The organism is Pseudomonas brassicacearum, assembly GCF_918698105.1.
Taxonomy (GTDB): domain Bacteria; phylum Pseudomonadota; class Gammaproteobacteria; order Pseudomonadales; family Pseudomonadaceae; genus Aquipseudomonas; species Aquipseudomonas brassicacearum_F.
In genome coordinates this window covers 1-55,835 of the sequence record NZ_CAKKMI010000011.1, presented here as the reverse complement: position 1 = coordinate 55,835, position 55,835 = coordinate 1, and the positions used below count along the sequence as shown (strand labels likewise).

The following is a 55,835-nucleotide window of genomic DNA, read 5'->3' as shown; positions in this document are numbered from 1 at the left end:
ACGTTGCAGGAATGAGTCCACCAGCAAGGCGATGTCTTCAAGGCGATGGCGCAGAGGCGGTAAATGGATGGGGAAAACGCTGATGCGGTAGTACAAGTCCTGTCTGAACTCGCCCTTCTCCACCATCTTTTCCAAGGGCTTATGGGTCGCGGCCACCAGCCTGAAATCGGCGTGCTGGGTTTCTACACTGCCGACACGGCGATAGGTGCCAGACTCGATCAATCGCAACAGTTTCACCTGCATGGCCAGGGGAACGTCACCTATCTCATCGAGAAACAGCGTACCGCCCTGGGCCGTCTCCACCAGGCCCACCTTGCGCGAGGTGGCGCCGGTAAACGCGCCCTTCTCGTGGCCGAACAGTTCGCTCTCGAATAAGGTTTCGGTCAAGCCGGAACAGTCGACCACGACAAAAGGCCCGGCTGCCCGCTCACTGGTTTCATGGACGGCGCGGGCAAACAACTCCTTGCCTGTGCCGGACTCTCCCAGCAACAGCACCGGCAACATCGAGGGCGCGACCCGCTGCAGTTCCAACAGCGCCTGATTAAAGGCCGGCGAACTGCCCACCAGCCCTTCATTACTGGGCCGCGCCGAGGCGCTACGCACCTGGGTAAGACGCTCCACATAAGCGGTGATAACGCCATGCTCATTGAGGATCGGGCGCAGTTCCACGTCGACGTGTTCGGGCCCGCGCGGTGTGTGGTGAATGTGCAAGACCCGATCCGGACTGCGCATCTCCCTGGCCTTTTTCATCGGGCAGTTCTCACCGGCCTGGTCACAAGGCACATCGTAGTGGTGGGAAACCCGATAACACTTATGGCCAATGAACGGTTTGTCGGCGCTGCCGAACTGACGCAAGTAAGCCGTGTTCGCCGCCAGGATGTTGTAGTCGGGATCGAGGACGATCATCGGCTGGGGCTCATGCTCCAGAAACGAGACCAGGGACTGCACCTGGTCAGGACGTGGCAACGGCTCTTGGGTAGGCGGCAGGCTGTGTGTCATCGCGGCTCCAGTGAATTCATCCAGCAAGGCTGACACTGCCACTATGCCAACAAACACTGCCAATGGCAGTTAATTTGTCGGGTGATCGACCTGCGCCCTGCCAGATACGACAAATTAATTACATAAAATCAAAGGGTTATACGTATAAAACGAACCAGCATCGACCTGGCAGCATTATTGCTGTGTCTGTTCTTCAAGCGGTTCGATGAGAGCCCGAAGGAGACCCGTTCATGACCGTAAAACCCTACGTCGAAGGATTTTTTGATCCTGAGACCCACACTGTCAGCTATCTGGTGCTGGACGAAGCGACGCACCAGTGCGCCTTGATCGACAGCGTCCTGGATTTCGATCCCAAATCCGGCCGTACCGCAACCACCTCGGCCGACAAGCTGATGACCCGGGTGATCGAGCTGGAGGCGAAGGTCCAATGGATTCTTGAAACCCACGTCCATGCCGACCACCTCACCGCCGCCCCGTACCTGAAGGAAAAACTCGGCGGCCAGATTGGGATCGGCAGCCAGATTGCGACGGTGCAAGAAGTCTTTGGCACGCTGTTCAACACAGCCGGGGAAATGCCCCGCGATGGCAGTCAGTTCGACCACCTGTTCGTCAATGACGAGTCGTTCACGATTGGAACGCTGCAATGCCGTGCGCTTCACACGCCGGGCCACACCCCCGCCTGCATGACGTATGTCATCAGCGACGGCCAGGAAACGGCGGCATTCGTGGGCGACACCTTGTTCATGCCCGACTACGGCACCGCACGGTGTGATTTCCCCGGTGGCGACGCGCATACCTTGTTCCGGTCCATCAACAAGGTCTTGAGCCTGCCGGCCAATACCCTCCTCTACACCTGTCACGATTACCAACCCGGTGGCCGCGAAGTGCAATTTTCCAGCACCGTCGCCGAGCAACGTGCCGACAACGTCCACGTCCGTAACGGCATCAGTGAAGAAGCATTCGTGGCAATGCGCACCCAGCGCGATGCCTCGCTGGAGATGCCGACGCTCATCCTGCCATCGGTCCAGGTCAACATGCGGGCCGGGCATTTCCCGGAACCGGAATCGAACGGCACGTGCTACCTGAAAATCCCCCTCAATCGGCTCTGACGCCCCCACCCCTATAAGAAAAACCGTCATCACGGAGACAGTCATGGACATCCGCCACCTTGCGTCCGGCCTCTCGATCTCGGGGCAGATTCAACCCGACCAAATGAGTGAGATCAAAACCACCGGCTTTCGCGCCATCATCTGCAACCGCCCTGATGGTGAAGGCAGCGATCAACCTTTGTTTGCCGACATCCAGCGTGCGGCACAAGCGATGGGCATCGAGGCGCACTACCTTGCCGCAGAGTCCGGCAAGGTGACCGATGAGCAGGGCGTTGCCTTCGGCAAATTACTCGCGTCCTTGCCCAAGCCAGTGTTGGCGTATTGCCGCTCCGGCATGCGCTCGACGACGATGTGGGCACTGTCCCAGGCCGGCCAGCAGCCCTTGCCACAGATTGTCGAAGCCGCCAGGAAAGCCGGCTTCGACATGAAAGGCGTCATCCGCAGAATTGCCAACGAGGGACGCACGCCTGTTGGCGTGGCCGAGGCCCGACATGCCGTGGTGATTGTCGGCGGCGGCGCGGCGGGCATCGCCACGGCTTCGAGCCTGTTGGCCCGCGCGCCAGACCTGGACATTGCCATCATCGATCCGGCGGATGTGCATTATTACCAGCCCGGCTGGACCCTCGTCGGCGGTGGCGTGTTCGAGGCGCACCGAACGGCCCACACGATGGGCGCGACCATTCCCCGGGGTGTGCATTGGATCAAAGCGGCTGTCGCGGCCTTCGAACCTGAAAACAACGCCATTATTCTCGATGGGTGCCGCGTGGTCCGCTACGAGCAGTTGATCGTATGCCCGGGCCTGAAACTGGACTGGCACGCCATTGAAGGTTTGCCGCAGACATTGGGGCGCAACGGCGTCACCTCGAACTATCTGTACCACCTGGCCCCCTACACCTGGGAACAGGTGCAGCAACTGCGCAGTGGCCGGGCGATTTTCACGCAGCCGCCGATGCCGATCAAATGCGCCGGGGCCCCTCAAAAAGCGATGTACCTGTGCGCCGATCATTGGAGACGCCAAGGCGTACTCGGCGATATCGAGATCGACTTCTGCAGCGCCGGGGCCGTCCTGTTCGGTGTTCCCGACTACGTGCCGGCCTTGATGGAATACGTCCACGCCTATGGGATCGACCTGAATTTCGGCAGTACGCTGGTCTCTGTCGATGGACCGGCACAAACGGCGACCTTCAGCTGCGTCAAGGCCGATGGCAGTACTCACCGGGTGACGCACGACTTCGACCTGCTGCATGTGGTGCCCCCTCAGGTGGCGCCGGATTTTATCCGCGTAAGCCCCCTGGCCGATGGGGCGGGCTGGATCGATGTCGACCCCGACAGCTTGCGCCATAAAACCTGGGCGAATATCCACGCACTGGGCGATGCAACCAACACCAGCAACGCAAAAACCGCAGCGGCGGCGCGCAAGCAGGCGCCCGTGGTCGCCCATAACGTGCTGGCGGCCATGGGCAAGGCCAAGGGCAGCGCCCATTACGACGGCTACGGTTCCTGCCCACTGACCGTGGAGCGAGGCAAGGTCGTGCTCGCTGAATTCACCTACGGCGGCAAGCTCGCCCCCAGCTTCCCGTCCTGGCTGATCGACGGGACTCGGCCTTCGAGACTCGCCTGGCTACTTAAAGAACGAATTCTTCCGCCGCTGTATTGGAAAGCCATGCTCAAGGGCCGTGAGTGGCTGGCGAAACCTGAACTGGCGGACCTATGAAATCGAACCTCTCCAGGAGACCGAGATGATTGCAGTCCTGGTACTGGGCTTTGCGGTGGGCGTGATCCTGGCCCTGACCGGTGCCGGCGGCGGCATACTCGCCGTCCCGTTCCTGGTTTTTGGCGTGGGCTTGAGCATGGCCGAAGCCGGGCCCATCGGTTTGCTGGCGGTGGGCCTGGCCGCCACCCTGGGCGCCGTGATGGGCCTGCGCAACGGCATCGTGCGCTACAAGGCGGCGCTGTTGACGGCCAGTGCGGGGGTTATCTGCTCGCCGCTGGGCCTTTGGTTGGCGCAGCGCACGCCCAACCGTCCGTTGACGATCCTGTTTGCCTTGTTGCTGATGTACGTGGCGTTCCGGGCCTTGCAAAAATCACTGCCCGCTCGTGTCGGGGCAAAGGCATCCGCCACGCGCAAACCGCCGCCCTGCGTCCTGGACGAGAATCGCGGCAAGCTGAACTGGACCGGCCCTTGCGCATGGGCGCTCACGGCGTCGGGCATGATTGCCGGGGTGCTTTCCGGGCTGCTCGGTGTGGGCGGCGGTTTTGTCATGGTTCCGGCGTTGCAGCGATACACCAATTTGACCACGCAGTCGGTGCTCGCCACGTCGCTGACCGTCATCGCTTTGGTTTCCCTGTCAGGGGTGTTGGCGAGTTCGGCGATGGGCCACCTGCAATGGCCCATAGCGCTACCCTTTTCCATGGGGGCCATCGTCGGCATGCTCGGCGGGCGCCTGGTCGCCGCCAGGTTGCCGGAGCCCTATCTGCAAAGAGGCTTCGCCCTGGTGTCCACGCTGGTCGCGGTCGCCCTGCTGGTAAAGGTCCTGGGTTGAATCACCGGGTGGAATATCAACGATGTGTAGCGGAGAACGCTGATGAATCTTGACTGGCTCAACTTTACGCCGTGGTCCTCCCTGGCCGGCGGCATGTTGATTGGCTTGGCGGCCGGCCTGTTCGTGGTCGCCAATGGCCGGATCGCCGGCATCAGCGGGCTGATCGGCAGCCTGCTGCAGCGAGGCAGCGAAGGGCTGGGCGAGAAGGCCCTGTTTCTCCTGGGTCTGCTCGTCGCGCCGCTGGTATGGGGCGTGTTTGCCACCTTGCCACCAATCGAGTTCCAGAGCGGCTGGCTCGGCCTCACGGTCGCCGGCCTGTTGGTGGGGGTCGGCACTCGTTACGGTTCGGGCTGCACCAGTGGCCATGGCGTGTGTGGCCTGTCGCGCCTTTCACCGCGTTCGATGGTCGCCACCGCGTGTTTCATGCTCAGCGGTTTCGCCACGGTATTTGTCCTGCGTCACGTGATGGGGGTTTGAACATGCGCAAACTGACGGCATTCATCGCCGGCCTGCTCTTTGGCTTAGGGCTGCTCCTGGCAGGCATGGCCAACCCGAAAAAGGTGTTGGGTTTCCTGGACCTGGCCGGCACTTGGGACCCGTCCCTGGCGCTGGTGATGATCGGGGCGATTGGCACCGCCATCGTCCCGCTGGCGTGGGCGCGCCAACAGACTCATTCGTTGCTGGGCAGCCCCATGCAGTTGCCGGTCAAGCGCGAATTGGACCCACGCCTGATTGGCGGCAGCCTGGTGTTCGGCATCGGCTGGGGCATTGCCGGCATCTGCCCTGGCCCCGCCGTGGCCATCCTGCTGACCGGACACTGGCAAGCCTTTGTGTTCATGCTGGCCATGTTGGCGGGCATGTTGTTGTTCACCGCGCTGGAAACCCGGCGCGGCCATTGATCGGGAGATTGCCATGAAAGCCAACATTGGAACCATTGACCGGGGCGCACGTATTGCCGTGGGGCTTGTCCTTATCATTCTGGCCCTGACAGGCTTGATCGGCGCGTGGGGCTGGATTGGCCTGGTGCCACTGGCCACGGGTATCTTTCGCTTCTGCCCGCTCTATTCGTTGCTGGGCATCAAGACCTGCAAACGTTGCTGAAGCGTACAACGGCCTTTCTCCTGGAGCGGCCATTGGCCTTGCAAGCCCCTCTTGGAGCCTTGCAACGGGCTCCCTCAACCGAAGGATTCGCCGCCATGCCCCGCTCACAGCCCGAGACATTCGACGTAGTCATCATCGGTGGCGGCCAAGCGGCCTTGGCGGTGGCGTATTTCCTGCGGCGCACGCCTCTCTCGTTCGTCATCCTCGACGCCCAGGAAGAACCCGGTGGTGCCTGGCGCCACGGCTGGAACTCGCTGCGACTCTTTTCCCCGGCGACCTGGAGTTCGATCCCCGGCTGGATGATGCCCCCCTCACAGGATGGCTATCCGTCGCGAGACCATGTGGTCGACTACCTCACGCAGTATGAACAGCGCTATGGGTTCCCCGTGGTGCGGCCGGTACAGGTCACGCGTGTGGAACGCACAGCAACGGGTTTGCGCGTACATGCCCCGGACAAGCACTGGGACGCCCGGGTCGTGGTCAGCGCAACGGGCACCTGGAGCAACCCCTACATCCCCAGCTACCCTGATGCGGCCTTGTTCGCCGGCCAGCAACTGCATTCGGCGGACTATGTCGAGGCGTCCCCTTTCGCCGGCAAGAACGTCCTGGTGGTGGGCGGCGGCAATTCAGGGGCGCAGATTCTGGCCGAGGTGTCGAAAATCGCCGAGACCACTTGGGTGACGCCTGTCGAGCCGCTGTTGCTTCCCGACGAAGTGGACGGGCGCGTGTTGTTCGAGCGTGCAACCGAGCGCTGGAAGGCCCAGCAGGAGGGTCGTGTCATCGACCAACCCGTGGGAGGCTTGGGTGACATCGTCATGGTGCCGCCAGTGGTCGAGGCCCGCGAACGCAACGTCCTGCAGTCCGTCAGGCCATTCGTGCGGTTTACCCGCAACGGCGTGATCTGGGCCGACGGCCGCGAATCAGCCGTGGACGTGGTGATCTGGTGCACCGGCTTCAGGCCCGCCCTGCAGCACCTGGATGCACTGGGGGTGCTCAACAACGAAGGTCGCGTGGCGGTCGAAGGCACCCACTCGACCCTCGAACCCAGGCTGTGGCTGGTCGGCTACGGCGAGTGGACGGGCTCGGCTTCCGCCACCCTGATCGGCGTTACACGCACCGCACGCAGCACCGTCGGCGAGATCGTCGACTTTCTCGCCGAACAGCCCAGGGGCGACGCGCCTGCTTGAACCACCCGATAAGGTCCTCCACCTGGCGCCGGAGATTCGCCTAGAAGCGGCCTATTTCCAAGGTCGCGCGCAGCCCACCCTCGGCGCGATTTTCCAAGCGTATGCGCCCCCCGAGGCGATCCGCGATGGTACGCACGATCGTCAGCCCCAACCCCGCTCCCTGGTCATTGCCGCGGCTGTAGAACCGCTCGAAGAGCCGCTCACGCTCGGCCTCGTCGATACCCGGCCCCTGGTCTTCGACGGACAGCTCGTAGCGATCGCCCTTCCTCGCCAGGCGTACGGTGATCGTGCCGTTGGCCGGGGAGAAATTGGCCGCGTTGGTCACCAGGTTGTTCAAGGCGATGTCGATGGCCACCGGGTCGATTCGAACCGGGCCGATGTCATCACTGACATCCAGCACCGGCTCAAGCCCCTTGCTCAACAACCAGGGCGTCAGTTGAACCAGGCTCGCACGAACCGTGGCGGGCAGGTCGATAACCGCAGGCGTCGGAACACCTGCCTGCGGTTCGAGCCGCGCCATGGTGAGCAGTTGATTGACCAGGCGCGTGGTGCGATCGACGCCAGCGATCAGGTGTTCCAGGGACTCGCGCCGGCTTTGCTCGCTCCCCGCCTCCATCAGGTTCTGTGCATGCACCCGCAGCACGGCCAAGGGTGTACGCATTTCATGGGCGGCGTCGGCGATGAAGCGCCGCTCACGGCCCATCACCTCCTGGATCTGCGCCAAGACGCGGTTGAGCGCCGCCTGCATGGGCTCAAGCTCCGTAGGGAGCGGCATCATTTGCAGGGGTTCCAGTGAGCCGGGATGCCTGACCCGCAACTTTGCCGCCATGTCGACCAGGGGCTTGAGCCCCCAGCCGATGGCCAACCAGATCACCACGGCAAGCACCACGCTGCCGATCAGGTTAGGCACGACGGTGTGGCGAACAATACGATCGACCAGGTCGGCACGCACGTCGTCGCGCTCGCCCACCCAGATCTTCAAGCCGTATTGCGCATCGTCCAGGACGAACGCCCGCCACTTACGGTTGTTCCGGTCCACGATGTCACTGAAGCCCGGCGCGCCAGGCGGTGAAGTGAACGACGGTGCGCTGGACGTATGAACCAGCACCGAACCTTGGGCGTTCCAGACCTGGAAAGCGATCTTGCTTTCATAGGGATGGCCGTCGACTTTGGGCACTGCCTGCCCCAATGCCGAATTGAACGCCTGGTACAACTCGGCGTGTTCCTTGCTCGCCATCGGCATGCGCATCACGCCCTGCAACAGCCGGGCATTCTGCGCCAACTGGGCATCGTAGACCTCGGCGATTTCGTGGTTGCTGTCATGCAGGTTGAAGACGGTGATGATCAACAGGCCAAGGAACAGCAGGCCGAGAATCAACGTGAGGGTGCGACGCCGGATCGAACTCATCGGCGCTCCTCCACCAGGTAACCGACACCGCGGATGGTGCGGATCAGGTCGGTGGAGAATTTCTTGCGCAGGTGATGGATGTGCACTTCCAGGGTGTTGCTCTCGGCTTCCTCGCTCCAGCCGTAGAGCAACTGCATCAGATGATCGCGGGTCATGACCCGGCCCGGCGGCGAGAGCAGTTCATGGAGCAGTTGATATTCCTTGGGTGTCAGGGCCACCGGCTTGCCCTGGTAACTGACTTGCTGGGTACCGGGGTTCAGGCTGATGCCGGCGTGCTCGATCAACGCTTGGGCGCGACCGGCGCTGCGGCGCAACAAGGCCCGTAGCCGGGCCTTGAGTTCCGCCAGATCGAAGGGCTTGACCAGATAATCGTCGGCCCCGGCGTCCAACCCGGCAATGCGATCCTCGGTGGCATCGCGGGCCGTGAGGATCAGCACTGGCAGGTTGGAGCCACTGTCACGCAAGCGCCGCAACACTTGCAGGCCATCCATGCGTGGCAGGCCCAGGTCGAGCACCGCCAGGTCGAAGGTTTCACTGAGCAACGAATGCAAGGCACTGCTGCCGTCCTGCACCCAGTCGACGGTATAGCCTTCGCGACTCAGGGCCTGATGGATGCCCTCCCCCAAGGCCACGTCATCCTCGATCAGTAATAAACGCACATCCGCTCCTGTCAGTTCAGTTTCTTGTTCACATCCACCAGTAACGCATCGATCTCCTTGCGGCGCCCGGCATCGGCCGTTTCTCGACCTGGCCGCGGTGCTGCCTGCAAGGCTTTTTGCAGCGCTGCCTTGGCTTCGCTATAGCGCTTCTGACGGTAGAGGTGATCGCCCCAAAAGTACAGGCTGTCGATGCCGTTCGGATTGAGTTGCAACGCCTGCTGGAGCAATTGCTCGGCCTTGTCCGAGTCGCCGAAACCCAGGGGCCAGCCCGGCACCCGGTCGTAGAGTGCGCCGAGGCTGGTGTAGGCCGAGCCTTGCAGGGCCTTGGGGTCCAGGGTCAGGGCTTTTTCCAGGTCGCCCTTGGCATCCTTGACCTTGCCCAGCGCGCCGATCCCACCCTTGGCACCAGCCCAGCTGCTATTGACGATGCCAGACCAGATCCACGCTTCGGCCACCGATTGGCGCTCCTGCTTGAACGCTGAGGCCTGGACGGCAAGTTTTTCGAACGCATCGGCGCGTTGGCCTTCGGGCACTTCATATTGAATATGGGCCCAACTCTGCTGGATGTCGCTGAGACGTTGCTGATCGGCCGCCTCCAACGCCCAGACGCTTTGGCTCAGGGTGCCGATCAACAGGCAAGCGAAGATTTTTTTCATGGCTTGAGGTGCTCGTTTTCGGGTTTGTGACTGAGACGGCGCACCAGTGGCAACTGCTTGCGCAGGCCACGGTCCACCAGATTGGGCAACAGGCTGTTGAGGCCGACGAAAAAGCGTTCGGGCCAGCCCAGATACAGCTCGCGTCGATCACCGATAATCGCGTGGATCACCGCCGCTGCTACGGTTTGCGGGTCGTCGACGTTGGCCTTCAGGGCCTGGTTGAGCGCGTCGGCCGCCGGGCTGTTCATCGAGGTGCGGGTGGCCCGGGGCGCTACGTAGAGCACCCCGACACGGGTATCGGCCAACTCCCGGCGCAAGGCTTCGGAAAAACCACGCAAGGCAAACTTGGTGGCGCAGTAGCTGGCGTAGCCCGGGTAGCCGATCGAGCCATAGGTCGAACCGACGTTGACCACCATCGCGCTGTCAGCTTGCTTGAGCAGCGGCAAGAGCAGCTTGGTCAGGCAGATCGGCGCGCTGATGTTCAGCGCCAGCATGGCGTTGATCTCGCTGTCGTCGAGTTGTTCGAGCATGGCGAAATGGTTCACGCCAGCGGCATTGATCAGCAGGTTGATGCCGCCCTGGGCTTCGGCGGCGACCAGCACTTTGCGCCGGTCGGCGAGGAAGGTCAGGTCAGCTTCGACCCAGCTCAATTGCTGCGGATATTGCTCCAACAGCGGCTGCAAGGCTTCGCGATGCCTGGCCACGGCCAGCACCCGCGCACCACTGGCGCACAGGGCGGCGGCGATGGCCTGGCCGATTCCACCGCTGGCGCCGGTCAGCACGACACGCGCATCACACAGGCGCATGTTCATGCTCCCCGTCACGCGGCAGGCCGCGGAACATGTCGGTGTACAACCGGTACACCACCTTGGAGGCATGGATCACCGCAGCCTGGTCCGCCGGATCGTCCAGCCGGTTCATCAGGCCGCGATAGGTCTGCATATGCCCGATGTCGAGCGATCCATGGGAACTGAGGTAGCTGAACGCCGTGGGCGGCAATTCCAGGCGCTCGCGGATACTGTCGGCGGCATGGGTCGCCAGGGCGATACTGGTGCCCTCCAGCACATTGACCATGCCGAACAGGCCTACCGGGTTGCCTCGGGCGATCAAGTCGTAGAGGTAACTGACCATCAGTTCGATGGGCAGCGAGGGCTGGCCGTTGCGCACCGCTTCCTTATCGCCACCGCACACGGCAATGTCATCCAGCACCCATTGCTCGTGGCCATACTCTTCGTCGATGTATTCGCACACCGCCTTGCGCAGCCATTCCAGGTGCGTTGGCAGGCGCGCCCCGCACGCCATCATCAACGGTACGGTATGGCGCACGTGGTAATACGCCTGGATCAGGAAGCCCCGGTAACTGGCCAGGCTGACCTGGCCGTCGAGGGCGTCACGAATGATCGGCAGATTGAACAGGGTCTGGCGTTCTTGCTGGGTGGCTTCTTGCAACGTGTCAAAAAAACTCATGATGGGGACTCCTCGGACAAGACAGATGAAGTGAGCTGCGCGCGGTAATGCTCGACGATGGCCTCCCGGCGTGGCCGGCCATTGGCGGTGAGCATGCCGTTGGCAGCGCTGAAGGGTTGGTCCAGGCGCGTCCAGCGATGGACCCGTGCGTAATCGGGCAGCGTGTCGTTGGCCTTGGCCACGGCCAGTTCCAGGGTTTGATCCGTGCAGTCGGCCCGGGCGGGCCAGAGCAGTGCATGGTTATGCGGCATGGCTTCGCCATAGACAAAGGCCTGGGCAATGTCGCCGCCCTGGGTGAGTTCGGCTTCAACCCATTCGGGGTTCACGTTGCGGCCGAAACTGGTGACGAACTGGTGCTTCTTGCGACCGCGCAGGTAAAGAAAACCGTCTTCGTCGAACTCGCCCAGGTCGCCGCTGGGCCACCATTCGCTGGCGTGCGGTGGCTCACCCAGGTAGCCGAGCAGTGTCGAGCCCTTGATCAGGACTTCGCCATCATCGGCCAAGCGGATTTCCACATGGGGCAGCGGCTGGCCGACACTGCCGGCACGATGGGCCTGTGGCCGATTGAGGCAGACCACCGAGGCGCACTCCGACAGCCCATAGCCTTCAAACACCGGCAGGCCAACACGCTGGGCCCGCTGCAACAAATCGTGGGACACCCGTGCCCCGCCAACGGCGGCGAAGCGCACGATGTGCGGGTTGAACATCTTCTGTTCGGCAGCCGTGACCAACATCAACAGCAGCTGTGGAACCAGGATCAGGCTCTGCGCCCGACGCTCGGCCAGGCATCCCAGCAGGCGCGCCGGGTCGACCCCACTGGCGCCTTGGATGCCAAGGGTCTTCTGGCTGGGCAGGCTCAACATGGCTCCGGCATACAACGCTGCGTAGCAACCAAGGTTTTCCAGCAGAATCGCCAGGGGCAGTAACGCCAGGTGATGCCTGGCCTCGACCGGTTGGCTGGCCTGCTCCAGTTCACGGGCCACCCGCAACAGGCTGTCGGCGCTCAGGCAGACGCCTTTGGGCGTGCCGGTGGTGCCGGAGGTGAACGTCAGCTTGGCGGTGCCTGCCGGCAGACGGCTCGGTCCGTCGAAGTGCCGGCGCCAGAACTCGCCACTGTGCTGGTAGCCGGCGGCTTGCAGTTCCGCCTCGAACGCAGGCTCGGCAATCACTCGCTCGGCCTGGCTCTGTTCCAGGCAGTGGCGACGTTGAGCCTGGCTGAAAAAACCGGGCAGGATCACGCAGGTCAACCCTTCAAACAGTGCGGCAAGGTCCCAGAGCATCGCTTCGATGCCGTTATCTAGCGCCAGGGCGACCACGCTGATGTGCTCATCGCGCAGACGCTGCTGGCGGTACACCACTTCGGAATAAAGTGTCGCGTAGTCGAGCTGCGAGCCGTCGCCCCACAGTGCCACGGCATGGCCCCGGCGCTCGGCATGACCACGCAGGGTGCGCTTGAAGCGTTCCATTTCAGGCGACATGGCAGGTTTCTCCGAGGTCCGTCGGCAGTCCCAGGCGATTGAACAGGCCGGTATTGCGCAGATGAATGAAACCGGCGCGGATGTTCCCGACGTGAACCCACGGCTGGCTTTCGTAGTAGCGACCCCAGAGGTGGCGGTCCTCGCCGAGGCGCAGCGGGTCGGCCGGGCACAGCGTCACAGGCTTGAGGCCCAGGCGATGAAAGCTGTTGACCAGGCCGATATTGCCGGTGAACGCAACCCACTCAAGGCCGCCCATGGCCAACAGATAAGTGATCGCGATGATGCTCAGCCGGGCGCTGCCCGTGTCGCTGGCGGCCAGGTTGCCTACCTCGACGATGCCGGCGCGGTCCACCGGACGATCGGCAGCGGCGCTGATCAAAGGCTCGATGGGGCCGTCCAGATAATGTTCGAGGAACAGCGGCCCCTGTACGGCCCGGCGCACGCCAGCCGCTGCGCAGAGCGTGCCGTGGACATCGTCGAGCCCGAACAGCTCCGGCATGAAGTGACGGATATCGGCGCCGTGGACCTGGCGAAAACGCTGCTGGATGAACGCTTCGAACTCAGCTCGCCGGGGTTGTCCCGGCAAAGCCCGGTGCAGGTGGCGAACCGGCGGGCCGGCATCGCCAAAGGCCAGCGGCAAGTGGATGTTCCAGTCGAAATCGGGCATGGGTCAACGTTCTCCCTCGGGCTATTGGGAGAAAGTATCGAGGTCGTTTCTTAACGAAGTCTGAAGGTGGAAAATTTTGGCTCGTTCCAGCGCCAGTCCGGTCAAACCTGAACTGCCCTTGATCGCTATTCCGTAGTACAGTGCGCAAGTCCGATAAATATCCACTTTGAGATGACCTGAAGTCTCAGGAGCAACTTCAATGGACCCGAACACCTCGCCATCCCTCTGCCGCGGCGCTAACAGCATGATCGAAATCACTGAAGCCTCCATTGCCCAATTGCGCGCTGCGCTGGAGTCGGGCCAGACGACCGCGGTGGCGCTTGTCCAAGCCTACCTCGCCAGGATCGATGCCTACGACGGCCCCGATACGCCCACCGCCCTCAACGCGGTGGTGGTGCGCAACCCCGATGCATTGAAAGAGGCCCAGGCCTCCGACGCCCGTCGGGCCAGCGGCCAGACCCTGGGGCCGCTTGACGGCATTCCCTATACGGCCAAGGACAGTTACCTGGTCAAGGGGCTCACTGCCGCTTCCGGCAGCCCGGCGTTCAAGGACCTGGTGGCCTATCGCGATGCGTTCACCATCGAACGGCTTCGCGCCGCCGGGGCCATCTGCCTGGGCAAGACCAACATGCCGCCCATGGCCAACGGCGGCATGCAGCGCGGGGTGTATGGCCGTGCCGAGAGCCCGTACAACGGCGACTACCTCACCGCGCCCTTTGCTTCGGGCTCCTCGAACGGTGCGGGCACGGCAACCGCCGCCAGTTTCGCCGCGTTCGGCCTTGCCGAAGAAACCTGGTCGAGCGGGCGCGGCCCGGCGTCGAACAACGGCTTGTGCGCGTATACACCGTCGCGCGGCGTGATCTCGGTGCGTGGCAACTGGCCGTTGACGCCGACCATGGACGTCGTCGTGCCCTTCGCCAGGACCATGGCCGACCTGCTCGAAGTACTGGACGTGGTGGTCGCCAATGACCCGGACACCCGTGGCGACCTGTGGCGCCTGCAACCCTGGGTGCCGATTCCGAGCGTCGACTCGGTTCGCCCAGCCTCGTATCCGAGCCTGGCCAGCCCCCCCGGTGCGCTGGCGGGCGTTCGATTCGGCGTGCCTCGGATGTACATCAACGCCGACCCTGACGCGGGGACGGCCCAGGCCCCCGGCATCGGCGGCCCGACGGGGCAGCGAATCATCACCCGCGCCTCGGTGATCGACCTCTGGGAGCAAGCGCGCAAGGCGCTTGAGGCCTGTGGCGCCGAAGTGATCGAGGTGGATTTCCCCCTGGTGTCCAACTGCGAGGGCGATCGTCCTGGCGCACCCACGGTGTTCACCCGCGGCCTGGTCTCCAAAGAATTCCTGCACCATGAGTTGTGGGACCTGTCGGCCTGGGCGTTCGATGATTTCCTGCGGGCCAACGGCGATCCGACGTTGAATCGCCTGGCCGACGTCGACGGCCCGAAGATCTTCCCCCACGACCCGGGCACCCTGCCCAACCGGGAGGACGATCTGGCCGCCGGCATGGATGAATACGTGAAGATGGCCCAGCGCGGCATCACGCCGTGGGACCAGATCCCGACCCTGCCCGACGGCCTGCGTGGGCTTGAAGAGACACGTCGAATCGATCTGGAAGACTGGATGGCGCGGCTGGGCCTGGACGCGGTGATCTTCCCGACCGTCGCCGACGTCGGGCCGGCGGATGCGGATATCAATCCGAAATCTGCTGATATCGCCTGGAGCAACGGCGTCTGGGTGGCCAACGGCAACCTCGCCATCCGCCATCTGGGTGTGCCGACTGTCACCGTGCCAATGGGCGTCATGGCGGACATCGGCATGCCCGTCGGGCTGACGTTTGCGGGGCGTGCCTATGACGATTCAACGCTGTTGCGACTGGCTTCGGCGTTTGAATCGATTGGTTCAAAACGCCTGGTCCCGCCGCGGACACCGCCGCTGTCGGCTTGATCGTTTAGCGGGTTTGGTCTTGGGGCTGCTACGCAGCCCAGCGGGAGCAAGCTCACTCGCCACAAAAGCAGCGCTCGACTTCATTTTTGAGTACGAGCGCAACCCCGTGGCGAGGGAGCTTGCTCCCGCTGGACTGCGCAGCAGTCCCTGGACTGGCTCTACAGCCGGAAATACTGTTGCATGGCACGGGACAGCAGGTTCACGGCCTCATCGTCGTGTGACGCCTGGGCTCGCATGAACACCACCTCGTGTTCCTCGATAACCGGCAGGTCTTCGAGGATCTGCATCGCATCCGTCACCCGCGCGCGGTCTATCAGGCTGACCGCCAACCCCGCCTCCACACACGCCTTGACGGCCTGGTTGGAAGGGCTTTCCAGGACGACTCGGGTCCTGCGGCCGCTTTGCCTGAGGGCCTCCATCATCGCTTGCCGATAAGGGCATTGCGGCGCATGCACCGCCAGCGGCAGTGGCTCCATCGAGGCGACCGTCACGTGGGCCGGACCGACCCAGACCGGCGTGGTGGGAACCAGCATTTGCCCGCCAGCACTGGCCTGCCCCTTCGGCTGCGCAACGACCGCCGCCTGGAGCTTGCCGCGCTGCACCAGGTCACGTAGCGCATAGCTTGGCGCGGTCTTGAGTTCCAGCACCACGTTGGGCCACGCGGCGGCGAAGGTCGGGAGGATGTCGCGGATGACATGATCGGCGTATTCATCCGGCACCCCCAAGGTGATGCGCCCCGCCAGCCGGGTTCCGTGCAGATCGGCCAGCACCCGGTCATGGGTGCTCAGCAGTTCCGTCGTCGCCACGAGCAGACGCTTGCCCAATGCGGTGAGGGAAACCGATTGATTGTCCCGGTTGAGCAAACGCCCGCCAGCGACCGCTTCCAGGCGCTGAATATGCACGCTGACCGCCGCCGGGCTTTTGTGCAGCTGTTCTGCCGCCGCACTGAATTTGCCGATCCGTGCCACGGCATGAAAGGTACGTATCAAATCGATATCAAGTATGGCTGTCATGATTCAATCTTCGTGAAGGACTGATGCACTACATTTTGATTTATTAGATTACGCGGGTTTCGTAGCCTGTGGTCATGAACCCGACTAAATCGCTGAACTGCCCTTCCCTGCCCAAGCCCGCCTGGCACTGGCTGATTCCATTGCCATTGCTCGAGGCCGCGTTGCTGCTGACGTGGAGCTCCGGCTTCGTCGGCGCGCGCTTTTCCATTGATTACGCGCCAGCATTGCTGGTGGTGTTCTGGCGTTGCGTCGTGGTCACGCTCGTCCTGTCGCCCTTCGTCGCCACAGCGCTGCGCCGAACCTCACCCATCGTGCTGTTGAAAAATGCCGGCATCGGCCTTCTGGCGATGGCCGGCTACCTGGCCGGTATTACCCAAGGCATTGCCCTGGGTGTGCCGGCGGGCCTGGCCGCGCTTGTCGCCGACCTGCTGCCGATGGGCCTGGCGCTGTTGGCTGCGGGCGTACTCCGGCAACGCCTGGCCTGGCAGGTCTGGGCCGGGCTGCTCATCGGCCTGCTCGGCGTCATGCTGGTGACCCAAGGTGCGCTGGCGTGGGGCACCGCACCCTGGTGGGCCTATGGCCTGCCGTTGCTTGGCATGTTCTCGCTCGCCGTCGCGACCCTGTGGCAGAAATATCTACCCCCCGCGCAATCGCTGGGCCTGCTGCCTAACCTGTGGCTGCAATGCTGCGTTTCGGGCCTGGCTTTTGCCTTGGTCGAAGGCGCCCATGGCAGCCTGGCGCCAATACCCAGCACCGGTTTTGCACTGAGCGTCTTGTGGACCGCGGGCCTGTCAACGATGGGCGGCTATGGGCTCTACTGGCTGTGCCTGCGCCGCGCGACCGCCACCCGGGTCGCCAGCGTCCTGTACCTCAGCCCGCCCATTACGATGCTCTGGGCCTGGGCCATGTTCAACGAACCGCTTTCATGGCAGATGGTGTCGGGCATGGCGGTATCCGGGATTGGCATCTGGCTGGTCGTCGGCACCGAAGCCCGGCAGGCCAGGCGCCAAGCGTCTGAGCCGCAGCGCTAACCGTTCGGACTTGGCAGCGCGACGACTCCTGTGGCAGCGTAGGCTGGAATTTCAAACAACCCTCACGCCCACAGGCCAAACGGTAGCCATCATGATCTCGCATGTTTTTCTAGGTATCGCCGATTTTGATCGCGCCTTCGGGTTCTATTCAAAACTCATGGCCGGGTTGGGCCTGACATTGAAATTCAGCGACGCCCGCAAAGGCTGGGCGGGCTGGATTGCCGAGCATTCACCGCGCCCGATCTTCGTGATTGGAAAACCCTTTGACGGCAAAGCGCACGAACCCGGCAACGGGCAGATGGTGGCCCTGCTTGCACCCAGCCGGGAAGCCGTCAGGCACAGCTACGCAACAGCACTGGCACTGGGCGGGACGTGTGAGGGAGAACCCGGTTTGAGACCCCACTACCATCCCGACTATTACGGCGCCTACTTTCGAGACCTCGATGGCAACAAGCTGTGCGTCTGCTGCCATGATTCGGTGTCGACTTAGTCGCTCGTGATGCATGGCCTGTCACCAGGCTGGGCGCTCAAGACAGCAAGATCGGTCGAGCGCATTGCGCTTGTCGGCCTCATGCTGGCGTCGATTAAGGCGCACCTGAGGCCTTTGCCCGGGCGTTTCGACAACGCGTGGGACAACAACCATCGCGTTTGCGCAAGGCTCCCGACTGGGAGCGCTGGAGTACGACGTTCAAGCCATTGCCGTGCCTAACGGGGAAGCGATCAAGGAAGGCTGCCTTCCGGCCGGTCGCGGTGCCGTCCTGCGGGTCGAGGGTGCAGCCGAGGATCTCGAACCTGCCGCGTTGTACCTGTACAAGGATTGGCTGCCGCTGAGGTGATCGTTTATCGGCGCTTGCTCAAACCTGGGTTGCAGGGTATGTCAGCTTCAATCCCTGCACCTTCGCGGCAGGATTCAATACGGCCTTGTTGGCCTTGTCTTTATCCATGATATGGAAGACCTCCCTGTCACGGAGCAACAGGTAGTCCGCGATGATCCGTCGATGGCAACGCCACCAGACTGCTTCAGCACACATGATGGCGCATCGTCGGGTCCGGCTGAGCGCCATGAGCCGATCCAGCCCCTTCTCGAACTCGTCAGACAGGGCGTAATCCGCGTAATTGTGAAAACTGCGATTTTCCCAGAATCCATTGAGGTCATCGGGAACGGTCCTGGATTTTTTTCGTAGTCCGCCCAGTTCCCTAATCTGCTCATGCTCGATACCGAAGGGCGCCAACCGCTCAGGGAGCGTATCGAGGTTGTACTGAGGGTTTGTCCGCGATCTGGGAACAGTCCTGACGTCGACGATCATCTCGACATTGAAGCTTTTCAATGTCTGCACAAACTGCTCGATAGTCCTCGTTGAATGACCGATTGTGTAGACACTGACAGTTTCCATTGGCGCGATCCGCACGTTGACCCTGGCATTTGTATTAGGAGCAATGGCTTGATGGGTTAGTTCTCTACATTGAAATGGAGGCGCTTTCCTCGCCATGGGTTGTGCGTTATCTGCTCGGCGTTTGCTTCAGCAGCCGCATCACAAAGGCGCCAGCCTTCGCCAGCAAGGTGTCGTGGCACAGGTCGTTCGAAACGACTCTTGCGGACTCGCTTGCCAAGGCTCCCATCAACTGGGGCAACAGGAATCCGCTTTCGTGCTCTGGGTAAATCGCGAAGGGGGTATCCGGCCGGAGGTTGCCGGTGCAAGGCGTGTCGATCATGGGAATCTCCCGGTGAATGAAGAACATTGCGACGACCCGAAACGATCAATCGCTTCTGGGATCAGTTTCATTGGCGTGCTCTTAAGGGCGGAACCGTCAGCAGCCATCACCGCAGCAACGGATATGCCCACCATACAAATCAAACCGGCGTCTTCAGCATGTCATACGCCTCAAGCGACCGCAGCGAGTAGATGTAGGCCGCCCCCGCATTCAACGAAATCGCAGTTGCCAAGGCCGCTGCAACCTCTTCCCGACTCACGCCGGCCTTGATCGCCGCGTCCGTGTGGGCGGCGATGCAGCCGTCGCAGCGGGTGGTGACGGCGATCGCGATCGAGATCAGTTCGCGGGTCTTGGCATCCAGTACATTGTTTTCGCTGGCGGCCTCCCCTAGCGCCATATAGGCCTTGACCATTTTCGGGTTGCTGCGGCCCAGCGCGCCAAAGGCTTTCTGGATGGTAGGCAACAATTCGGACCAGTTATTGAACATGGCATTAACTCCTGAGTGGGTTGGGTGTACTGTTTTGACGCCCTCAGTTTTTCACCCTGGCGCCACTCGGGTTTGCTCAATGCGCTCAGTTTTTTTGGCGAAACGCTCAAATGAATGCGATCGATAAACTCATCAGCCTGGCCAACGTGCGCGGCAGCCTGGACCTGCGCTGTCAGTTCCAGGGCGACTGGGCCCTGGATCACGGACAACAAGCCCTGGGCACAGCGCCCTATCACATCGTGCTGACCGGCGAATGCCGCGTCGAGTTTGCCGATGGGCAGCGCTTGCCCATGCGTGCCGGTGACATCCTGCTGTTGCCGCGCGGTGCCCCTCACGTCATGCACAGCCCTGGCAAAACGGTGACGCCGACTTCACCTCGGGTCGTGACCGGGGGCACCTTGCCGATTCATCGCATTGGCGGCGCCAGCGCGGAGTTGGACATGCTTTGCGGGGGCTTTCATTTCAACCGGGCTTCGTTGCTGTTCGGCGCCCTGCCCGAATACCTGGTGATTCCCAGCGGCGCATTGCCGGCCAATGGGCCGTTGCCGGCGCTGGTGGCGGTCATGCGCGCAGAAGCGGATGGGGATAAGGTCGGCGCGCGCTTCTTGCTCGATGCCCTGTCACAGGCGCTGTTCACCCTGATTCTGCGTGCGCATCTGGCCAGTCAGGGTCAGGACAGCGGCTCGCTGGCCCTGCTCGGCGATAAGCGTCTGGGCCGGGCCTGGCAGGCAATGCTGGCGGACCCTGCGCACGAGTGGACCATCCAAGGCCTGGCGGACATCGCGAGCATGTCCCGGGCCAACTTCATGCGCGCATTCGTCAAGGTGGCCGGCGTCTCGCCGTGGGTGCTGTTGACGCAAGTGCGAATGGAGTTGGCCTTCAGCCTGCTCAGTCACTCACACCTGGGGCTGAGCGATATTGCCGTACAGGTCGGCTACCAATCCCAAGCCGCGTTCAGCAAGAAATTCAAGGAAGTCTTCGGCGAGGCGCCAGGCCGCGTGCGCCGCGGGATGCTGGGCCCAAGCTCGAGCTGATTCTCACCAGCATTTCACCTGGTGAAACAGTCGGGCCGCCTAGACCTCAAGCACCAACGGCTCGCTCCCCTGGGCCGGTACGGCGCAACAGATCAGCACCTCACCTTCGCCAACCGGTTCGGCCGGCAGGCTCAGGTAGTGCACCTGACCGCGGCTCAAGCGGGTTTTGCAGGTGCCACAGGAACCGCCGCGGCAACTGAATTCCGGGTTCAGACCGCGCGCTTCGGCCAGTTCCAACAGCGTCCCACTGCCCGGCTCCCAACGTGCCTCCTTGCCAGAGCCGGCGAACAAGACCTTCACCGCTTCGCTCGCAGCCGGCACTTGCTGGGGCGCCGGCATGCTGACTTCGATATCGCGCACAAGTGTGGAGGGGCCGAAAGTTTCCGCGTGGATGCGATCGTCAGGGATGCGCAGTTTGCGCAGCCCATCGTACAGCGCTTGGGTAAAGCTGCCCGGCCCGCACAAATAGAAGTCGTAGTCGTTGAGCGGCAGCAGTTTCTTGAGCAGTTCCACATCGATCCTGCCGGCCAGGTCGTAGCCCTCCGCGCCCCCTCCCTCGGTGGGCGGTTGGCTGACCAGGCGCACAACCTTGAGCTTGTCGCCAGCACGGGCGGCCACTTCGTCGATTTCGTCACGGAACGCCAGGTCGGCCACCGAGCGAGCGCTTTGCACCAGCCAGACCGGGCGCATGCGGCTGATGCGTTGGCCCTGGTAAACCACCTCGCGCAACATCGACAACAGCGGTGTGATGCCCACGCCCGCTGCCAGCAAGACCAACGGACGCCGCTCGGTGGCCCGCACCGTGAAATGACCCTGGGGCGCGCGCGCCTCAATCTCGTGCAGCGCCTGCACCTGATCATGCAGGTGGGACGACACCGAGCCATCGCGCTTGACGCTGATGCGCAAGAAATCATCCGACGGCGCACTGGATACGCTATAGGTCCGGATCGATGGTGCGTTCTGCCCTTCCAGCAAGATCCGCACCGGCAAATGTTGCCCGGGCTCGAACCGGGGCAAACCCAAGCCATCGCTCGCCTGCAAGTAGAACGAGCGAATGTTGTGGCTCTCATCCACCACCCGCGCGACCCGCAATGCACGCCAGCGACTACGCAGCGCCTCGGCCTGCAAGCGCTCGGCGGCCTGCTCCCAACTGCCGGTCATCATCGAATTGGGCGAGTCGCCTTCGTCCTGGTCCTTCCAGCGCAGGGCAATGGCCGCCGGGCGATAAACGATGCGTTGCGGGGTAAAGCGCAACAGCCGCTCGGCGCCCTGGAACGCGCTGATCTCGGGGTCGTCCAGCAGTACTTGCGCCGAGCCGCTCATTTGCAGCAGATCACCCGTCTGGAAATCGACGAACACCAGCCCGGCCCGTGGATTGAGCAGGATGTTGCCCAGCGTGTTGAAAAACAGGTTGCCGGAGAAGTCCGGAATGGTCAGCGATCCGTCTTCGTCCATGCGCACAAACCCCGGCTTGCCACCACGGTGGGAAGCATCGACCTGCCGCTCGCCATCGCGTACCACGTAGGTGGCGATATAGAACGAATCGGCCGCCGTCACCAGGCGCCGCACCAGTGGGTCGGACACGGTCAGTTGACGCGGCGCAACGGCCTGCGCGTCGACAAAGTGGTACTGGCGCAGGTTGATGTAGCGAGGGCAGTTGCCATACGCCTGGCTCACTGAAATCTCCAGCCCCGGGTCGAGCTGACGACGCACGACACCGTTCATGCGGTTGCGCCGGCGGGTGTGCAACTCGATGCCCAGCATCCCGATGGCATCGCCCTCGCCCATGCCCTCCTGGGCCGGGTCGTTCGGCTCGGGCTCAAGGTGGATGTGCAGAGTCTGTGGGTCGGGCGAGTTCATGAAGCCCGGTTGCCCCGCGCGCAGGGTCGCCCAGACGTCGCCTTGCCGGTCCACCGCCCCCAGCACCACGAAAGGCAGTTGGGCGTAGAACTCCCGATGCTGGTCCGGCATCCAGGTGCGCGCCAGTTGCCGTTGACCGACACTGGCCATCATGTCGACTGCCCCGACGGAGCGCTGCAAGGCCAGCTCTCCTTCGTGCCAGGGCGAGTTTTTTGCTTGCAAGGCTTCGTCCATCAGCTACTCCTCGCGCTCGCAGCATGAACGCCTGCGCCAGTGCGCTACGGTTAGGGATTCTCCGCCATCGTTTGCACGGCTGTGCAAGTGGCTGGAGTCATCTTCTGCCCAAAGCGGCGACGCAGGAATACGCACAAACTGCAATCCACCGTTTCATAAAATGGAATGGTGGAAGCACGAGGCATGTCACTAAGCATGAGATCGAACTGATACGCCAATCGCTGAAACGCCTGAGCGTCTCGGTGCTGGCCAAGCCCGTGCGACCGCCCGAGCTGCGAGCGGTATTGCTTGAACTGGTCAAGCGCATGGATCGCAAGGGCGAGGACTCAGCTCAGCTCACCTCAACCCACCCAGCCGATAGCCGTCTTGGGAATCACCTCGGACTCGTCGAGCTTGGACGCAAACATGCTCACGGCGTCGAGTGCATCCGTGGTCCCGTTCCTGATTTGCACGATGACCGAGCCGGCCTGGTCTGCCAGCGTTACGCCACGCAATGCGCCTTCATGGGTCACGTTCATGCTGGCGACGGCATCGCGGGTTTCGGAGAGGATCAGGCCGATCATTTCGGCAATCTCCGAGGTGGAGCGACTGGTGCGCCCGGCCAGTTGCCGGACCTCGTCGGCCACCACCGCGAACCCCCTTCCCTGGTCCCCGGCCCGCGCGGCCTCGATGGCCGCGTTGAGGGCCAGCAAGTTGGTCTGGTCGGCAATGCCGCGAATGGTGTTGACGATGGCCGTGATCTCTTCCGAACGCGCCCCCAGTTGCCCAACCAGACGCGCGGAGGCGCCAATGTTGTCGGCGATCTCGCGCATCTCCTTGGCGGTCTGGTGGATCACCAGGGCGCCCTGTTCGGCCACTCGTTCGGTCTCGGCGGAGATATGGTACGCACGGGAAGCACCGCGCGAATCCTCTTCGAATTTCTCCACCCGCTCGCTGATGTCACTGGCGAACTTCACAACCTTGCACAACTTGCCTTCGGCGTTGTAGACCGGGTTGTAGCTGGCTTCCAGCCAGACGACTTTGCCGTTTTTGCCGAGGCGCTTGAACTGGCCGCTGAAAAACTCGCCGGCGTTGAGACGGCGCCAGAAATCACTGTATTCGGAGCTGCCGACCAGGCTCGGTTCGCAGAACATCCGGTGATGTTTGCCCTTGATCTCCGCCAACGTGTAATTCATGACATTCATGAAGTTTTCGTTGGCGGTCAGGATGTTACCGCCCAGGTCGAACTCGATCATCGCCATCGCCCGGTCGAGTGCCGCCAGCCGGGCACGTGTTTCTGCCTCGCTGGCGACCTTGGCAGTGACGTCGAGTGCGTACTTGACCACCTTCACGACGCGGCCTTGCTCGTCCACTACCGGGTTATAACTGGCCTCCAGCCACACGTTCTGGCCTTGCGCGCTGCGGCGCTGAAACGTGCCGGAAACGAATTGACCGGCGCGCAACTGGTTCCAGAATTCACGGTACTCGGCGCTGCCCACCAGCGCTGGAGTGCAGAAGTCCCGATGGGACAGGCTGGCCAACTGATCCGCACGGTAGCCCATCGTGGCGAGAAAATTCTCGTTCGCACGAAGAACCTTGCCGTCGGGGCTGAACTCGATAACCGCCATCGAGCGCTCCAAGGCGCCGACCAGCCCCTTGTACATTGCCAATTCGGCCGTCCTAGCCGTCAGTTCATTTTTTAGTGTTGTATTAAACATGACGTACCCTCGGTGAACCCTGAAAGTAACCGGACCTCTAGTTATATCGGCTCGCAGTCGAACGGCTGAACGGCACGGGGTAAGTATGTTTCGGCGCCAAAACCCACCGAATCCATCAACCAGGTTCTAAAGGCCTGCACTTTTGGGGTGTCGGCCGTTTCATGCGGGCTCACGAAATAGAAGCCGAGATCAGATTTCAATCGCAGATCAAAGGGAGCAACCAATCGCCCGGCCTTCAGGTCATCCTCGACATAGGTTGAACGCCCGATGCAGACCCCCAGGCCGTCAACCGCAGCCTGGACAGCCATCATGGCCAGGTCGAATGTCAGCCGGCTGCCTTCGGCGAGTTTTTTCGGTTGGCCCGTGGCACTCAACCAGGCGCTCCAGTCGTCGTGGGTCACCCCACTGACCTGCAACAAGGTGTGCCGGGCCAGATCGCCCGGATTCTTCAAGGCTGTCGGACCTTGCAGCAGCCTGGGGCTGCACACCGGAAAGATCTCATCGGCCATCAGCCAGTCCGCCCGCAAGCCCTTCCAATCGCCGGAACCGTAACGAATGGCCGCATCGACGCCGCCCTTACGAAAATCCACCCGCTCAGTGGAGGCCGTTACGCGCACGTCAATGTTGGGAAATGCTTGCTGGAATGACGCCAGTCGCGGCAACAACCATTTGGAGGCAAAGGAAACCAGGGTACTGATCGTCAAGACGCTGTTGTTGCGGCTCTGCAGCAACGTCTGCGTGCAATAGCGCAGCTCATGGAACGCCGCACGAACGCCTGGGAAATAGCCATGACCTTCGTCTGTCAGGGCCAGGCCATCCTTGAGCCGCAAGAACAGGCGCACGCCCAGTTCCTCTTCGAGCCGGCGAATTTGATGGCTGATGGCGGTTTGCGTGACGTTCAGCTCTTCTGCGGCCTTGGTAAAGCTCATGTGCCTGGCGGCTGATTCGAATGCTTTCAGGCCATTGAGCGACGGTATTCGGGTGGTCATGGAGATCTGACTGACTCATGAGATTTTGTCATACGCTAGCACCGAAGATGTCCTTTGAAAATATTCCGGCCCTCGCGGATTCTGGCGGCACATCCCCCGACCTTGAGGAAAGCATGAAACTCTACTTTGCCCCCATGACCTGCTCACTGTCCCCGCACATCGTGCTGCGGGAACTGGGCCTGCCCTTTGAATTGATCCGGGTCGACAACCAGACCAAGCGAACCGCCGACGGGCACGATTTCCTGACCATCAACCCCAAGGGCTACGTGGCAGCCCTGATGCTGGATAACGGCGATGTCCTGACCGAGGGGCCCGCCATCGTCCAGTACCTGGCCGACCTGGTCCCCACAAACACGCTGGCGCCGGCCAACGGCACCTGGGAGCGGGTTCGCCTGCAGGAATGGTTGAACTTCATCACCTCCGAGATCCACAGCGGATGTGCGCCGCTGTTCAACGCCGATATTGCAGAGCCCACCAAGGCGATCTTCAGGGCAAAACTGTTCAAACGCCTGGATTACCTCAGCCAGGCCCTTGAACAACAGGATTACCTGATGGGTCGCTTTGGCCTGGCCGACGGCTATTTGTTTACCGTCCTGAACTGGCTGCCGCTGTTCAATATCCGGATCAGCGACTGGCCGGCGCTGGCGTCGTTCATGGCGCGAATCGCCGCACGCCCCAGCGTTCGGGCGGCCCTGGCTGCGGAGGCGGCGTAGTCATTGGCGGCACATTCAACCTTAGTGCAACCTGACGTGTCGCTATCGCGAGCAAGCTCGCTCCCACAGTTGTCCGGGGTGATTGTGAGATTCGAGATACAACCCGTATTCCCTGTGGGAGCGAGCTTGCTCGCGATAGCGGCAACACAATCACTCCAAGCCAGCCGCCAGCCCCCAACACCCGCGCACTTGTGCTAAAAAGCACCGTTATCGTTCTGAGTTCCGGTCATGGTCCTTGCTTCACCTCCCGATCTGACGGACACGACGCATCTTGTTCAACCGCTTTCCCGCACCTACCCACCCGGGACGTTGATCGCGCCTCATCATCATGAATGGGGCCAGCTTCTCTATGCGCAAAGTGGCCTGATGTGGGTCGATACACCCGGTGCGGCGCTGCTGGTCCCGCCGCAGCGCGCGGTGTGGCTGCCGCCGCGGGTCACACACGGGATCCGCGTGGTTTCGCCCTTGGAGATGCGCAATCTCTATTTGCGCGCCGAACTGGCCATGAGCGTGGGGCTTGAGCTGGAAGTGCTCGAAGTCAGCAAACTGCTGCGCGAGCTGATCATCCGGCGAGTGGCGCTGGGTAATCGCCCTGATCCTGCGTTGCGTGATGCCTTGGACAACCTGCTGGTGCTGGAACTTCGCGAGCAGCGCTCGGCAGTGCTCAAGGTGCCCATGCCTGCCGGCGGGGATCGACGCTTGCGCAACTTGTGCGAGACAGTGCTCGATGTCCCCGGACTGGCCATGTCCTTTGAGCAGCACGCCGAGTCGGTGGGGGCCAGCACCCGCACCCTGGCCAGGCTGTTCCATGCCGAGCTAGGCCTGACGTTCACCGAATGGCGACGCCAAGTGCAGTTGGCCCACGCTGTCGCCGCACTCCTGGAGGGCGACTCGGTGGGGGCGATAGCGGCGCGGTTGGGCTATACGCTGAGCAGTTTCAGCGAGATGTTCCGCCGCGCCCTGGGCGTTGCACCATCGGCGTATAAAAACGCGATGGCATCAAGGGGGTTTGTCCGATAGACGAAACTCTCTGGCGGGTTCGCTATCAGCCCGAACGCTATCCTCGACGCACATTTCGTCGAGGAGTATTGCAGCTTGAAAGCCCTACAGTTTTCCGCCACCGGCAGCCTGGACCACCTCTGCCTCGTTGACTTGCCGATACCCGTCCCGGGCCCCGACGAGGTCCTCGTCCGGGTCAAGGCGGCGGGCCTCAACCCCAGCGATGTCAAAAATGTCGAGGGCCGCTTTCCCTACACCACCTTGCCCCGCGTGCCCGGCCGTGATTTCGCCGGGGTGGTTGAGCAAGGCCCGGCACACCTGCTCGGCAAAGCGATCTGGGGAACCGGCAAGGGCCCAGGTTTCCTGCGTGACGGCTCCCATGCGCAGTACCTCACGGTTCCGGCAAGTGGCGTGGCCCTGAAGCCTGAGCATTTGTCCTTCGTCCAAGCCGCGTCTATCGGCGTGCCTTTTACCACCGCCTACGATGCCGTTGAACGATCCCACGTGCAGCGCGACACGACGTTCCTGGTGATTGGCGCCAATGGCGCGGTAGGCAGCGCAGCGCTGGCCCTGGCGAAGGCCCGCGGGGCCCGTGTGCTTGCGGCGGTACGGCGACCGGAGCGGGTCGCCGAGTTACGAGCCAAAGGCTACGACGTCATCGTGACCAGCGCGCCCGGCAGCCTGGCCGAGCAGGTCAACGCGGTGTTTCCGGGAGGGGCGCAGGTCATCTTCGACACCACCGGCTTCTGGCTGCAAGAGGCGGTATCGGCATTGGCCAACTTCGGTCGCATCGCGATCATTGCAGCCCCGCCGGATGGGATGGTGCACTTCCCCGCCCTGGCGCTCTATCGCAAAGGCGGGGTCTTGATCGGCGTGAATTCGTTGCTTTACGACAATACCGATTGCGCCCGGATGCTTGAAGAGTTTGGCAAGCACTTCGAGGCAGGCGTCATCGACGCGCCCACGGATATCCTTGAAATTCCCTTGGTGGACGGCAAGGCCCAGTACGCGCTGATCGCCAAGGGCAGCAGCGCAAAAGCCGTACTGGTGCCCTGATCCAGAGCGGCTCGGTCTATTCGTTAAAGCCTTTACCCCATCGCGAGCAGGCTCGCTCCCACAGGGGTTCTGTATCGGATATGAATTTTTTGTTCAATGGAGATTGAATGTGGGAGCGAGCCTGCTCGCGATGACGGCGGCAGATGCAGCACATCATCGGCATCAGCCAATCAGGTTCGCGTACACCGGCCGGTCGATATTCCCACCGGACAGAATCACCGCCACCCTTTTGCCCCGCATCGTTTCACGCTCCTGCATCAGCGCCGCCAGGGCGGCGGCGCCGGCACCTTCGGCAAGGTTGTGGGTGTCGGTATAATAGGCGCGCATAGCCCCGGCAATTTCAGCGTCGCTGACCGCTACGATTCGCGCCGCCGCGGCCCCGTAGATGGCAAAGGCCTCGGGAATGGGTCTGCGCACGGCCAGGCCGTCGGCAAAGGTATTTGCCGAAGCGGTCTCGCAGAGCGTGCCTGTTTCAAACGAGGACTTCGCCGCGACGGCCTCGGTGGACACCACGCCCACCACGTGGGTCTTCAAGCCCAAGGCATCGCGGGCGGCGATGACCGCGCAGATCCCCGAGCCACAGCCTATCGGCACGTAGACGGTATCCAGGTCCGGCACCGCCTTGAACAGCTCAAGCCCATAGGTCGCCACGCCCTTGACCAACTCGGGATGGAACGGCGGCACCAGGTAGAGGCCATGCGCTTGGGCCAGGCGTGCGGCCTCTTCACGGGCCTCGTCGAAATCGCGGCCATATTCGACCACCTCACCGCCAAAGCCGCGCATGGCGTTGTTCTTCTCCACCGAGTTGCCGTGCGGCACGACGATCAACGCTTTCAAACCCAACGCAGTGGCCGCCAGCGCCAGGCTCTGGCCATGGTTGCCGCGAGTCGCCGTGACGATGCCTTTTGCCTGCGGGTGCTCACGCTTGAGCCAATGCACAAAGGTCAGGCCGCCGCGCACCTTGAAGGCGCCCGTCGGGGTGTGGTTCTCGTGCTTGACCCACACCGTGCAACCCAGTCGTTCAGCCAGCAAGGGCCAGGCATATTGGGCGGTGGCGGGCATGACTTGGTAGAGGTGGCGGGCAGCTTGTTCGATGTCGTCGCGGGTCAGTGTGTGCATGATGGGCCTCCGGGTTTTGCCCAGTCTATTCAGGGCAACACCGGCGGGCTTTCAGAAAACTGACCTGACTTTCCGGCCCGCTCTTCACTACTATGCTGTTCATGAACCCTCGAAACCGCCAACAGCCGCCCCAGTCCGAACCGGTCCGTCGCATCGAGGCCGGGCCGTGGGCGATCGAATTGCTGCCTGGCTGCGCCTACGCCACCCGCTATGTCGCCACCCAGTCGGCGATCGGCTTTGCCTTCGACAGCCAGCGCGGCCTGCACGCCATCGGCAGCGACCGAGTGCAGCCCTTCGAGGCGATTCCCAACGGCCTGGCATTCGTCCCCGCCGAATGCGACGTGTTTTCCGAATCCCCCAGGGGCGGTGAATACCTGCGGGTCGTGCGCACCGACGGCATGGCGTTGCCGGGGGAGCATGCGTTCAACAACCGTATGGACCCGCAGGCCATCAGCCTTGCGTTAAGAATGCGCAGCGCACTGCTGCGGCCCACCGCCGAGGATGACTGGGAGGCCTGGACGCTCGGATTGGCTGAACGGGTGAAGGCGCACAAGACGCTTTCGCCCCCCGTACAAGGGTCCATCACCGGCGGGCGAATGCGCCTGCTCGACGAGCTCATCGACGCCGGTCTCGACGGTCCGCTGGGAGTCAAGGAAATGGCCGGGCTGCTTGGCTTGTCCGAGGGGTATTTCATGCGGGCATTCAAGAATGCCACCGGCAAAAGCCCACACAGCTACCTGATCGACCGGCGCCTGGCCAAGGCACGGGCGCTGATGCGTGACTCAACCGCCCGACTGACCGATATCGCCCACACCTGCGGCTTCAACTCCCAGGCGCACATGACCACGCTGTTCAAGCAACGCCTTGGTGTCAGCCCAGCGCAGTTGCGCGGATCTTCGAGGCCCTGAACGAGCCGGGAAACTGCCATTGCCGGTACGGCTAAGCCCAAACGCCTACCGCTGCGTGAAATTATCAGCCGATGCGCAACGGGACGACGGTATTCACTATCAATCACGCGTCAATGATCGCTATGAATGCTATTGACCCGACTGTCCGCCAGTTTGAACACCACGCGTTGGGGGTGGTTGATCGAGACCAGGTATTCCACGGGCTGCCCTTGGCGATCGAAGATCACCCCCCGGTAGACCAGCGCGGCTGTCCCAGGCTCGACGTCAAGCAAACGCGCCTCCTGGTCGTTCATCGTGGCGATGCTCAGCGTGCCCTCGTCGCTTTCTATTTCGATCTGGTAACGCGATAACAACAACGCATACAACGAGGCCCCCTCGACCAGGTCTCCCGCCACCAACTCCGGCGCACGGGCGGCCGGGATGTAGCTGGTCTCGATGCAGAATGGCTTTTGATCCACGGTGCGCAGGCGCCTGATGGTCAGCAACATGTCGCCTTCCTGGATCTTCAGCAATTTCGCCACACGGGCACTGGCCTGGGTTTGCTCGAAGTAAAGCAGCTTACTTCCCGGCCTGGCCCCCGCCTGCTCCACCACTTCGGCAATGCCTTTGCGGGCCACGGTATTGAGTGGCCGCTCGACGCCTGGTGCGGTCACAAAGGTGCCGCGGTTGCCCCGGCGCTCCAGAATCCCACGATCGATCAGCGTTTGCAGGGCCTTGCGCAGCGTCATCCGACTGATGCCCAAGTGCTCGGCCAGGTCCCGTTCCGCCGGGATCCGCTCAGTCGGCCCGAACTCCGGACGCTCCAGCATTTCCAGCAGTGCCTGGACGGCCTGCCAGGCCACCTGCTTGCGTTCGGGCGCCAGGAGCGCCACGTCGGAGGACTTGGAAGGAAGAACTTTCATGGTCTACATCCTGGATTATTTTTTCTGCCGAGGCATTGCGACGATAACAACCGGAAAACCGTCGCAAACCCGCCAGCTTGGTAATGGGAACAAAAAAACGGCCCGGCGCATACCTTGAGAACCGCTCTGGCAGCGCATTAGACCATGGGGGAAAAGCCTTGTAATGGTATTTTTCATGGTATAGCTTTTGGTCTAAATGGTGATCATGAACAGCAACATGATCCCCTTAACAAAGCCCCCAGGAGCTCACATGGCGATCCAGTTCAACCGGGAAGCATTCATCACTTCCTTGCAGCAATCCGTACAAATCGTTGACGACGCCCAGCAGTTTGGCCAAGCGCTGGCCACGCGGATCGACCGTATCTACTTCGTCAGTTGCGGCGCCCCCAACCGCATCATGCTCGGATTGCAATACTGGCTTGAGCGCTACAGCCATACGCTGGAAGTGCGTCGCTACTTCCCGGCCGATTTCATGGATATCGATCCGCCGCGCCTGGATGAACGCACCTTGGTGGTGCTCGCCTCCAAGTCCGGGACGACCCAGGAGACCATCGCCGCCGCGCATTTTCTGCAAGACAAGCCTTGCCTCACCGTCGGCGTGACACAAACCGCCGAGCTGCCACTGGCCCAGGCTGTCCAACATTGCTTCCTTTTGGGACGCACCGATGAGGCGTACTTCGGTTGCTTCATGATCCTCCAGGCACTGGTCGGCGGGATCCTGGCCAAGCGCGAAGGCTGGCCATTGCTGGACAAACTCACTCGCTCGCTCAAGGCACTGCCACAGGCCCTCGCCGATGCCGCGTTTAACAACGACCGGCGCGCCGTCGAAGAGGCACGCCTGTATAAAGATGATCGCGTGATGTACTTCCTCGCCTCGGGCCCGATGTTCACCACCGCCTATGTATTCGGTGTCTGCGTGGTGATGGAAAGCCAGTGGCTGCATTGCCTGCCGGTGGAGGCCGCCGAGTTTTTCCATGGCCCGTTCGAAGCCATCGACGCGACCACGCCGCTGCTCCTGCTGGTGGGTGAAGACCCCAGTCGGGCGCAGATGGAACGCGTCGTGCGCTTCTGCCAGCGCTACACCGAACGGGTCATGGTCTATGACGCCAAGGACTTCCCGATGGAAGGCATCGACCCAGAGATCCGCGCCATTGTCGCGCCCTACATCGTCGGCATCGCCGTCGAACGCATCGCCGCGCATCTCGCGGTCTGGCACCAGCAGCCGCTGACAACGCGCCGCTACATGTGGAAAACGGAGTACTGAGCATGGCCAGCCTGATCGCGGTCGGCGACAACACCCTGGATGTGTACCTGGACCGGAACATCGAATACCCCGGTGGCAACGCACTCAACGTGTCGGTATTCGCCGCCCGGCTGGGTGCCCGCAGTGCCTACCTGGGCTGCGTTGGCGATGACCGGCACGGCCAGTACCTGCTCGATTGCCTGCAACAGGAAGCCGTTGATGCATCCCACTGCAGAATACTGACGGGGGCCAATGGCTGGGCGTGTGTCGACAGTATCAATGGCGAACGGGTGTTTCTCGGCAGCGATCCTGGCGTGTGCCGGCAACTGCAACTCGATGCCGACGACCTGGCCTACCTCGCGAAATTCCCGCTGGCACACAGCAGCCTCTATAGCGGTCTCGAGAGCCAACTGGCGCAGATTCGCCAGGCCAGTGGCTGCCTGTCATTCGACTTCTCGGACAACTGGGTCGAGTTCGATTGGCAGGCGCTGATCCAGCAAGTGGACATCGCCTTTTTCTCGGCCGCCGACCTGTCGTCAAGCGAAGCCCGTGGCCTGGCGGATTCGATGCGGGCGCTGGGCCCGGCCACGGTGGTCATCACCCGTGGCGCCCAAGGCGCCCTTGCGGTTGATGCCCAGGGCGTGCATGAGCAAGCCGCGCAGCCCTGCGCGTTCGTCGACAGCATGGGCGCCGGCGACGGCTTTATCGCCGCGTTCCTGCTGGCATGGCAAGCCCGGCACAACCTTGCCGAATGCCTTGCACGAGGCGTCGGTCATGCCGGCCAGGTGTGCGGCTGGGCCGGTGGCTTTGGCCATGGGCGATCCATAGACATCCAACGTGCCGAACAACTGAAACACGCCTTGAACCTTCAAGGCTGATGCGTGCTGCCCCGGGCCCCTTCCGGGGCGGTTCTACCAATCTGTCGTGGATACCCTGTCGATGAAAAAATGTCTGATCGGTTTGATGCTCGTGGCCAGCCCGCTGATAACCTGGGGCGCCAACGAAGAACTGCGTTTCGGGGTCGACCCCACCTACCCGCCCTTTGAATCCAAGCAACCGGACGGCTCGCTGACAGGTTTCGATATCGAGTTGGGCGAAAGCCTGTGCAGTGAGTTGCAACGCCGTTGCGTCTGGGTCGAAAACGCCTTCGACGGCATGGTCGCGGCCCTCAAGGGCAGGAAGTTCGACGGGATACTCTCTGCACTCTCGATCACCGAAGCCCGCAAGGCCGAAATCGCCTTCTCCAACACCCTGTACGACACCCCGGCACGCCTGGTGGCCCCACAAGGCAGCCCGTTGCAACCGACGGCTGAATCCTTGCGCGGCAAGCGCATCGGTGTGCAGCAAGGCAGCGTGTTCGAAGTCTATGCCAGGCGGATGTGGGGCCTTGAGGGCGTGGAAGTGGTGCCTTACCAAAGCAGTGACTTGACCTATTCGGACTTGATCAACGGTCGGCTGGATGCGGTGTTCGACGATGCCATTGCCGTCTCCGAAGGCCTGCTGAAAAAACCCATGGGCCAGGGCTTCGGCTATGCCGGCGAAGTGGTCAAGTCACCAGAGATCTTCGGCCCGGGCACCGGCATCGGATTGCGTAAAAGCGATACTGCCCTGGCCGGGGAAATCAATCAGGCGCTCGAACGGCTCCACCGCAATGGCACCTATGAGCGCATCGCCAGCAAGTATTTCGACTTCGACATCTCGCCGAAATAAACCACCCGCGCGGAGCCCGAAAGCATGTTTCTCGAAGGGTACGGCTATCTCATTTTCCAGGGCGCGTGGCTGACCGTCCAGGTGGCCACCTGGGCCGCCTGCGTCGCCCTCGTGCTTGGCCTGCTCGGGGCCTTGGCGAAACTCTCGCCTGTGGCACCGCTACGACTGGTCGCGACGGTCTACACCACGCTGGTGCGCAGCGTGCCGGACCTGGTCCTGATGCTGCTGATCTATTACAGCGCGCAAATCGCAATCAACCAGATCGCGCAGGCGTTCGGCCGGGAATCGTTGCAGTTGAATCCCTACGGCACCGCCATCGGTACGCTGGGATTCATCTACGGTGCCTACTGCGCCGAAACCTTTCGCGGGGCCTTTAGAGCCATCCCCTTTGGCCAACTGGAAGCGGCCCGGGCCTATGGCATGAGCCAATGGCAAGTCCTGCGGCGCATCCGCCTGCCGCAAATGATGCGGTTCGCATTGCCCGGCATCGGCAACATCTGGCAAGTGCTCTTGAAAAGTGCCGGCCTGATATCGCTGCTGGGCCTCAATGACATGGTCCAGGTCGCCAAACAGGCAGGCAATGCGACCTCAAGGCAGATGTTCTTCTATCTGGTGATCGCGGCGATTTTCCTGGCCTTTGCGATCCTGTCCAGCCTGGCCCTCAAACAGCTCGAACGGCGCTACAGCATCGAACCGCAGCGGAGCGTGTCATGATTGAAATACTGAAAGAGTTCGGGCCGAACTTCCTCTGGTCCGACGGTTACCGCTGGAGTGGCTTGGCCGTCACCCTATGGCTGCTGGTGACGTCCGCCATTATCGGCCTGGCCGCAGCGATCCCCCTGGCGCTGGTTCGCACCTATGGCAACCGTTGGCTGGCACTGCCTGTCCAGCTTTACACCTTGGTGTTTCGCGGCACGCCACTGTTCGTGCAACTGCTGATCATCTACAGCGGCCTGGCAAGCCTGAGCCTGATCAGGGAATCACCGAGCCTGTGGTGGTTCTTTCGTGACGGCATGCATTGCGTGATCCTGGCGCTGGCCCTGAACACCTGCGCCTACACCATCGAGATTCTCGCCGGCGTACTGCGCACCACCCCACGCGGTGAGATCGAGGCGGCACTGGCCCTGGGCATGACCCGCAGCCAATTGTTCATTCTTGTGCTGATACCGAGCATGCTGCGCCGGGCCCTTCCGGCCTACAGCAACGAAGTGATTTTTGTCTTGCACGCCACGGCCATCGCCTTTACCGCGACCGTTCCTGACATCCTTAAAATCGCGGCGGATGTGAACGCGGCCACCTTCAAGACCTTCCAGGCCTATGGCATCGCCGCCCTGCTCTACATGTTGCTGGCCTGCGCGCTGGTGGGTGTATTCCGATGGGCTGAGCACCGGTTGCTGGCCTATCAGCGATAACGACAACGGCCTATAGCGGCTCTGCCGTCTGGATGAGCGAGTTCAACACCAGCTTGATTTCAACAGCCGGGTCCTTATGCCCTTGCAATATCAGGCCTTCCGCCAGGGCGGTGAAGGTCTTGGCAAGCGCGGCGCAGGCCAGCGGCGGCTTCTTGCCAGCGTGATTGAATATGATGGTAATCAACTTGCCCAAGGCCTCGCTGTTTTCCTCATGCAAATCGTAGTAATGCGGCGAGAATTCTTCATCGCGCAAGGCGATCAGTTGCAACTCGGCATCGAGGATCGCACAGCGGGTATTGTTCTTCAGCGTGTCGATATAGGCATTCAAGCCGTGGCTCAACTGCTCCGCCGAATACCCCGATGCCAGGGTCGTACTCAGTCGGTCGATCTCAACTCGCTTGAAGCGTTGAGTCAATTGCAGCAGCAAATCCGATTTACTTGAAAAATTTGAAAAAAAAGCGCCTTTGGAAAAGCCCGCCTCTTCGGCGATAACGTTGACGCTGGCGGCATGAAAGCCTTTTCGGATCATCAGCTCAGTGGCTGTGTCGAATAATTTGTCTCTTGTTACTTGCTGGCTCTCTTCTCGACCTAGTCTCTTTTTAATCACGCCCTCGGCTCCTTTGGCCAAACAAGATTGCTATGTGTAACTGGATGCAACGAATTGACGCCTCACTGTACGGAACCCGTTTTCGCCATCATATCTTATACGCGCCTTGCTCAATCATTTACATTTTAACTTTCAGAAAGTGCCATGTATGTGCCATGTAATTGGAACAGCCGCAAAGGCACGCTAGATGGGCTACCCGCTACCGTTTTTTCTGGGATACGGGGCGCCTGAAAATCTTCGTTGGTGAGCCCCTGCCGTCCCTTTGAGTGGCTCAAACCGGATATTTTCCTGCCCTCAACCCTGCGCAGGAAGGTGAAAAAAACTCGTATGAAGACCGGTGCAGAGCCGTCCGTTCGACAATCCGACGAAATACCACTTGATTTTCAGATACCGAATGGTTTTTACTTGCGCCGTTGGTGGAGCCCAACGCCTGATCAACGCATCGAGTCAGTGACACCGCTCTCGATGCAATGCCAGGTCACCTCACAGGAGCAGGATTTTAATGGAATATGCCTTCGTTACAGGCGCTACTGGCCTGCTCGGGAATAATGTCGTTCGTGCGCTGTTAAAGCGGAACATCAAAGTCAAAGCGCTGGTTCGTTCCGTAGAGAAAGCCAGGAAACAGTTCGGCAACCTGCCTGTGGAGTTGGTCGAAGGCGACATGCTTAATGTCGAGGCCTTCGCCCACGCCCTGCAAGGTTGTGATGCCCTGTTTCATACGGCGGCCTATTTCCGCGACAGTTACAAAGGCGGGAAACATTGGCAGAAACTGTACGACACCAATGTGACCGGCACCGAGCGTTTGTTGCAAGCCGCTTATGACGCCGGTATCCGCCGTGCAGTCCATACCTCTTCCATTGCCGTATTGAAGGGCAATCGGGATCAAGTGATCGATGAAACCATGTCTCGCAGTGAATTGGAGGCTGACGATTACTACTTGAGCAAAATATTGTCCGAACAGAAGGTCCAGCAATTCCTGGCGCAGCACCCGGACATGTTTATCGCCATGGTCTTGCCAGGGTGGATGTTCGGCCCCGGTGATATCGGCCCTACTTCCTCAGGGCAGTTCCTGCTCGATTTTGTCGGACAAAAATTGCCCGGCGTTCTTCCCGGAAGCTTTTCCGTTGTCGATGCCCGGGATGTGGCCGAGCATCAAATCGCCGCCATCACCCGCGGCAGGTCCGGAGAGCGCTACCTGGCCGCCGGTAATCACATGGACATGAAGAGCATTTTCCAGGCGCTGTCCAGCGTCAGCGGCATAAAAGCCCCGGAGCGAAAAGTGCCCCTGTTCATGCTGCGAATCATCGCGCTGATCTATGAAGGTTATTACCGGATTACCAAAAAACCAGTGCTTATCAGTACGTCCACGGTCAAGCTCATGGAGCAAGAACAAGGCCGCACTCATTTCAGCCACAATAAAAGTTCACGGGAGTTGGAGTGCAAGTTCCGCCCTGTTGCTGAAACCCTGACCGATACCCTGGACTGGTATCGGAATAACAACTACACAGATGCTTAATTGAAACAATTCATATATAGCCTGCCTCTGTAGTACTTTTTTTGACTAGCCATACATCCAAGGATTGAGAGAGGTTGGTAAATGAAAAGCCTTTCATATAAAGAAGGTTTTCTGCATCGCTTTGTCGGTTTTTCAGAATCGTTTCCCGAGCAAGTTGCTATTCGGCATCTGGACACGGAAGAAGATACCGTGACTTACCGAGAGTTGCGCAGCAAGGCTGAACAATGCAATGGCGCCCTGACAGCGCTCGGTGTGTTGCCTGGCGACAAAGTAGCGCTGGTGCTGCCCAATGGCGTGGCGTTCATCGCTTATTACCTGGCGATCATCGGGCGCGGTGCCATTCCGGTCATCCTCAACTACAAGTTGACCCCCTTCGAAATGGCCAGTGTCGTCAGCCTCGCCAGGCCGACGCTCGTGGTCACGACCGAAACGCTATGGGTGCAACACAGTGAGGTATTCCAGGCCGGCAACGGTGTCAGGCATTCCCTGGTGCTGGACGGTGGGAGCGAACCGTCATCGCCCCTGCCTGCCAACGCAACGGCCCTCTCTCAACTGCCTTGCCAGATCGAACCCTTGTTGTTGCCCGAGGGCAATCCGATCGTCTCGGTACAATTCACCTATCGAGGCATCGGCAGACCCCTGGCGGTTTCTCACCGTTATCTGGACCTGACGCAATCGAGCGATGGGCTGCATGAGCACTTTCATCTGCAAGGCGTCGGATCGGTTCATCTGGTGACGCTGCCGCTGTATGCCATCTTCGGCCTGTCCGTGATGATGGTGTTTCCCTTGAGCATCGGCGCCACGCTGCTGATGACCAACACCCTGCTCAATCGAGACCTGGCAGAAGTCCTGTCCGAGCATCAGGTCAGCTTTGCCTGCCTGGTACCCGACGTCATTCGCTACTTCAATACGCGCCTGGCCAAGCGCAAAGGCGCGCTGTTGCCGCTGCACCCGCAGTTGATGATTTACTCGGGCGGCAGCCACCTGCCGGCCGATGAAGCCGAGAAGCTGGGGAAGTTGCTGGGGTGCAAGCCGGTGCTGCAAGGCTATGGATTGACCGAAAGCATGCCCGTGATCGTCCAGAGCTCGATTGGTCCGGTCCACCGTGGCGCCATGGGCCAGCCGATCAGCGGTGTGCAGCTACGCATCGTCGACGCCCAGGGCCAGGACGTAGCGCCTGGGCGTATCGGCGAACTGCTGATACGCGGCCCGATGGTGATCGACGGCTACAACGATGCCGAGGACATCAATGCGCGGTTCTTCCGCGATGGCTGGTTCCACAGCGGTGACCTGGTCTGGCAGGACGAGGATGGGCACGTTTTCTTCTATTGCCAACGCCTGCGAATCTCGAAGATCAAGGCGCAGATGGTCGACCTGGTGGAAATCGAATCCATCGCCCTCAAACACCCTGGGGTGGTGCGCGCCAAGGCCTATATCGTCCCGGACCACAAGGAAGTCAACGTGCTGCACCTGTGCGTCGAAGGCACCGGCGAGCTGACCCAGAACGCGCTGTCCACCCTGCTTTCGCACTACCTATCGGGCTTCAAGCTGCCCAAGACCATCGAGATGACTTCTCTCAAGGAAGAGGCACATGCACGCTAACAGCACACAACCGGTACTGGCCGTTTTCGACTTCGACGGCACATTGACCGACCGGCACACGTTCTGGCGCTACATGCGTTTTATCGTGGGCACCCGTTCGTTCTGGCTGCGGATCATTCCCCTGTTGCCCAAGATGCTCAGCGTGATCGTCGGCATCACCCCGCTGATGCAAGCGCGCCTGGCCTTCATTGCCTGCTACCTGGGCGGCCTCTCGGTGGAGCAAGAGCGCGAGCATGCCAGGTATTTCATCAGCGAGCTGTTGCCACTCTGGCTCAGGCCCGAGGCGTTGCGGCGGCTGCAATGGCATCAATCGATGGGGCACGTCACCGCGCTGGTGAGCAATTCGCCGGAAAACTACCTGATCCCCTGGGGCCAGGCCGCGGGTTTTGACTATGTGTGCGGCACCCGCCTGGCAACGGCAAAAAACAAGCTGACCGGCGGGATATCCGGTACCAACTGTGTAGAGCGAGAGAAAGTCACGCGGCTCAAGGGCTGCTTGAGCAACCTTGATGATTTTTACATTTATGCCTACGGCGATTCATCAGGTGACGATGCCCTGCTCGGCATTGCCAACTCTCCCTTCTACAGAAACTGGTACTGATCGATGAACACTCTGAGCATGTTGGCCCCCAAGCATTTCCAGCGACCTGGCAGCGCCCCGACCGTCATGATCGTCGGCGCCGGTCCTGTTGGCCTGTCCCTGGCAATCCTGTTGAAGAAATGGGGCGTGTCGTTTCGCATCATCGAAAGAAACGCCGGCCCCTCGACGGCGACCAAGGCGATGGCCATCCATTCCCGGACCCTGGAAATCTTTCGGGACCTGGGCGTTGCCGAGCAAGCCATCAGCGACGGCTTCACGATCAACCAGTTTTCGGTGCAGTCCAATGCCAAGCGGGTGCTGAACTACAACTTCTCCTACCTGGATGCGACTTATCCGCTGCTCCTTAGCCTGCCACAGCCGCAAACGGAGAAAATTCTCCTGGAGCGGCTCAAGGAACTGGGTGCCGAAGTGGAGTGGAATACCGAACTGGTGGACATCGAAAACCTGCCAGGTTCGGTGCGCATGACGCTCAAGCATGCCGACGGCACCGACGAGCACTTCACCAGCCGTTGGGTGGCCGCGTGCGACGGTGCCCGCAGCAACATCAGAAAACGCCTGGACATGACCTTCGAAGGCTCGTCCTACGACCGCTTCTTCATGCTCGCCGATGCCGATATCGAGTGGTCCGGAAGCCAGGATGAGGGCGCATTCTTCCTGGGTGCGCAGGACGGTTACGTGGCCGTTGCTCCGATCAGCGCTCAATCGCGTTATCGGTTGTTCATCGAAATGCCCTACAACCTGCCGCCGGAAGGCGAGCGCCCGTCCTTGAGCCTGGAGAACTTCCAGCGCTTGTGCGAAGGGCGCGGGCAAAAGATGACCCTGTCCAACATTTCATCGACCACCATCGCCTCTTTCCAGCATCGCCGCGTGCAATCGATGCAACAAGGCTCCGTGTTTCTACTGGGGGACTCGGCGCATATCGGCAGCCCCATCGGTGGGCAGTGGATGAACCTGGGGGTTTCCGAGGCCTATAACCTGGCCTGGAAAATGGCCTATGTCGATCAGGGCCTGGCGAATCCATCCTTGCTCGACAGCTACAACGAAGAGCGCTATCCGGTTGCCCTGGAAGTCGAGAACACCGCGCACCGGTTGACGGGACTGATCACGGTCCGGCGTCGCGCCCTGGTGTGGCTGCGCGACAATGTCCTGCCGCTGTTGAGCAACCGCAAAAAGGTCCAGCGCAAACTGCCGTCGATGATTTCCGGGCATCAGTATCACTACGACAAGAGCGACTACATTCAAGAATCGCTGACGAACAAGCAGCGCAAGAACTGGAACAAGAAAGGGAAAAAACCCGAGTTCCAGAGCGCAGCGCCTCGCGCCGGGCAACTGGCGCCCGATGTCGAGTTGTGGCAACTGCAAGGGATGCCAACCAAACGCTTGATCGACTTGTTCCACGGCACATTCACGCTGTTGATTTTTAGCGCGGCCGATCAGTTTTCACCGTTGCTGCCAGGCTACTACACGCTGGCCAAGTCGGTGGAAAAGGACTACCCAGGCATCAAGGCCTACTGCGTGATCGACGCCCTGAGCAGCGCCGGCCTGCCGGCTTGGCACTCGACGTTGCTGGACCCCGATTGGCGGCTGCACAAGCGCTATCACGCCAAGGAAGGCATGTTGATGCTGATTCGTCCTGACGGCTATATCGCTTTTCTCGGCGCCGATGCAATAACGCTGATGACATATCTGAACGTAAGGTCCGGGTTGCTCAAGGGCGCCAGGAAAACAATATCTTGCGAGACCGACGCAGTGGAACTCCAACTTTAAGTCGCTCCATGGCTACTGCCAGTTTGATGAATTGATATAAACAAGGCCCTGCCCTGGGCCACGACTTTTGATCTTTCTTACTATAGAAACATCGACCGACTTGGTTAGGAGAATCTTATGCGCTTGCAACTTAACGATGTTGTGCAGGAATTCATCGTGTCCAATGGGAGAATAGCCCATAGCTACTTCTCTCTTTCCGAAAAGATCATTGATTCACTGTGCGAATCCAATATCGCCAAGGAATCAATATTGCTGCGACTGCTGGAACAGGCTGAAACGGTCACTGCGCATTACTTCAATGCGCATCAACAAGTCCTTGAAGGCGTTTATGCCAATGGGACCGAAACGGCTATCAACAAGACTGTTCCCGTGCTGGAGCCGGTTCACTCGAACCCGACCATACTGGCACCGACGCCTGTCGTCGCAGCCGTCGCAGCCGTTGAAGAGACAAATGCACTCAGCTACGGGCAATGGTTGCGTGCCGAAATCAGCACCGTCACCGGCTTCCAGGCGCAACAGATCGACTTCGATCAGAGCTTCGAGAGCCTGGGGATCGACTCCCTCGGGCTGGTGGATATTTTCGAATCCCTGGCCCAGCACTTCCCGGAAAAGAAAGACCTGACCTCGCAGCTGTTCGATGCCCCTACCCCGACCGCCTTGCTGGCTCGGCTTGAAGCCGATCCGCAGGCGCCAGCGGTGGACGTCCAAGCATGGGTAGTCGAGCAATTGGCAACCATCACCGGTTTTACGGTCGAGCAGATCGACCCGACACAAAGCTACGAAAGCCTGGGCCTGGATTCGCTGGTGCAGCTGGACTTCCTGGAGTCGGTAGTCGCCCTGTGGCCGCAGCTCAAGGCCCACAGTTCCGAACTGGCCAACGCCAAGTTCCCGCAGGCGACCATCGCCCTGATTCAAGCCGCCCTGGCCGATCCCCAGCCGCAGGCGGCGCCTGGCGATGAAACTCCAGCGGCCACGACGGACACTCAAGGGCAGGAAGAAAACCTGCTGCTCAAAGCCCTGTCTCCGCTGATCCCGGACGCAACGCAGTCGATCGACATCCAGACGCCGTTCGCCCAACTGGGCCTCAACGGCTTTGCCCGGGAAACGCTCTGCCAATCCATGGCGCAACAGTGCTCTGCCAGCGAGTTTGCCGGTGAAGCGCTGATGTCCCGCCGCACGCCTGAGGATGCCTTGTCACTGCTGGCCAGGCTGAGCTGAGCCCAGCGGCAACAGGAATGGAATCCGGGTGATCGAACAGGTCACCCAGCATTTGGCGATCAGGGAGACAGGTATGAGTGGCGCAGTCACAACAAAGGGCGATTTTTGCTTCAGCGCAATGGCGGGCGAGTTTCCGGGGGCGCCGTCCACGGATGCGCTTTGGCAGTTGCTCTCGCACGGGCAGATCGCACCGATCGAATCAATGCCGACACGCTGGGAATTGGACAAAGGGTCGATCTATTCAACCAAGGCCGGCGAGAAGGATCGCACCTACCTGGACAGCGCTTTTTGCCTGGCCGATGACGCCTCGACGCCGTCACGGCACGAAGGACGACAGGTCGCCATCGGCAAGAAAGTGCTCCAGACGTTGCTCACCCAACTCGCCGAACAAGGCTCGGCACTGAACAGGGAGCGCACCGCGCTGGTGGTCGCGACCTCCTGGAGTGACGAGAGCTATTTCGTCACCGGCATGTTCGGAAAAACCGACGCACCGACGGGCTTCACACCGGGTGAACAAGTGGCAGAACTGGCGGCGGCCTTTGCCTTGGGTGGGCCGGCGTTATCGGTAGACACCGCGTGCAGTTCGTTCCCCTACGCGCTGGATATGGCCCAGGCGCTGGTCAACAGTGGCCAGGCCGACAACGCGATTGTCATGGCCCTCAACACCGTGCTGCCACCGGCGCTGTTCCTGGGTTTCTCGCAGTTGACGGCTTTTTCCGCCCGCGCGCGGATGGAAGCGTTCGGCCAGGACGCCGACGGCATCGTGCCGGGCGAGTGCGCCGTGGCCTTTTTGGTCGAGCCGCTCGCCCAGGCCCTGACGGCGCAGCGGCGTCCCCTGGGCGTGTTGCGCGCCTTGGGCATGTCCGCCGACGGCGCCGAAGGCTCGGTGTTTGCGCCTGGCAAACAGGCGCAGTACTCGGCCTACCAACGCGCCTATCGCGGCCTTGATCCGCGCGATGTGGACTACATCGAGACCCACGGCACCGGTACACCGCTGGGGGACGCAACGGAGCTGGCCTCGCTGAACAGCTTCTTTGCCCCCCATCGCCCGGACGGCAAGAAAATCACCATCGGCTCGATCAAGTCGGTCATCGGCCACCCCCTGGCCGCTGCCGGCGGAGCCTCCCTCGCCAAGGCCTTGATGATGCTGCACCATAAAGGCATTCCCCCGCAGCCCGGTTATCGCCCCAGCAGCAAGGTCGACGAGACCTGCCTGCGACTCGCCACCCAGCAGGTACATCCCCTGGAGGATCATCCATCTGCACGCCGGATTGGCATCTCCAGTTTTGGTTTCGGCGGTGCCAACGCGCACCTGGTGGTGGATGAATACATTCCCGACAACCACCCTGCCGCTCCCCTGGGCGCGCCGGCGAGCGCCAGTGGCGTGGTGATGCTCGACCTTGCCGTTGTCGAGGCTGAAGCAGCGCTGGGCAGCCACCGTTCCTTGCAGTCATTCCAGCAGCAACTCGATCAACCCGCGGCACCTTCGGTCACGTTCCCATATGGGCGCTTCGTTGATTACACCCCGGCGCCCGGTCAACCGTTGCTGGGCAAATTCCTCGCGCAAGACCACGTCATCGATATCGATGGCTATGGCATGGGGCCCAAGCCATTGGCTCATGTCGATCCGTTCAAGCTGTTGATCACCGATCGCGTCAATCATTTGCTGCGACGTTTGCCAGGCGTGGCCGGTTCGCCCGGCACCGCGATGGTCATGTGCTGCAACATGGGTGGCGAGCGCTTCAGCAATGCCTACAGCAGCGCCCACAACTTCTACTCCCGGGCACAAGGTACGGCACCGGGCGTGGAGGTGACGGACGTGGCAACCATGCTGCCGAACATGCTGTCCGGCTATCCGGCGCAGATTTTTGACTTCAAGGGCTTCCATCAGACCCTGGTCGGCACGGCGGGCCTGTTCTGGCAAACCTTGCTGGCCTCGCCGCAATGGTTCAACGACGGCATCACCACGCTGCTGCTCGGCGCAGGACGTTTTGTCAGCGGTGAAATCGAGGTCGAGCGCGCCCGGTGCAGCACGGTCACGCAAGGTGAAGGGCTGGGGCTGATCGCGCTGCGTCGTTATCAACCGGATGCCGCTGACAAACCCTTGCTGGTGATCCGCGCGGCAGTCCTCGCCCACGCCGCCGACTCGCTGGAAGAGGCGTGCCGACGGCTGGGTAAGGCGCCGAGCGACTATCCGAACGTTGATGTCTGTGAACTGCAGCCTGCTGCGACGCCTGCCAGCGGATCACTGCAGCAGATGACCGGCTACCTGGCTGAAGCCAGTGGCATCGAGACCCTGTTGGCGGTGATGTTGAAGGGCGCGACCCATACCGTGATCGAGGTGCGCGACGCTGGCAAGCCGGTGATGTGGCTGTTTACCGAGAAGCTTCGCCAATGGAGCCCGACGGCGGCCGAGGCCAGCCCGCCCATCAAGCATCCCTTCATGTTGCGCTTTGCCCATTCGTCATCCCACGAACTGCAGCAGGTCATCATGCCTGCCCGGCCTGTCAGCGTGATTCGCGAACCGCAAAACGATGGCGTCGACGTACTGCAACTCAGCGACACGCTCACCAGCACCCTGCTCTCCGGGCTGCGGGTGCGGGTTCGCGCTATGGAAAGCCTGTTCGCCCTGCACCGCGGCAACGCCACCCAGCGTCCTGCGCACTGGCAGCGCAGCGCGGAACATATCGTGATCGCCAACGCCCAACGCAGCCCACAGTCGTTGCACGCCCAGCTCGTGGTGGACGAAGGGCACCCGTACTTTTTCGATCACCCCCTGGATCACGTCCCGGGCATTTTGCTGCTCGAGGGCGTGCTGCAACTGATCGAACTGGCGATGCCGCCTCTGAGCGGACGGGTCGCCTACATCAAGAGCCTGACGATCAAGTTCCAACAATACGTACAGAAGCAAGGCGTGATCGATCTGCACGTCGAGCAAGGCCAGGATCCCCAGGTGTTCAATGCCAAGGTCATGCAGGCCGGGAAAGTGATGTGCACCTGCGTGCTCGGGATGGCCTACAGCTCGGCGTTCGAGACATCGCCGACCGGTGAATTCACCGCCAGGCCCTGCCGTAACAAGGCGCTGTTGCACAAGGCCAGGGAGGAGAACGTCATCGTCAGTGACATGAGCGGCGTCACCCAGGGCCTGAGCGTGGACACGGTGATACTGCCGCCGGAACACTTCTTCCAGGCCGGTGATCCCGAACACTATTCGATGGTGTATTTCCTCGAAGTCGCTCGCCAGTGCTACATGCAGATCGCCCACAGCCATCTGCGGATTCCACTCAATACCCCGATGAATCTGTTGGCCTTGAGCTTCACCCTGGATCGCCCCATCCCCAGGAACAGCCCGCTGTCATTGGCGCCGCAAGCCGGTTTCGATGCAGCGCTCCAGGCATTCAAGACCAACCGTATCTACATCGACCTGTTCAACCGGGGCGAAAAAATCGGTCAAGCGAGCATTACCGCCCAGGTGCTGAGTCAATCCGCGCCGGCGGCCTGAGCATTGAATGGATCTGCCCTCCAGCATGACCGTGCCCCCCACAACCAAGGTGTCGCCGTGAACGATGTCAAAGTGCAAGTCATAGTCAAATCGCCCCCGTCTGAAATCTGGAAGATCTGGAGCAATATTGCAGAAGCCCCGTTATGGGATACCGATGTTCGCCAGTGTCAACTCGACGGCCCTTTCCAGGCAGGGACACGCGGCAAATGTATGCTCAAGAACGGCTTGAACATGCCACTGAAACTGGAGGCCGTGAGCCTGCACGAAAGCTATCGCAACAGCGCACGGCTGCTGTGGATCGACCTCGAATTCGATCATCAGATGCGCAGGCTTTCTGCCGATGAAACCCATGTCATCCATAGCGCGAAAATTTCCGGGCCGTTGAGTTTCCTGTACCGCGGGCTGCTGCGCAAAGCGTTGACCGCAGCGATGACCACGGCGCTGGACAACCTCTGCACGCTGGCTGAACAACGGGCCATCGGCGCCCCGGGGCTGGCGAAAACCACGACGCCCTTGCACCTCGTATAAAAATCTTTCGGAAGGATGCGTGCGCAACGCGCCCTCCCGGATTCGCTTCGCTTACTTCTCGATAACAGCACATTTCGGATCCAGCATGAATCTACAGAAAAACACCCAATATCTTGTCATGGGCATCGTTGGTCTGGGCACTATGGCCCCGGCATCGAGTTTCGCCGACAACCTCGGCCCCTATGTCAGTGGCATGGGCGGCGTGAACTGGGTCGCTAAGCAGGACCTGACCCAGAACAACGACGATTTCGTCGAAATGGAATTCAATCAACCGCTGCACTCGGGCTACGCCACCGGGCTTGCACTGGGCTGGCGGTTTCCGGTCGGGTTACGGCCCGAGGTGGAACTGAGCTACCGCCGCAACACCCTGGACCAGTTCAATAACCGGATCTACGAGGGCGGAAGCAGCATCGAGGGCAAAGGCGAAGAGCAAGCCAGCAGCCTCATGACCAATCTCTGGTATGACATCCCGAACCTGCCCGCCCCCTTGAGCCGCTTCACGCCTTATGTGGGCGGTGGCCTGGGCTATGCGGTGCTGACGATCAAGGGCCTGGAAGCGGGCGGCGTCGAGTTCGGCGGCACCCATCGCGATACCGTCTCGGCCTGGCAACTCGGCGCCGGCGTCGCCTACGAGCTGAGCGAGCATTGGTCCATGTCCCTGGATTACCGCTACTTCAAGACCGGCGAAGCGAACTTCGGCAAAATCCAGGGCCTGCCCCAGGCCGATGTGGAAACCGAATACAACGCCCAGTCCTTGATGCTTGGCTTGCGGTACTGGTTGTAGGCTGTACGCGGATCGGCGCCTTGCCTTGTTGGTCTTGCCTTCGGCAATCAATTGCCAGACTCTCGCTGGCGGTGACGGTCTGCCCCGGTTGCAGATCAATCGGTGTGGATGCCGGAGGCTGGTAGGTGGTGGTCACCAACGATGCCCCGGCACCATGGCGATCACCGTAACGAACCAGCCGACCATCCTTCATCTCGGCGAGACGCACCGGTGATAAAAGAACCCCAGCCACTGGCGGCAAGGGCCGAGACGGCAGGTGTGCTTTTCAAAAAACAGATCCTTGTCCCAATGTGCTCGTTGCGATCGATCGAAAACCGATAACGCTCATAGGTTAGGGACGAGTGCCAAGCGGCGCTATAGCGCAAGTGTGCTATAGGCTTTGCTCTTGTCTGGTTCATTCTTCAGCCTTGAAACCGTATCGGAGGCTCCCATGACCGAATCACTGGAGCGTTTTGTCCAGGCGCAAGCCTCAACCTACGACCACGCCTTGCTTGAACTGCGGCGTGGCCGCAAGGAAGGCCACTGGATGTGGTTCATCTTTCCCCAATTACGCGGCCTGGGCGTCAGTGACAACGCCGCCTACTACGGCCTGCGCGGCATTGACGAGGCGCGGGACTATTTGCAGCACCCGCTGCTGGGTCCGCGACTCGAGCGTGCGACTCGCGCGGTACTGGACTCTGGAGTCGCCTTGGAGAAACTCCTCGGATCCATCGATGCCATGAAGTTCGCGTCCTGCATGACGCTTTTTGCAGCGGCCGCGGGCGAGCATTCCGTGTACGCCCAGGCGCTGGGTGGTGGGGTGAGCCGCGACGCAAGGACACTGGAATTGCTTCAGGAACAAGAGCGTAGAAAGGTCTGATCACGAAACATGGACGAAGGCAGTGCACGTGGCCAATCCAATGGCTGTCCTGCGCGGATCAACGTTCTAGATCGACAGCACAAAGCGGCCTCCACCCTCGATTTCCTCGCCACCCGACAGCGCTCCAGGCACAAACCCGCATCGCTCAAGGACCTTCCTTGAGCCGACGTTACTCTCATAGACATAAGCCACCAGCTGCGTAAGCCCCCAACGCATCCGCGCCGCCTCGATCAGATGTTTCAGGGCCTGCGTTGCCAGCCCTTGCCCGCAAGCACGTTGATCAATGCGATAGCCCACCTCGGCGCAACCCTGTGGTGAGTGGATGCTTTTCAGATTCGCTCGCCCGACGATTCTCCCGCTGGAATCTTCGATGACAAACGGGTGCCAGGCGCCCGTAGCAAAATCGGCCAAATAACTTTCAATGTGATCGGTGACGCCCGTCAATGAATAAAAGCTAGGGTCCCGTGGGTCGATCTGCGATTCGAACCATTCACGGTTATGGATTTCGAAGGCCAGCAGCGCTTCGGCGTCGGTATTCTCCAGCTCGCGAATCCTGAATGGGGTCACTGATTGCTTCTCCTGGGTCTTGAAGCGCAATCGTAAGGTCGAATGATGGTTCATGGCGAGGGTTTGTGCTTGAGCGGTCTTGTGTTGTGGGGCTGCTGCGCAGCCCAGCGGGAGCAAGCTCCCTCGCCACAAAAAGCGACGCTGGTCAGTCCGATGAGACAGATAAACGGAACCCCGAGGGCTTTTGTGGCGAGGGGATTTAGCGAAACGTCGCACCGCCCCGCTGGGTTGCGCAGCAGCCCCAAAAAGCTGAATGCGGTCTGCCTGAAACACCAAAGGGTCGGGCTTCAGGGCCGCTGCGCGCCCCAGCGGGAGCAAGCTCCCTCGCCACAAGAAACGGCGCTGGTCAGTCCGATGAGACAGATAAACGGAACCCCCGAGGGCTTTTGTGGCGAGGGGATTTAGCGAAACGTCGCACCGCCCCGCTGGGCTGCCCAGCAGCCCCAAAAAGCTGAACGCGGTCTGCCTGAAACACCTAAGGGTCAGGCTTCAGGGCCGCTGCGCGCCCCAGCGGGGATAAATCCCCTCGCCACAGTTTGTTCTATGCAAGGAGTTGAATGGTTCACCCCTTCCCCAGCCAAACACAACACCGTGGCGAGGGAGCAAGCTCCCTCGCCACAAAAAGCGGCGCTGGTCAGTCCGATGAGACAGATAAACGGAACCCCCGAGGGCTTTTGTGGCGAGGGGATTTAGCGAAACGTCGCACCGCCCCGCTGGGCTGCCCAGCAGCCCCAAAAAGCTGAACGCGGTCTGCCTGAAACACCTAAGGGTCAGGCTTCAGGGCCGCTGCGCGCCCCAGCGGGGATAAATCCCCTCGCCACAGTTTGTTCTATGCAAGGAGTTGAATGGTTCACCCCTTCCCCAGCCAAACACAACACCGTGGCGAGGGAGCAAGCTCCCTCGCCACAAAAAGCGGCGCTGGTCAGTCCGATGAGACAGATAAACGGAACCCCCGAGGGCTTTTGTGGCGAGGGGATTTAGCGAAACGTCGCACCGCCCCGCTGGGCTGCCCAGCAGCCCCAAAAAGCTGAACGCGGTCTGCCTGAAACACCAAAGGGTCAGGCTTCAGGGCCGCTGCGCGCCCCAGCGGGAGCAAGCTCCCTCGCCACAAAAAGCGGCGCAGGAGCGTCCGTTGGGACAGATGAAATAGGTATATCCAGGGACTTATGTGGCGAGGGGATTTATCCCCTCGCCACAAGGTTATTCATTTGATGGGGCCATAAACGAAAAATGCCCCGTACCTTTCGATACGGAGCATTTTTTTCAAGGCTTCCCGCGGATTGGGGAAGCCGGAACGCAACCCGCCGCTATCCTTCAGGCGTTCTGGTTCCAGGGACGGTCCCCATGCTCGTCCTTGATGCGCGTCGGCAAGCCCATCACATCCAACGCCTCGAGGAACGCCTCGGCAGGCAGCTCCTCGACGTTGACCATGCGCTGTACGTCCCATTCGCCACGGGCCACCAGCAAGGCTGCGGCCACGGGTGGCACGCCTGCGGTATAGGAAATGCCCTGGCTGTCGGTTTCCGCGTAAGCGTCCTCGTGGTCGGCCACGTTGTAGATGAACATCTCGCGCGGCTGGCCATCCTTGACGCCCTTGACCAGGTCGCCGATGCAGGTCTTGCCGGTGTAGCCCGGCGCCAGCGAACTCGGGTCAGGCAGCACGGCCTTGACCACTTTCAGCGGCACGACTTCCAGGCCTTCGGCAGTCTTGACCGGTTGCTCGGAGAGCAGGCCGAGGTTCTTCAGTACGGTGAACACGTTGATGTAGTGCTCACCGAAGCTCATCCAGAAACGCACATTGGGCACATCGAGGTTCTTCGACAGCGAGTGCACTTCGTCGTGGCCGGTCAGGTACAGGTTCTGCGAACCCACGACCGGCAGGTCGTCGGTGCGCTTGACCTCGAACATGGTGTTGCTGGTCCACTGGCTGTCCTGCCAGCTCCACACCTGTCCGGTGAATTCGCGGAAATTGATTTCCGGGTCGAAATTGGTGGCGAAATATTTGCCATGGGAGCCGGCATTGACGTCGAGAATATCGATCGAATCAATGCGGTCGAAATGCTGTTGTTGCGCCAGTGCCGCATAGGCATTGACCACACCCGGGTCGAAGCCCACGCCGAGAATGGCGGTGATGTTCTTTTCCTGGCACTCCTGGAGGTGGTTCCACTCGTAGTTGCCGTACCAGGGCGGCGTCTCGCAGACCTTGCCCGGTTCTTCGTGGATAGCGGTGTCCAGGTAGGCCACGCCGGTATCGATGCAGGCACGCAGCACCGACATGTTGAGAAAGGCAGAGCCGACGTTGATGACGATCTGCGACTCGGTTTCGAGAATCAGCGCCTTGGTCGCTTCGACATCCAGAGCGTTCAGTGCAAAGGCCTTGATGTCGGCGGGTTGTTTGAGGCTACCCTTGGCCTTGACGCTGTCGATGATGGCCTGGCATTTGGAGATGTTGCGCGACGCGATAGCAATACGACCGAGTTCGTCGTTGTGCTGCGCGCACTTGTGGGCCACCACCTTGGCGACACCTCCTGCACCAATGATAAGTACGTTCTTCTTCAATTTCTTCATTTCTCCTTCCGCCAGCTCAAGACAGGCTGGACAGATAGTCGTCGTAAACAAACTCGCGAACCACCTCGACGCTGCCGTCGAGCTGCTTCACTACGATGGACGGCATTTTCAGGCCGTTGAACCAGTTTTTCTTGACCATGGTGTAGCCCGCTGCGTCGATGAACGACAGCCGATCGCCGATGGACAGCGGACGATCGAATGGGTACTCGCCGAAGATGTCTCCGGCCAGGCAGGACTTGCCGCACACCATGTAGGTGTATTCGCCCTCGCTCGGTGCCATTTTGGCGTCCAGGCGATAGATCAGCAGATCGAGCATGTGCGCCTCGATGGAACTGTCCACCACGGCCAGGTGCTTGCCGTTGTAGAGCGTGTCGAGCACGGTGACTTCCAGCGACGCGCTCTGGGTGATCGCGGCTTCGCCCGGCTCCAGGTAGACCTGCACGCCATATTTTTGCGAGAAGGCCTTGAGCCGCGCGCAGAAGGCGTCCAGGGCGTAGCCCTCGCCGGTGAAGTGAATGCCGCCACCGAGGCTGACCCACTCGACCTTATGCAGCAAGTGACCAAAGCGCTCTTCGATAGTGCCCAGCATCTGGTCGAACAAACCGAAATCGCCGTTCTCGCAGTTGTTGTGGAACATGAAGCCGGAGATATGCTCGATGACTTGCTCGATTTTCACCGGATCCCATTCGCCCAGGCGGCTGAAGGGGCGCGCCGGGTCGGCCAGCAGGTAATCGGAGCTGCTCACTTGCGGATTGACCCGCAGGCCGCGAACCTTGCCGGCCGACGCCTCGGTGTAGCGCTGCAACTGGCCGATGGAGTTGAAGATGATCTTGTCGCAGTTGGCGAGCATCTCCTCGATCTCATCGTCGGCCCAGGCGACGCTGTAGGCATGGGTCTCGCCAGCGAACTTCTGCCGGCCGAGCTTGAGCTCATAGAGCGACGACGACGTGGTGCCGTCCATGTACTGCTGCATCAGGTCGAACACCGACCAGGTGGCGAAGCACTTGAGCGCCAACAAGGCCTTGGCCCCGGACTGCTCCCGCACATAGGCGATCTTCTGCATGTTCGCCAGCAGCTTTTGTTTATCGATGAGGTAGTACGGCGTTTTGATCATTTTCGAGGCCTCCGGGCAAGGCGAGCCAAAAAAGGATGCGCATTGTGCCTTCACTGACTGCATATCGAAAGAGCGAAAAGCCCCGTTCACGCAATCACCCTGATCCGAGCCCACGCTTTGCGATAACCGGACGTACCGACTGCCCAGGCGACGAAATGCTGGATGATCGGGTAAATAAGGGGTCATCGAAGAGGCGCTGAAATCGAGTCGTCGCTGGTAGACGGCAATGGGCAACAACCGTCCGCGGTCAGTGCTGATGCATCAGGCCATGCAGAACGCCGAACCTCAGGCCCGGCTCGGAAGCAATCATCTGCGAGATGCCGAAGACCTTGAATGCCGCCAGCATGATCGCCAGGCCACCGGGCAGGATGCCCAGGCGATGGCTTTGCAAGCCGGCCAACCTGAGCTGGTCGACATGGCCGACTTCCAGCAGGCGCAACGACAAACGCAACAATCCACTGTAGGTCATGCCGCCTTTACCCAAGTCGTTGAGGCCGTTGGCCTTGAGCACTTTGGCCAACATCCGGGCAGTGCCGGAAGAGCCGATCGCCTGCTGCCAGCCCAGCGCGCGATAACGAGGCGCCACTTTTTCAAATTGCAGGACGGCCACTCGCTCCGCCTCCAACAGCGCCTGGGCGGTGATGCATCCGCCCGGGAAGTAACGCGCACCAAAGGTGCCACTGCCGATGGCGATGCTTTCCGTGAACAGCGGTTGTGCGCCCTGCCCCAGAATCAGTTCGGTTGAGCCGCCGCCGATGTCCACCACCAGCCGCGTGCGCTCGACACCGGGCACCGTATGGGCAACGCCGGCGTACACCAGCCGGGCTTCCTCATGCCCGGAGAGCACGTCGATCCGAAACCCCAAATGCCGCTCGGCACTGGCCAGGAACAGTTGGGCATTGGCCGCTTCGCGCACGGCACTGGTCGCCACCGCCCGCACCCGTCCGGCTTCAAAACCACGCAGTTTTTTGCCGAATCGGGCGAGGGCCTGCCAGCCTCGATCCAACGCCAATTCATCCAATGCCCCGGCCTGCAGGCCCTCGGCCAACCGGACCGGCTCACGCAGGGTTTTCACTTCCTGGATCACCAGGCGTCGATTGCGTTTGACTGACTGGCCGATCATCAAGCGGAAGGCGTTGGAGCCCAGGTCAATGGCCGCGAACAGGGGGGCGTCGCCTTTCATAGCGGTGTTCCTTGATTCATCAGCCAGCAGGCACAGGCGCTGCCGGACTTCCCACGATGGTTTGCGAGGATCCTGCCACGGCTTCGATGACACCTGGATGACACCCCTGGCGCTCGGCCATGAAAACAGACGCGTGCCGACGACATTCGGACGAACTCTGCGCCTTCGAGCGTAAACGATAAAACCCGATCGTGCGGACATCCTCCGCGGATAAACGTTTTAGCCAGGGGCAAGCGTGAGGCACTGATGTCCGTCACCGGCATGTAACAAAATGCAACTAGCGTGGGTCGCGCCCCCACGACCGAGTTTTCCATCATGACGAACCAGACCCTGGTCATGGACTCATCGAGTTCCATCGCCCCAAGCTCAAGACCGCTACTCAACCGCAAACCGAGTGTGATGACCCTAGTGGTGTTTTTCGCCGTATTGGGCAGCGGCCTGCTGTTTACCGCCTACAGCCTGATGCACGACATGAACGAACTCGGCACCGTAGTGACCACCTGGACGCCGTTCCTGCTATTGGGTGTGGCGCTGCTGATTGCCCTTGGCTTCGAATTCGTCAACGGCTTCCACGACACCGCCAACGCCGTGGCCACCGTCATTTATACCCATTCCATGGCGCCGAACTTAGCCGTAGCCTGGTCGGGCTTCTTCAACTTCCTCGGGGTGCTGCTTTCCAGCGGCGCTGTGGCCTTCGGCATCATCGCCCTGCTGCCGGTGGAACTGATCCTGCAGGTCGGCTCTTCTGCCGGCTTCGCCATGATCTTCGCCCTGCTGATCGCCGCCATCCTGTGGAACCTGGGCACCTGGTGGCTGGGTTTGCCGGCGTCATCGTCCCACACGCTGATCGGCTCGATCATCGGCGTGGGCGTCGCCAATGCCCTGATGCACGGGCGTGACGGCACCAGCGGTGTGGACTGGGCCCAGGCGACCAAGATCGGCTATGCGTTGCTGCTGTCGCCGCTGGTGGGGTTCGGTTGCGCTGCATTGTTGCTGCTGGCGCTGCGGGCGTTCGTCAAGAACCGCTCGCTGTACAAGGCCCCGCACGGCAATACGCCGCCGCCCTGGTGGATTCGCGGCATGCTGATCCTGACCTGCACCGGCGTGTCATTCGCCCATGGCTCCAACGACGGCCAGAAAGGCATGGGCCTGATCATGCTGATTCTGGTCGGCACCCTGCCGATGGCGTATGCGCTGAACCGCACCATGCCGGCCGACCAGGCGCTGCAATTCGCCGCCGTGGCGCAGGTCACCCAGCAAGCCTTGGTCAAGCACTCGCCGATACCGGCCCCGGCAGATTCGCGAGCGATCCTTTCCACGTACGTGGGCAGCAAGGAGGCGACGCCGCAATTGGTACCGGCCCTGGCTGCGATGACCGGCAGCATCGGCGCCGAAGTCAAAGGCTACGGCTCGCTGGCCAAAGTACCCGCCGAAGCGGTGGGCAACGTGCGCAACGACATGTACCTGACCAGCGAAACCATTCGCCTGATGGACAAGAACAAGGTCGGCAACTTCGACGCCGACACCAGCGCCCAACTGCAATTGTTCAAGCAGCAGATCGACAATTCCACGCGGTTCATTCCCCTGTGGGTGAAAATTGCCGTGGCCATCGCCCTCGGCCTGGGCACCATGGTCGGTTGGAAGCGCATCGTAGTGACGGTGGGTGAAAAAATCGGCAAGTCCCACCTGACCTACGCCCAAGGTGCCTCGGCCGAAACCGTCGCCATGCTGACCATCGGCGCCGCCGACATGTTCGGCTTGCCGGTGTCCACGACCCATGTGTTGTCCTCCGGCGTGGCCGGCACCATGGTCGCCAACGGCTCTGGCTTGCAGATGCGCACCATCCGCAACCTGGTGATGGCCTGGGTCCTGACGCTGCCGGCTGCCATCCTCCTTTCGGGCAGTCTCTACTGGTTGTTCACCAAGCTGTTCTGACCTCTCGTTCGCCGAGGCCTCACCTGACTGAGGCCTCGCGCTGAATCTCCTGTCCGCCACCTGCCAATGTGGGAGCGAGCTTGCTCGCGATAGCGGTGTGTCAGTCACAAACGCTGCAACGGCTGTCTCTTATAAACAT

The 55,835-nt window shown here is 61.2% G+C and carries 52 protein-coding genes and 2 pseudogenes (1 of these 54 running past the window's edge); 31 read left to right on the top strand and 23 right to left on the bottom strand.

Features of this window, described 5'->3' with window-relative positions:
- A protein-coding gene (locus LQ215_RS06900) for a sigma-54 interaction domain-containing protein (protein WP_230148253.1) crosses the window boundary here: on the bottom strand, nucleotides 1–999 show its 5' portion. Its footprint begins 324 nt before the window's first position; 999 of the gene's 1,323 nt are visible here — the first part of the coding sequence; it begins with the start codon at nucleotides 997–999; its stop codon lies beyond the left edge, outside the window.
- A 230-nt stretch (nucleotides 1,000–1,229) separates the two neighbouring features.
- Here LQ215_RS06900 and LQ215_RS06895 point away from each other — a divergent pair, with 230 nt between their 5' ends.
- The 7 genes from LQ215_RS06895 (at nucleotide 1,230) to LQ215_RS06865 (ending at nucleotide 6,939) form a co-directional block, all read left to right on the top strand.
- A complete protein-coding gene (locus LQ215_RS06895; RefSeq protein WP_230148251.1) occupies nucleotides 1,230–2,108 on the top strand; it encodes an MBL fold metallo-hydrolase in 879 nt (292 codons plus the stop codon).
- A gap of 43 nt (nucleotides 2,109–2,151) precedes the next feature.
- The gene (locus tag LQ215_RS06890) at nucleotides 2,152–3,822 is read left to right on the top strand and encodes a bifunctional protein tyrosine phosphatase family protein/NAD(P)/FAD-dependent oxidoreductase (protein WP_230148250.1); all 1,671 of its coding nucleotides are present in this window, start codon (nucleotides 2,152–2,154) and stop codon (nucleotides 3,820–3,822) included.
- 25 nt (nucleotides 3,823–3,847) lie between these two features.
- Nucleotides 3,848–4,651 (top strand): sulfite exporter TauE/SafE family protein, encoded by an 804-nt coding sequence (locus tag LQ215_RS06885; protein ID WP_230148248.1) that lies wholly within the window; start codon nucleotides 3,848–3,850, stop codon nucleotides 4,649–4,651.
- Between the two features lie 42 nt (nucleotides 4,652–4,693).
- Nucleotides 4,694–5,128, top strand: a complete 435-nt coding sequence (locus LQ215_RS06880) for a YeeE/YedE family protein (RefSeq protein WP_230148246.1) — start codon at nucleotides 4,694–4,696, stop codon at nucleotides 5,126–5,128.
- A gap of 2 nt (nucleotides 5,129–5,130) precedes the next feature.
- Nucleotides 5,131–5,550 (top strand): DUF6691 family protein, encoded by a 420-nt coding sequence (locus tag LQ215_RS06875; protein WP_230148244.1) that lies wholly within the window; start codon nucleotides 5,131–5,133, stop codon nucleotides 5,548–5,550.
- A 13-nt stretch (nucleotides 5,551–5,563) separates the two neighbouring features.
- Complete coding sequence (locus tag LQ215_RS06870) at nucleotides 5,564–5,752, top strand: YgaP family membrane protein (RefSeq protein ID WP_230148243.1); 189 nt, start codon at nucleotides 5,564–5,566, stop codon at nucleotides 5,750–5,752.
- Nucleotides 5,753–5,847: 95 nt separating this feature from the next.
- Nucleotides 5,848–6,939 carry an ArsO family NAD(P)H-dependent flavin-containing monooxygenase gene (locus LQ215_RS06865; RefSeq protein WP_230148235.1) on the top strand — a complete coding sequence of 364 codons (1,092 nt, stop codon included), beginning with the start codon at nucleotides 5,848–5,850 and terminating at the stop codon, nucleotides 6,937–6,939.
- 40 nt (nucleotides 6,940–6,979) lie between these two features.
- On the opposite strand, the gene LQ215_RS06860 is transcribed toward LQ215_RS06865, so the two are convergent.
- From LQ215_RS06860 to LQ215_RS06830, 7 genes are read right to left on the bottom strand one after another with little or no spacing between them, the layout of a single operon-like run.
- Nucleotides 6,980–8,347, bottom strand: coding sequence for a sensor histidine kinase (locus LQ215_RS06860; protein WP_230148233.1), 1,368 nt, complete (start codon nucleotides 8,345–8,347; stop codon nucleotides 6,980–6,982).
- On the bottom strand, nucleotides 8,344–9,006 hold the full coding sequence (locus LQ215_RS06855) for a response regulator (protein ID WP_003201124.1): 663 nt from the start codon (nucleotides 9,004–9,006) through the stop codon (nucleotides 8,344–8,346). Before LQ215_RS06855 ends, LQ215_RS06860 begins: the two co-directional genes overlap by 4 nt.
- Before the next feature lie 11 nt (nucleotides 9,007–9,017).
- Nucleotides 9,018–9,662 carry a tetratricopeptide repeat protein gene (locus LQ215_RS06850; protein WP_149632301.1) on the bottom strand — a complete coding sequence of 215 codons (645 nt, stop codon included), beginning with the start codon at nucleotides 9,660–9,662 and terminating at the stop codon, nucleotides 9,018–9,020.
- On the bottom strand, nucleotides 9,659–10,468 hold the full coding sequence (locus LQ215_RS06845) for an SDR family oxidoreductase (RefSeq protein WP_230148231.1): 810 nt from the start codon (nucleotides 10,466–10,468) through the stop codon (nucleotides 9,659–9,661). The genes LQ215_RS06850 and LQ215_RS06845 overlap by 4 nt, the downstream gene beginning before the upstream one ends.
- A complete protein-coding gene (locus LQ215_RS06840) occupies nucleotides 10,455–11,129 on the bottom strand; it encodes a TenA family transcriptional regulator (protein WP_230148229.1) in 675 nt (224 codons plus the stop codon). The genes LQ215_RS06845 and LQ215_RS06840 overlap by 14 nt, the downstream gene beginning before the upstream one ends.
- Nucleotides 11,126–12,607, bottom strand: coding sequence for an AMP-binding protein (locus LQ215_RS06835; protein ID WP_230148227.1), 1,482 nt, complete (start codon nucleotides 12,605–12,607; stop codon nucleotides 11,126–11,128). Before LQ215_RS06835 ends, LQ215_RS06840 begins: the two co-directional genes overlap by 4 nt.
- Nucleotides 12,597–13,274: a thermostable hemolysin gene (locus LQ215_RS06830; RefSeq protein ID WP_230148225.1), complete on the bottom strand. Its 678-nt coding sequence runs from the start codon at nucleotides 13,272–13,274 to the stop codon at nucleotides 12,597–12,599. The genes LQ215_RS06835 and LQ215_RS06830 overlap by 11 nt, the downstream gene beginning before the upstream one ends.
- A 244-nt stretch (nucleotides 13,275–13,518) precedes the next feature.
- Between LQ215_RS06830 and LQ215_RS06825 the strand changes: the two genes are divergently transcribed.
- On the top strand, nucleotides 13,519–15,225 hold the full coding sequence (locus LQ215_RS06825; RefSeq protein ID WP_230148223.1) for an amidase: 1,707 nt from the start codon (nucleotides 13,519–13,521) through the stop codon (nucleotides 15,223–15,225).
- A 158-nt stretch (nucleotides 15,226–15,383) separates the two neighbouring features.
- Here the strand turns inward: LQ215_RS06825 and LQ215_RS06820 are convergent, their stop codons facing one another.
- Nucleotides 15,384–16,238, bottom strand: coding sequence for a LysR family transcriptional regulator (locus LQ215_RS06820; RefSeq protein WP_230148221.1), 855 nt, complete (start codon nucleotides 16,236–16,238; stop codon nucleotides 15,384–15,386).
- Between the two features lie 74 nt (nucleotides 16,239–16,312).
- On the opposite strand from LQ215_RS06820, the gene LQ215_RS06815 reads away from it, so the two are divergent.
- From LQ215_RS06815 to LQ215_RS06805, 3 genes are all read left to right on the top strand, one after another.
- Entirely contained in the window at nucleotides 16,313–17,269 is a 957-nt protein-coding gene (locus LQ215_RS06815; RefSeq protein ID WP_230148219.1) for a DMT family transporter, read from the top strand.
- Nucleotides 17,270–17,360: 91 nt separating this feature from the next.
- On the top strand, nucleotides 17,361–17,759 hold the full coding sequence (locus tag LQ215_RS06810) for a VOC family protein (RefSeq protein ID WP_230148217.1): 399 nt from the start codon (nucleotides 17,361–17,363) through the stop codon (nucleotides 17,757–17,759).
- Between the two features lie 211 nt (nucleotides 17,760–17,970).
- Nucleotides 17,971–18,105, top strand: coding sequence for a GyrI-like domain-containing protein (locus LQ215_RS06805; RefSeq protein WP_230148215.1), 135 nt, complete (start codon nucleotides 17,971–17,973; stop codon nucleotides 18,103–18,105).
- A gap of 18 nt (nucleotides 18,106–18,123) precedes the next feature.
- On the opposite strand, the gene LQ215_RS06800 is transcribed toward LQ215_RS06805, so the two are convergent.
- The 3 genes from LQ215_RS06800 to LQ215_RS06790 form a co-directional block, all read right to left on the bottom strand.
- Nucleotides 18,124–18,663: a DUF488 domain-containing protein gene (locus LQ215_RS06800; protein ID WP_230148209.1), complete on the bottom strand. Its 540-nt coding sequence runs from the start codon at nucleotides 18,661–18,663 to the stop codon at nucleotides 18,124–18,126.
- Between the two features lie 106 nt (nucleotides 18,664–18,769).
- Nucleotides 18,770–18,982 carry a hypothetical protein gene (locus LQ215_RS06795; protein ID WP_230148207.1) on the bottom strand — a complete coding sequence of 71 codons (213 nt, stop codon included), beginning with the start codon at nucleotides 18,980–18,982 and terminating at the stop codon, nucleotides 18,770–18,772.
- A 139-nt stretch (nucleotides 18,983–19,121) separates the two neighbouring features.
- A complete protein-coding gene (locus tag LQ215_RS06790; protein ID WP_230148205.1) occupies nucleotides 19,122–19,469 on the bottom strand; it encodes a carboxymuconolactone decarboxylase family protein in 348 nt (115 codons plus the stop codon).
- Nucleotides 19,470–19,579: 110 nt separating this feature from the next.
- On the opposite strand from LQ215_RS06790, the gene LQ215_RS06785 reads away from it, so the two are divergent.
- Nucleotides 19,580–20,503 (top strand): AraC family transcriptional regulator, encoded by a 924-nt coding sequence (locus tag LQ215_RS06785; RefSeq protein ID WP_230148204.1) that lies wholly within the window; start codon nucleotides 19,580–19,582, stop codon nucleotides 20,501–20,503.
- A 39-nt stretch (nucleotides 20,504–20,542) separates the two neighbouring features.
- Here the strand turns inward: LQ215_RS06785 and LQ215_RS06780 are convergent, their stop codons facing one another.
- The 4 genes and pseudogenes from LQ215_RS06780 to LQ215_RS06770 all read right to left on the bottom strand — a co-directional run bounded on the left by LQ215_RS06780 (nucleotide 20,543) and on the right by LQ215_RS06770 (nucleotide 25,283).
- Nucleotides 20,543–22,597, bottom strand: a complete 2,055-nt coding sequence (locus LQ215_RS06780) for a 2Fe-2S iron-sulfur cluster-binding protein (protein WP_230148202.1) — start codon at nucleotides 22,595–22,597, stop codon at nucleotides 20,543–20,545.
- Between the two features lie 341 nt (nucleotides 22,598–22,938).
- Nucleotides 22,939–23,412 (bottom strand): annotated as a pseudogene (locus LQ215_RS29740) (methyl-accepting chemotaxis protein); the annotation flags it as partial.
- A 114-nt stretch (nucleotides 23,413–23,526) separates the two neighbouring features.
- Nucleotides 23,527–24,204, bottom strand: a pseudogene (locus LQ215_RS29735) (PAS domain-containing protein); the annotation flags it as partial.
- 131 nt (nucleotides 24,205–24,335) lie between these two features.
- A complete protein-coding gene (locus LQ215_RS06770) occupies nucleotides 24,336–25,283 on the bottom strand; it encodes a transcriptional regulator GcvA (protein WP_230148198.1) in 948 nt (315 codons plus the stop codon).
- Between the two features lie 113 nt (nucleotides 25,284–25,396).
- Here LQ215_RS06770 and gstA point away from each other — a divergent pair, with 113 nt between their 5' ends.
- The 3 genes from gstA to LQ215_RS06755 all read left to right on the top strand — a co-directional run bounded on the left by gstA (nucleotide 25,397) and on the right by LQ215_RS06755 (nucleotide 28,051).
- Complete coding sequence (gstA, locus tag LQ215_RS06765) at nucleotides 25,397–25,996, top strand: glutathione transferase GstA (RefSeq protein WP_230148176.1); 600 nt, start codon at nucleotides 25,397–25,399, stop codon at nucleotides 25,994–25,996.
- 228 nt (nucleotides 25,997–26,224) lie between these two features.
- A complete protein-coding gene (locus LQ215_RS06760) occupies nucleotides 26,225–27,016 on the top strand; it encodes an AraC family transcriptional regulator (protein ID WP_230148174.1) in 792 nt (263 codons plus the stop codon).
- A gap of 75 nt (nucleotides 27,017–27,091) precedes the next feature.
- Nucleotides 27,092–28,051, top strand: a complete 960-nt coding sequence (locus LQ215_RS06755) for a quinone oxidoreductase family protein (protein ID WP_230148172.1) — start codon at nucleotides 27,092–27,094, stop codon at nucleotides 28,049–28,051.
- Nucleotides 28,052–28,213: 162 nt separating this feature from the next.
- On the opposite strand, the gene LQ215_RS06750 is transcribed toward LQ215_RS06755, so the two are convergent.
- Nucleotides 28,214–29,170, bottom strand: coding sequence for a threonine dehydratase (locus tag LQ215_RS06750; protein ID WP_230148170.1), 957 nt, complete (start codon nucleotides 29,168–29,170; stop codon nucleotides 28,214–28,216).
- Nucleotides 29,171–29,262: 92 nt separating this feature from the next.
- Here LQ215_RS06750 and LQ215_RS06745 point away from each other — a divergent pair, with 92 nt between their 5' ends.
- A complete protein-coding gene (locus LQ215_RS06745; protein ID WP_230148168.1) occupies nucleotides 29,263–30,078 on the top strand; it encodes a helix-turn-helix transcriptional regulator in 816 nt (271 codons plus the stop codon).
- A gap of 110 nt (nucleotides 30,079–30,188) precedes the next feature.
- On the opposite strand, the gene LQ215_RS06740 is transcribed toward LQ215_RS06745, so the two are convergent.
- Nucleotides 30,189–30,980, bottom strand: a complete 792-nt coding sequence (locus LQ215_RS06740) for a GntR family transcriptional regulator (RefSeq protein WP_230148165.1) — start codon at nucleotides 30,978–30,980, stop codon at nucleotides 30,189–30,191.
- Between the two features lie 250 nt (nucleotides 30,981–31,230).
- Between LQ215_RS06740 and LQ215_RS06735 the strand changes: the two genes are divergently transcribed.
- From LQ215_RS06735 to hisM, 5 genes are all read left to right on the top strand, one after another.
- Nucleotides 31,231–32,244, top strand: a complete 1,014-nt coding sequence (locus LQ215_RS06735; protein WP_230148163.1) for an SIS domain-containing protein — start codon at nucleotides 31,231–31,233, stop codon at nucleotides 32,242–32,244.
- A 2-nt stretch (nucleotides 32,245–32,246) separates the two neighbouring features.
- Nucleotides 32,247–33,101: a PfkB family carbohydrate kinase gene (locus LQ215_RS06730; RefSeq protein ID WP_230148161.1), complete on the top strand. Its 855-nt coding sequence runs from the start codon at nucleotides 32,247–32,249 to the stop codon at nucleotides 33,099–33,101.
- A 61-nt stretch (nucleotides 33,102–33,162) separates the two neighbouring features.
- Nucleotides 33,163–33,933 carry an ABC transporter substrate-binding protein gene (locus LQ215_RS06725; protein ID WP_230148159.1) on the top strand — a complete coding sequence of 257 codons (771 nt, stop codon included), beginning with the start codon at nucleotides 33,163–33,165 and terminating at the stop codon, nucleotides 33,931–33,933.
- A gap of 24 nt (nucleotides 33,934–33,957) precedes the next feature.
- The gene (locus LQ215_RS06720; protein ID WP_230148157.1) at nucleotides 33,958–34,647 is read left to right on the top strand and encodes an ABC transporter permease; all 690 of its coding nucleotides are present in this window, start codon (nucleotides 33,958–33,960) and stop codon (nucleotides 34,645–34,647) included.
- Entirely contained in the window at nucleotides 34,644–35,345 is a 702-nt protein-coding gene (gene hisM, locus LQ215_RS06715) for a histidine ABC transporter permease HisM (protein WP_230148155.1), read from the top strand. Before LQ215_RS06720 ends, hisM begins: the two co-directional genes overlap by 4 nt.
- A 10-nt stretch (nucleotides 35,346–35,355) precedes the next feature.
- Here the strand turns inward: hisM and LQ215_RS06710 are convergent, their stop codons facing one another.
- Nucleotides 35,356–35,952: a TetR/AcrR family transcriptional regulator gene (locus LQ215_RS06710; RefSeq protein WP_230148153.1), complete on the bottom strand. Its 597-nt coding sequence runs from the start codon at nucleotides 35,950–35,952 to the stop codon at nucleotides 35,356–35,358.
- Between the two features lie 502 nt (nucleotides 35,953–36,454).
- On the opposite strand from LQ215_RS06710, the gene LQ215_RS06705 reads away from it, so the two are divergent.
- The 9 genes from LQ215_RS06705 to LQ215_RS06665 all read left to right on the top strand — a co-directional run bounded on the left by LQ215_RS06705 (nucleotide 36,455) and on the right by LQ215_RS06665 (nucleotide 48,329).
- Nucleotides 36,455–37,468 (top strand): SDR family oxidoreductase, encoded by a 1,014-nt coding sequence (locus LQ215_RS06705; RefSeq protein WP_230148151.1) that lies wholly within the window; start codon nucleotides 36,455–36,457, stop codon nucleotides 37,466–37,468.
- Nucleotides 37,469–37,549: 81 nt separating this feature from the next.
- On the top strand, nucleotides 37,550–39,070 hold the full coding sequence (locus tag LQ215_RS06700) for a class I adenylate-forming enzyme family protein (RefSeq protein ID WP_230148150.1): 1,521 nt from the start codon (nucleotides 37,550–37,552) through the stop codon (nucleotides 39,068–39,070).
- Nucleotides 39,060–39,671 (top strand): HAD-IB family hydrolase, encoded by a 612-nt coding sequence (locus LQ215_RS06695; RefSeq protein WP_230148148.1) that lies wholly within the window; start codon nucleotides 39,060–39,062, stop codon nucleotides 39,669–39,671. The genes LQ215_RS06700 and LQ215_RS06695 overlap by 11 nt, the downstream gene beginning before the upstream one ends.
- Nucleotides 39,672–39,674: 3 nt before the next feature.
- Nucleotides 39,675–41,438 (top strand): FAD-dependent monooxygenase, encoded by a 1,764-nt coding sequence (locus tag LQ215_RS06690; protein WP_230148147.1) that lies wholly within the window; start codon nucleotides 39,675–39,677, stop codon nucleotides 41,436–41,438.
- Between the two features lie 117 nt (nucleotides 41,439–41,555).
- Nucleotides 41,556–42,656, top strand: a complete 1,101-nt coding sequence (locus tag LQ215_RS06685; RefSeq protein ID WP_230148145.1) for an acyl carrier protein — start codon at nucleotides 41,556–41,558, stop codon at nucleotides 42,654–42,656.
- 73 nt (nucleotides 42,657–42,729) lie between these two features.
- Nucleotides 42,730–46,158 (top strand): beta-ketoacyl synthase N-terminal-like domain-containing protein, encoded by a 3,429-nt coding sequence (locus tag LQ215_RS06680; RefSeq protein ID WP_230148143.1) that lies wholly within the window; start codon nucleotides 42,730–42,732, stop codon nucleotides 46,156–46,158.
- 231 nt (nucleotides 46,159–46,389) lie between these two features.
- The gene (locus LQ215_RS06675) at nucleotides 46,390–46,686 is read left to right on the top strand and encodes a polyketide cyclase (RefSeq protein WP_230148141.1); all 297 of its coding nucleotides are present in this window, start codon (nucleotides 46,390–46,392) and stop codon (nucleotides 46,684–46,686) included.
- 85 nt (nucleotides 46,687–46,771) lie between these two features.
- The gene (locus LQ215_RS06670; protein ID WP_230148140.1) at nucleotides 46,772–47,470 is read left to right on the top strand and encodes an outer membrane protein; all 699 of its coding nucleotides are present in this window, start codon (nucleotides 46,772–46,774) and stop codon (nucleotides 47,468–47,470) included.
- A gap of 430 nt (nucleotides 47,471–47,900) precedes the next feature.
- Nucleotides 47,901–48,329, top strand: a complete 429-nt coding sequence (locus LQ215_RS06665) for a DUF1810 domain-containing protein (RefSeq protein WP_230148138.1) — start codon at nucleotides 47,901–47,903, stop codon at nucleotides 48,327–48,329.
- Between the two features lie 66 nt (nucleotides 48,330–48,395).
- Here the strand turns inward: LQ215_RS06665 and LQ215_RS06660 are convergent, their stop codons facing one another.
- The 4 genes from LQ215_RS06660 to LQ215_RS06645 all read right to left on the bottom strand — a co-directional run bounded on the left by LQ215_RS06660 (nucleotide 48,396) and on the right by LQ215_RS06645 (nucleotide 53,761).
- Nucleotides 48,396–48,896: a GNAT family N-acetyltransferase gene (locus tag LQ215_RS06660; RefSeq protein ID WP_230148321.1), complete on the bottom strand. Its 501-nt coding sequence runs from the start codon at nucleotides 48,894–48,896 to the stop codon at nucleotides 48,396–48,398.
- A 1,314-nt stretch (nucleotides 48,897–50,210) separates the two neighbouring features.
- Nucleotides 50,211–51,455: a saccharopine dehydrogenase family protein gene (locus LQ215_RS06655; protein WP_043042741.1), complete on the bottom strand. Its 1,245-nt coding sequence runs from the start codon at nucleotides 51,453–51,455 to the stop codon at nucleotides 50,211–50,213.
- Nucleotides 51,456–51,480: 25 nt separating this feature from the next.
- The gene (locus LQ215_RS06650; protein ID WP_230148136.1) at nucleotides 51,481–52,578 is read right to left on the bottom strand and encodes a carboxynorspermidine decarboxylase; all 1,098 of its coding nucleotides are present in this window, start codon (nucleotides 52,576–52,578) and stop codon (nucleotides 51,481–51,483) included.
- A 247-nt stretch (nucleotides 52,579–52,825) separates the two neighbouring features.
- Nucleotides 52,826–53,761 (bottom strand): Ppx/GppA family phosphatase, encoded by a 936-nt coding sequence (locus LQ215_RS06645; RefSeq protein ID WP_230148134.1) that lies wholly within the window; start codon nucleotides 53,759–53,761, stop codon nucleotides 52,826–52,828.
- 315 nt (nucleotides 53,762–54,076) lie between these two features.
- On the opposite strand from LQ215_RS06645, the gene LQ215_RS06640 reads away from it, so the two are divergent.
- On the top strand, nucleotides 54,077–55,696 hold the full coding sequence (locus tag LQ215_RS06640; RefSeq protein WP_230148132.1) for an inorganic phosphate transporter: 1,620 nt from the start codon (nucleotides 54,077–54,079) through the stop codon (nucleotides 55,694–55,696).
- Nucleotides 55,697–55,835: the final 139 nt, after the last annotated feature.

What these genes read in the sequence shown, in the direction of transcription:
- LQ215_RS06895 (WP_230148251.1), top strand. Translation starts at nt 1,230, where the DNA reads ATGACCGTAAAACCCTACGTCGAAGGATTTTTTGATCCTGAGACCCAC.
- LQ215_RS06890 (WP_230148250.1), top strand. Translation starts at nt 2,152, where the DNA reads ATGGACATCCGCCACCTTGCGTCCGGCCTCTCGATCTCGGGGCAGATT.
- LQ215_RS06885 (WP_230148248.1), top strand. Translation starts at nt 3,848, where the DNA reads ATGATTGCAGTCCTGGTACTGGGCTTTGCGGTGGGCGTGATCCTGGCC.
- LQ215_RS06880 (WP_230148246.1), top strand. Translation starts at nt 4,694, where the DNA reads ATGAATCTTGACTGGCTCAACTTTACGCCGTGGTCCTCCCTGGCCGGC.
- LQ215_RS06875 (WP_230148244.1), top strand. Translation starts at nt 5,131, where the DNA reads ATGCGCAAACTGACGGCATTCATCGCCGGCCTGCTCTTTGGCTTAGGG.
- LQ215_RS06870 (WP_230148243.1), top strand. Translation starts at nt 5,564, where the DNA reads ATGAAAGCCAACATTGGAACCATTGACCGGGGCGCACGTATTGCCGTG.
- LQ215_RS06865 (WP_230148235.1), top strand. Translation starts at nt 5,848, where the DNA reads ATGCCCCGCTCACAGCCCGAGACATTCGACGTAGTCATCATCGGTGGC.
- LQ215_RS06860 (WP_230148233.1), bottom strand. Translation starts at nt 8,347, where the DNA reads ATGAGTTCGATCCGGCGTCGCACCCTCACGTTGATTCTCGGCCTGCTG.
- LQ215_RS06850 (WP_149632301.1), bottom strand. Translation starts at nt 9,662, where the DNA reads ATGAAAAAAATCTTCGCTTGCCTGTTGATCGGCACCCTGAGCCAAAGC.
- LQ215_RS06845 (WP_230148231.1), bottom strand. Translation starts at nt 10,468, where the DNA reads ATGCGCCTGTGTGATGCGCGTGTCGTGCTGACCGGCGCCAGCGGTGGA.
- LQ215_RS06840 (WP_230148229.1), bottom strand. Translation starts at nt 11,129, where the DNA reads ATGAGTTTTTTTGACACGTTGCAAGAAGCCACCCAGCAAGAACGCCAG.
- LQ215_RS06835 (WP_230148227.1), bottom strand. Translation starts at nt 12,607, where the DNA reads ATGTCGCCTGAAATGGAACGCTTCAAGCGCACCCTGCGTGGTCATGCC.
- LQ215_RS06830 (WP_230148225.1), bottom strand. Translation starts at nt 13,274, where the DNA reads ATGCCCGATTTCGACTGGAACATCCACTTGCCGCTGGCCTTTGGCGAT.
- LQ215_RS06825 (WP_230148223.1), top strand. Translation starts at nt 13,519, where the DNA reads ATGATCGAAATCACTGAAGCCTCCATTGCCCAATTGCGCGCTGCGCTG.
- LQ215_RS06820 (WP_230148221.1), bottom strand. Translation starts at nt 16,238, where the DNA reads ATGACAGCCATACTTGATATCGATTTGATACGTACCTTTCATGCCGTG.
- LQ215_RS06815 (WP_230148219.1), top strand. Translation starts at nt 16,313, where the DNA reads ATGAACCCGACTAAATCGCTGAACTGCCCTTCCCTGCCCAAGCCCGCC.
- LQ215_RS06810 (WP_230148217.1), top strand. Translation starts at nt 17,361, where the DNA reads ATGATCTCGCATGTTTTTCTAGGTATCGCCGATTTTGATCGCGCCTTC.
- LQ215_RS06800 (WP_230148209.1), bottom strand. Translation starts at nt 18,663, where the DNA reads ATGGAAACTGTCAGTGTCTACACAATCGGTCATTCAACGAGGACTATC.
- LQ215_RS06795 (WP_230148207.1), bottom strand. Translation starts at nt 18,982, where the DNA reads ATGATCGACACGCCTTGCACCGGCAACCTCCGGCCGGATACCCCCTTC.
- LQ215_RS06790 (WP_230148205.1), bottom strand. Translation starts at nt 19,469, where the DNA reads ATGTTCAATAACTGGTCCGAATTGTTGCCTACCATCCAGAAAGCCTTT.
- LQ215_RS06785 (WP_230148204.1), top strand. Translation starts at nt 19,580, where the DNA reads ATGAATGCGATCGATAAACTCATCAGCCTGGCCAACGTGCGCGGCAGC.
- LQ215_RS06780 (WP_230148202.1), bottom strand. Translation starts at nt 22,597, where the DNA reads ATGGACGAAGCCTTGCAAGCAAAAAACTCGCCCTGGCACGAAGGAGAG.
- LQ215_RS06770 (WP_230148198.1), bottom strand. Translation starts at nt 25,283, where the DNA reads ATGACCACCCGAATACCGTCGCTCAATGGCCTGAAAGCATTCGAATCA.
- gstA (WP_230148176.1), top strand. Translation starts at nt 25,397, where the DNA reads ATGAAACTCTACTTTGCCCCCATGACCTGCTCACTGTCCCCGCACATC.
- LQ215_RS06760 (WP_230148174.1), top strand. Translation starts at nt 26,225, where the DNA reads ATGGTCCTTGCTTCACCTCCCGATCTGACGGACACGACGCATCTTGTT.
- LQ215_RS06750 (WP_230148170.1), bottom strand. Translation starts at nt 29,170, where the DNA reads ATGCACACACTGACCCGCGACGACATCGAACAAGCTGCCCGCCACCTC.
- LQ215_RS06745 (WP_230148168.1), top strand. Translation starts at nt 29,263, where the DNA reads ATGCTGTTCATGAACCCTCGAAACCGCCAACAGCCGCCCCAGTCCGAA.
- LQ215_RS06740 (WP_230148165.1), bottom strand. Translation starts at nt 30,980, where the DNA reads ATGAAAGTTCTTCCTTCCAAGTCCTCCGACGTGGCGCTCCTGGCGCCC.
- LQ215_RS06735 (WP_230148163.1), top strand. Translation starts at nt 31,231, where the DNA reads ATGGCGATCCAGTTCAACCGGGAAGCATTCATCACTTCCTTGCAGCAA.
- LQ215_RS06730 (WP_230148161.1), top strand. Translation starts at nt 32,247, where the DNA reads ATGGCCAGCCTGATCGCGGTCGGCGACAACACCCTGGATGTGTACCTG.
- LQ215_RS06725 (WP_230148159.1), top strand. Translation starts at nt 33,163, where the DNA reads ATGAAAAAATGTCTGATCGGTTTGATGCTCGTGGCCAGCCCGCTGATA.
- LQ215_RS06720 (WP_230148157.1), top strand. Translation starts at nt 33,958, where the DNA reads ATGTTTCTCGAAGGGTACGGCTATCTCATTTTCCAGGGCGCGTGGCTG.
- hisM (WP_230148155.1), top strand. Translation starts at nt 34,644, where the DNA reads ATGATTGAAATACTGAAAGAGTTCGGGCCGAACTTCCTCTGGTCCGAC.
- LQ215_RS06705 (WP_230148151.1), top strand. Translation starts at nt 36,455, where the DNA reads ATGGAATATGCCTTCGTTACAGGCGCTACTGGCCTGCTCGGGAATAAT.
- LQ215_RS06700 (WP_230148150.1), top strand. Translation starts at nt 37,550, where the DNA reads ATGAAAAGCCTTTCATATAAAGAAGGTTTTCTGCATCGCTTTGTCGGT.
- LQ215_RS06695 (WP_230148148.1), top strand. Translation starts at nt 39,060, where the DNA reads ATGCACGCTAACAGCACACAACCGGTACTGGCCGTTTTCGACTTCGAC.
- LQ215_RS06690 (WP_230148147.1), top strand. Translation starts at nt 39,675, where the DNA reads ATGAACACTCTGAGCATGTTGGCCCCCAAGCATTTCCAGCGACCTGGC.
- LQ215_RS06685 (WP_230148145.1), top strand. Translation starts at nt 41,556, where the DNA reads ATGCGCTTGCAACTTAACGATGTTGTGCAGGAATTCATCGTGTCCAAT.
- LQ215_RS06680 (WP_230148143.1), top strand. Translation starts at nt 42,730, where the DNA reads ATGAGTGGCGCAGTCACAACAAAGGGCGATTTTTGCTTCAGCGCAATG.
- LQ215_RS06675 (WP_230148141.1), top strand. Translation starts at nt 46,390, where the DNA reads ATGCCACTGAAACTGGAGGCCGTGAGCCTGCACGAAAGCTATCGCAAC.
- LQ215_RS06670 (WP_230148140.1), top strand. Translation starts at nt 46,772, where the DNA reads ATGAATCTACAGAAAAACACCCAATATCTTGTCATGGGCATCGTTGGT.
- LQ215_RS06665 (WP_230148138.1), top strand. Translation starts at nt 47,901, where the DNA reads ATGACCGAATCACTGGAGCGTTTTGTCCAGGCGCAAGCCTCAACCTAC.
- LQ215_RS06650 (WP_230148136.1), bottom strand. Translation starts at nt 52,578, where the DNA reads ATGATCAAAACGCCGTACTACCTCATCGATAAACAAAAGCTGCTGGCG.
- LQ215_RS06645 (WP_230148134.1), bottom strand. Translation starts at nt 53,761, where the DNA reads ATGAAAGGCGACGCCCCCCTGTTCGCGGCCATTGACCTGGGCTCCAAC.
- LQ215_RS06640 (WP_230148132.1), top strand. Translation starts at nt 54,077, where the DNA reads ATGACGAACCAGACCCTGGTCATGGACTCATCGAGTTCCATCGCCCCA.